Raw genomic sequence first — 56,681 nt, forward strand, 5'->3', positions numbered from 1 at the left:
GCTTGATGTCGCGCACTTTGGCTCGGCGTACATTCAACTCAGTAATTTCTTTGCCTTCGCCGTCACGAATAGGGAAAAGCAATTTAATTTTGCGATAGAGATTAATTTCTTTGGTTAGTTCAGACATAAAAAAACTCCTTAGTGGTTGTTAGATTTCACTAAGGAGTTTAATTAAATTGCGGTTAAATTGATTTTAAACCAGTTTAAAGATTTACTGACCAATATTGGTGCGGTATTTACGCAATACATCTTCGCCATTAACGCGCAGGATATTAGCAAACGCATCATAGAACAAGATTTCTTTACCATCCACCATTTGCTTAATAGAATGGATTTGGAAACTGTCTTGATGTTCGGTTGCCTCTTTATTTTTTAGGCTACCACCTGTGGTTTTATTAAAACTCACATTCATTACCGTAACCATTGGCACTTCAGCTTCCAATCCACGCGAACTGAAGACCTGCAAGTTGGACCGCGCCATTAATTGCACGTTTTTAAACGGATTATAAGCACGTGCGCGCACTTCAGGATAAAAGCTATCCCAAGTAACCTCACCTTCTAAGGCGTTCATGCCAGCTGGCAATTTAATTGTACCAATAAGCCCCAAACCTTTATGTTCAATTTGTTCGAATTCAATGTCTGGCAACTTGAACTCTTTGGCTTTACCCAGTAAGGAGTTGCCATCCATATAAACATTGGCGTTGACGATTTGATTAATTGTAGTACTCATTTATCACTCCTATTTTTGTGATACCAAATTGACCAGATATTTACGGGTCATCACCGATTTATTGGTAATGCGCTCCCCAGGGATTTTTGGGGTGTAGTCATAAACCAACGGGATTTGTCCCTCACTAAAGGCATTGACGAGATCATATTCATGGTCAAGTCCGACACTATAACCCACCAACGATTTTTGCGAACGCAGGAAGGTATCCAAGGTTTCGATAAAACTATCAATTAAGGCATCATCAATCGGTTTATCAATATATTGCAATTCGGCTTGACGAATACTTTCGTCGATAATATCACCTGTGCGTGATGCCACCTCAAAATTGCTAATATGAGTGACCGTTGGGTAATTAGATGAACGGTTACCCCATAAACGAAAACCTGTACCAAAACTATTGAAGATGGTCGTAATACCCACTGCGTTTAGGTTATTAGTTTCCGACTGGATATCATCCACGCGAGCAGTAAGCGGTAATTCCATACCAATAACACCACGTAATTCGTGGTTAGACGTACTAAACCAGTAGCCTTTTTCCACATCCACCCACATACGCAATCCTGCCGCATGTGTGGCTAAGCTTTCTAAGCTATTGGTCGAGCCAATGGCATAAGGGAAGAAATGACGCACATTTTCATTGCTTGCTGCAGCGTTAATTGTGCCTTGAGGTCCTCGTCCTTGAATTGCTTTAGAAAGGCTTGTGCCTTTCGGGAGTTGAATATAGGCTTTAGCATGCAATTGGTCAGCCAAGGTCGCCAAGGCGGCAGCGCAGCTTGCTGTTTTATCGAACTCAGGGCAAATAAGGATTTTGGCATCAGCACCGTAAAGGTTAAAACCATCACGCAATAATTCAAAACCTTTGCGTTTGCCAGTTAAGCTATCTACACCGCCTTTGATGTCATCTTCGGTAACACGCGATGGGTCGGCATAATCATAATTTGCAGTGAGATTAGTTTGTGCAGCACTTAGGGTGATTTCGCCTGTTTCAAGGTTGACGCGATAATCCGCCCCCTCATTTAAGCTGCCTGAATTGCTGCTTAGGGTTAAATTAATCAAGCCTTGTTTGCTAGTACGCGCAGTCAATGTGGCACTATCGACAGTTAATTCTTCGCTCGCAATCGTGCTTTTATGCTTTGTTGGATCAAGTACATTAACTACATATACACGCCCAGCCGCATAACGCGCTAAAATATCGAAGGCATCAGGCAAGGTAAACCCTTGTCCTAAAATCGTACCAAATTGTGCAAAGTCCTTGCGCGTCATACAAGGGGTTAACTCATTGACAACACCTTTCGGGGCAGTACCTACAATACCGATAATGGCACTGTCAACGACACGTACAGGGACAGATCCACCGTTGACGCGATGGGTTTCAGAACCATGATGAAATGGCATACATTTCTCCTCTTATTACTCTTTTTTTAACATTAAATCGGGACGTACAGGTTGATCTTTACGACGTAAGTGTACAGAGACAAACTTAGGTAGATCAGGCACAGTAATTTGTTGCACCTGCCAAGTTTCCGTTCGCACGATGAGTTGATATTGCCAAAGACCATCTGCTTCGCCTGCAAATTCCTCGCTGACGAGTTGGCATGCAGTACAATTTGTAGGGCAAAATCCCACTATTTTTAACCGCACTTTGTCGAGGATATCTAAAGCACCACTGTCATCATGTTGACTACGCGCAATCACTGTAAGGGCAATATGCACAAGACGGTGTTGTTGGACAATGTCCACGCTATCTAAGCTTTCAAACTTCGAGCCTGCGTATTGCACCAAAATCGCACCTAGTTCGTCTTTGAGGTAGTAACTCGCTACATCTTCAGGAAAAAGCTCTACCGCAAAACGCTCTACCTGCTCAAGCAAATGGTCACGAATACTGGTTAAAATAGGCAAGGTTGCTGACATTTAATACCCCGACAAATCAAGCTTTTCTGCGCCACGCACTTGGAACTTCGCCACTGCTGGCAAACTATCATCTGTGGCGCTTAATTCAATTAACCCTAGATGTAATTTGCCATTTTGGATACGTTCTAAATCTTTTAAGGCTTGGTTATAGGTTTCCTTCACATTGTCAGGAAATCCCTTGCCTTCTGGGCGACGCGAGTAAAGCCAATAACGAGCCAGTTGCAAACAGATATTACGCACAATAGTCGGTACTTGACTTAATGGGGTGATATAGCGTGAGCGTAAGTAGCCATCTACTATTTCAGTTGCATGTAAACAGGCTTTTTCTAACACTTGCTGATTAACATCCGTTGCACGAGAGCTATCATTTGATAATTCAATCAAACTGCGCTCACTTAGCACCTCATTTAAATCTTGTACCGATATGTACATTATTTATCGTCTCCGTTATGTTCAGCTTTTTTTGCTGCCTCTTTTGCAGCTTTAGCCTCTGCTTTCTTAGCAGCTGTTTCTGCAGCTAAACGTGCTTTTTCGGCATTATCTTCAGCAGTCTTACGTTCTGCCGCTTGTTTTTCGACTTCGCTTTTATCTAGCTCAATATAGAGAGATAAGTTTTCTGCTTCGTCATCAGTCAGTTCAATTTTATTGCCTTGTTCATAACGTTTCCCGTTATGCAAAATCGCCGTACTTGCCACGACTAAATAAGCCAGTTTTTGTTCCATTGTTTTTCTCCTAATGAAATTCTTTTACAAAATACACCGCATTTAATGGGTGTTTAAGCAAGGTTAAATGCGGTGTTAATGATGGAGTTATGCACTTATGCATTTTTTAATTAAGTAACCTGCAGAAGCACCCACAAGATGTGGCTTATGAATATCTGTAGTGCGGATCACCTCAATTTTGCCCCCATTTTCATGGTACTTATCGACAAACAACCCTTTATGACGACGTACAGTGTAGCCATAAGATGGTTCATAGACAGTGCCTTTGCTACCTTTAGCTCGCGTTGGTACATAAGCAAGCACGACAGCATCAGACCAAATATCTTTCAGTTGACTGCTTTGCTCATAAACCGCTTCACCAATTTTTACTTCTTCAATGCCAATTAATTTAGCAAAGACTTCAGGTGTGATAATCGCTACTTGAGAATATTTTAGTTTTTCAATGACTTTTGGGTGGTCTTTTAGAACTTCCCATACATCACCAGCAATCACACATACATTCGGTTTGCGACCAATAGAACGTTTGATTGCGCGGATACCTGTATCGAAGATACCGAAAATATCTGCTGTATCAGAGGTGAATTTGGATGTACCACTTAATACTACTTTGTTTGTCGTAGCATATTTGCTTTCATCGAGGGCAAGGGCTGCTATTTCTTTTTCACGCCCAAGGGCAATCACATCTTGAGTCGTGTTGAGAGCAAATTGGCGTAAAGAGAAAATTGCCTCATTTTCTTCGCGGTAGTCGATGGCATATTCCACATCATGCTCTTCTAACGCAACATCAATTGCTGTGATGTCTTCTGGGTCAAGACGGTTGGATGCACCACGTAATGTACGCACTGTACTTGGTAAGCGGAATGCAAGGCGACCAAATTGCGGAATTTTGCCCGCTTCTTTTTCAATTTCGACGGTCGGCATTAAAAATTCGCCGACGAGTTCATTGTTGTGGTATCCCTGTGCCAGATTGGTTAAAACAGGGTCTTGAACGCGTAATTTTTGCAAATTATGTGCTGTGCTCATTAAGTTACTCCTTATTGGTAAATTGCGTTGAAGGCAGTTGCATAATCGACGTTATGCGTTTTCATATATGCACGAACTTTCTGATCTGCTTCAATGGAGGCTGGATCAGTGCCTTCGGCATATTCCACGCTGTCATCTTGTGGCTCTACCGCATTTTCTTTGGTTGCCACTTCGTTAAATTCCACCGACTTTGGCAACTCAGTTAAAAAGGTTTTTAACTGTGTTTTAAAATCCGCTTCACCAAATTCAGGGGCATCAAAATCAGTATTCAGTAATGCAATAGCTGCATCTTTCTGTTTTGGTGTAAGTTTTCCTGTGGCGACTAAGTTTTCAGCAAATTCAGCATTTGCTGTTGCTTCGGCTGCTTTTTTAGCTTCGGCTTGCTCGGCTTTTAGGCGTGCATTTTCGGCTTCTAGCTCAGCCATTTTTTGTTGATCTTCAGGCGACATAGTTTCTCCTTGTGGCTTGTCATCTTCAGGGGTTAAAAATGGTTCATTAAAGTGCGGTACAATTTCGGCACTATTGGTCTGTTTTAAATCTTCACGTATGGCTTCATTATGCAAATCCTGTACTTGCCAGCTCGGCAGTACGCGGTCAGTTTCTTCCAAGCCAAATTTCTCAATAAAAAAATCCCGCATACGTGACCAAAGGTTTGCATTTGCCCATAAACTTAATTCGCCAAATTCAACAACATCCTCTTGGCTATCATTAAATACAGGATCTTTTAAACCTTTAACTGCGGGTGGCATGGCACCTAAAAAGCCGACATGACGTAAGTAATAACCTTCAGGTTTTGGATTGCTATCTGATTTAGGCAAATAAAACGCGGCTGAAATTTTTTTAAACTTGCCTGAGCGCACAAGCTCAGCAAATTCCGCATCCACTCCTTTTGGTTTGGCTTTTAAGGTATCGCCATCCAGTTCAAGATATTCAATCCAACCGTAAGCTGGGGCATCTAATTTGGGGTGACCAACAACCATTGGCGCTTCGTGAAATTCAGGTGTGTAGTTATCAACGACCAACTGCAGATCATCTCTGGAGATGTTGAATGTTTTGCCATTGGCAGACTTGTGTTCGCCTGCTCGGAAAATTTCGATCAGTTCCACGCTTACTCCTATAAGCAATTCGCTTTAATAAGGTTTAGCGTAGCGAAAAAATGATGAGAATAATTTTAAAGCACTTTAAAGATTAGTCTGTTTCTTTACTGCTTTTTAAAATTCCAGTTAAAGTGGAAAGTGGGATAGCGTTAAAATGGCGTTAAAATGGATTAAATGGCGTTTAAATTTTTTTAGATGATAAATTGTATATCTAAAACAACATAACGCCACTGAGAGCGATTGTGGCGTTATTTTAATAATTATTCATTAGCGCACAAGTTGATTAATTTGTTGTTGCAAAAGTGCGGTGGCTTTTTGTAATAATTTCTCGCCATCTTGTTGATTAACGCCAAGCCAAGGACGTGCAGGAATAGTTACTTTATGTCCTCGTCCTGCTTTACCACCAAATTGGTGCAGTCGTGCGTATGGCATTTCCGAACCAAACTCTACACCGCGATCATCAAAATTATAAGCCAGCCGATCAGCAAGATTACCATCTTGGCGCAAAATTTTACGGCTTTTACCGCGTTTTGCTTTGGCAACCAATGTTTTTGGCGCAAGTGGCTGCCATTTTTTGCCATCAGGATCAACTTCTAACTTAAAGCGTTCAGTGTGGATTTTCTTTAAGGTTTCACCGAGTACACCGTAGAGCTTGCGAGGGTGTTTGAGTTGGTTGGCGATTTGTTGCAAGGATTGTGCTGCTTGCGTATCATTGAGGGTAATTTTTATCATTGGAGATTGCCTTATGGTTTATGAGTTAAAAACAGAGCTGGGTTATCAAATTCGGTATTTTCAAGCTGATGATGAGCCTGCAATAGACATTGCTATACAACCTAAGTTTAATGGCTATCACTTAGAAGGGGACGAATGTACCGTATTTGATTTCTTAGCCCTATCTGAAGAAATGAACAATAATACGAGCTATTATCCCATCACTTGTGAATGTGGAATGCCTGATGATGCCGCTATTTATTCTCCGCTTACTCAGACTGTTACAGAGTTTGAGATTTATTGGGATATTCCTATCGCGGATTATCGTTGGACAGTCAGCCCCGAATACAGCGAGCTTGATGGCGTATTGCGTCTGATTTTTGATAAACAGCAATTTCAACAAACCGTGTTACAAATGAATACGGAGGCGCGATCCCTTGTTGAAAATGGCGTTGAAATAGCCACAATCAAACCTGAACAATTTATCAAACTTTACGGTAGCGGTGATTATTTCTTGGACATTCTGCAAACAGCCGTTGTGGGTAATCCACTGATAACCCACGCGAAAGTTGGAGAACTTCATCCTTTCGGTGGTATAAGTGCCACTAAAGTATTTGATTAAAAAATCGTTTGGGCGTATAGTCTAGCTACAAAGCCTGCAATAATAGTTTCCTAATGGTAAAGGTCGTGGCTTAGTCCACTTTATGCTGTTCGAATTCGACGTTTATTGCAGGCAATAGTCCTTAATAAAGTTTGTAACGATAGTTTCCTAGTTGGTAAAGGTTGTAGGCTAATAACCTACATTATAAGGTTCGAGTCCTTCGTCGTTACAAACTCCCCTCTAATAATTCATATAAACTGCTTTTCAGCCCAGTTGTATCCTTAAATAAACTTCCCGTGATTATACGATTTAACTTGATATTGTTTCGCTTGCCATTAATGCGATCAAATAGGGTTGCGTCATAGTTGATTTTTATTGCCAATTTTGTTTTTTCGATTTCATAAATAAAAAGCAAAGTTGGTGTTTCTTGCTGCTTTTCTAGCAGAATTGCTTTTGGATGTTTTAATTTATCAGCAATTTGTTCCCAAAAAGATAGTGGTACAGCAATATTGAAATTATCTTTTAATTCTCTTAATGCGTGCTTTAAGTCGCCCTTTTCCATTGCAATAATTGCTGATTGTGGTGCTATGTTTAACTTTTCCAATTTTTCGATGATTTTTACAGGCAATACACCGAGTAATTTTAAATTCTCAACATATCGCATTGCCTTATCATCTTGAGCACTATCAATTTGACTAATCCAAGATTTTACAGATTTACTTTGTATTTGCGCTATTTCCTTTCTCTCAAGTAAATCACCCACCATTGCTGCGGTAAATTTCGGATCAGAAGTAACGTGTTTTTGCATAAGCAGTTTATCCACGCTATCTAATCGATCTTGCTTTAAATTCTCAAAATTATGCGGCGCAAAGCCTACATCATAACCTTTCGGCAAATTCACTATACGTGGATTGCCAACACGTACGCCTACCCATTTTTCTTGATATTCAATTTCCACTGGAGGACTGACAGTTTTGCTCATGTTTTTTAAATCTGCTTCATCATGGGCAATGACGGTGCAATGGCAGCCATAAGCTTTGATTGGGTAGTAATATTTCCAAAATGGATCGCTCGCAGGACGAATGGTGCCATCTAAATCAACGTGTGCTTGGCGAGGATGGGCATTGTCATTGTGTTGATATTCCCAATAAGGTAGCACATCCGCTAGTTCTAAATGCTGTTTGAGGCGACCGCGATTGTATGCCCCATAAACATTGGTATCGTAAATGATACGTGTGCGCCAATTACGTCCGCCTTTGTATTGCCAACCTGTGTTGTCCACAATCTCGTCAAAGTCTTTGCGAAATTGTGCCAAAGTGGCGCCTTGTTCTATGGCGTTATCAACAGCCTGCCTAAAAGCGTCCACGATTTCATTACGATTTGCACCTGCGACCACGAAAAAATAATCATGCTCTTCGCCTTGAATATCGAGGTAGCTTTCTGTGGGCAAGTTTATTTTCTTGGCAAAATAACGCGCTTGCTCTTGGAATTGAAATGTCATTTTTGCTCCTCAATCACCGCATATCGACCTGCTAACTCTGCGACGGTTGATGCCCACGCTAACACTTCTGCGTATTCCGCGAAGCTGAGTTCAGGAATCAGGCTATCCAGTTGATTGCGGAAATCCTCCAAACTTTCTGCTTGCTGAAGTCTGTCTTGGATAGCTTGCATCCAATGTTCCACATAGGGTTCGCCTTCTAACTCAAGCTGTTCTACAATACCGTCTGCAATATTGGGTGGTAGTTGGGGTTCGTTAAATTGTGCGGACTTTTGCACCGCACTTTCAGAGGAAAGTACAATATCACCTTGTTCAAAACCGTAGGTCCGCGCGAGATATTGTTCGGTAAATTGCACGCCCATATTGGCGAGCAATTGGTCGCGTTCTGCTTGCAATTTATCAATGCTTTCTTGTTCATAGAGTTCAAATTTTGGCAAGGTTTCCACGTGGAAATTGAGTTCACAAATCCACTGCAACAGTTGATTAAATGTGCTTTCCACAAGGCTTGCATCATCATTTCGAATATCACGCGTTACTTCAAAACCCGCTATTGCGCTGGCACGATTTGCTTCTGCCTCTGTGGTTTGGTTTTGACCTAACAACGCAATGGCAATTTCTGACTTGCAGTATTTCAAAAAGTCATCAAAGACTTGTGAGCTACCGCTTTTTGAGCCGCTTTCTAAAATTTCAATGCTACTATCATTAGGGATAGCACCTACCGCTGTCCCCACCATATTTTCAAGACTATCTAAAAGATCTGAAATTTCGTGAACTTGTGCTTGGCGAGGGTGTTTGCCGAGTAAATAAGGGGTGGCATACTTTTCTACAAACTCCAACCAGAACTTAAACCCGCCCTTTTTAAAGGTGGCAGCCCAAAAGCACAGTGCAAGATCGGCTCTACCATAAGGGTTGATGTAATCTGCTTGTTGGGTCACAAGTAGGAATTTCTTTTCAGGTAATGGCTTACCGTCGCGATGTTCTTTATCTCGCAACATGAGTTCATTGTCATGATTAAACACAAACCATTCTTGCGGTTTGCCGACAATATCCACAGGTAAACACATACCATTGTCATATTCCCACATAATTTCCAACGCTTGATAACCAAAGAGGGCTGCATCAAGGATTTGATTGATGATATTGGCAAGTGGCAACTGATTAAAAAGCGCGGTTAAAACATCATCTGTTTTTTGATTGCCTGTTGGCGTAATGCGCCATTCTAAGCCTTTAATGGCTGCTTTACGACGACGTACACAACCGCCCACATGACTATCTGAGAGGATTTCACGATAAGCGGATATATCACGACCCATTTTCTTTAAAACTGGATCAGGGTTGGGCAAATAGTGCATAAATGACCAAAAGTCGATAGCACTGGCACGTGTTGCAATAACGCTGATTAAATCTTGTTGTTTTGGCATATTAATAACCTTCTGTTATTTTTGTAGTAGTTCTCGCTTTGCGGCTATGCGCTTTTATTGGGGTAACTACGGCATCTTGCGCCGCTGTGAGCGCTAAAAAACACGCCCATGTTCTATCGGCATGTCCTTGACTATCACTTTCTGCAATAAAGCGTGGCTGTCCTGTTGAACCCATCACTTTTTTGAGCTTGTGCAAATCTTCTCGTAGGGCATTGTCGCCTTGAGGGATACGGATTTTACGGTCTTCAAAGGCATTTTTGCCGATGGTTGCCATATTGAGTTTTGTTGCTACATTAAACAGCATGCCTTGTACGCGGTTTTTACCATGGGTATATTGCGCATCTTCCACCATTTTTTCACCCATACCTGTTTGGTCTAAGTAGGCGGAAATAACATGATATTCGGCAAATACGCGCTCAAGTTCACTGAGTTGCTCACGAAGTGCGGTGCGTTTTAGGGTAATAATTTCACGAGTCCAATAAACATCGCCTACTTGTTCGATTACCCAAATCACCGTTAAGTCATTGCGCGCGGCAATATCCATTCCCACAAAACAGGGGTTACCAGTGTAGTGTTCTGGAATACCTGCTTGAGGATGTTCAACACCGTCAATTAAATCGTAAGATAACCAGCTGCTTGCTTCATCTAACCATTTGAGTTCAAATTCTTGCGCCCATGCGTCTTCATCATTTAAGCCTTTGCGCAACTGCTCAATATTACGAGGCAAACCATCTGCTACAGCTTGATAAATATCCACTTTATGACGTGACCATTCGGTATTTTGTAAATCGGTCATCAATTCATAGAATTTATTACCTTTCCCGTTTGGGGTGGATACCACGCGTAATTTCCAACCAGCAGATATAACGGGGAAGAGCGCTTTCCAAATTTCGCGACTATCTTGATGAAAGGCAAATTCATCTAAAAAGACATTTGCTGAGAAACCACGAGCAGTATCAGGATTGGCGGGTAGTGCGGTGATTTTTGAGCCATTGGGGAAGGTAACTTCAAGGGCATTGATAGTTGTATCTTCTTTAAAAGGCACCTCTAATACTTCACAAACAATCCCCATAGCTTCAAGGTGGCGCTTTACCCCCTCATTCATGGCTTCTTTTGCTTGGCGTTCACCACGAGAAAGGATAACCCAACGGGTTTTCTCGCCTTTTGCTTCTGCTTCTAAACAGTCCAAGACAATCTCTAGTGTCGTGGTAAAGGTTTTACCTGATTGTCGTGAGAACATGGCAACCTTAAATCGACTTTCATCTTGGAGCCAACGACGTTGATATTCATAGAGGATTGTGTTATTCGATTCCATAAACTGCTTTTACCATTTTGGCTACATCATCCATATTCGCCCCAGTTCGTTTTCCTGCTTCTTCAACTGCTTCCGCCGCACGTTTAATGGTTTCCTGACGAATAGCTTGTTCGCGTTTAAAACTCAAACTTTCCGCTTGCTCTAGGCGCTGAATGGCAGATGACAGCAATGCCAACTGTTTAGGCTCAATACCACCGTCTTGCTCACCTAATTTCAGTGACGTTTCAAAGGCAATTTGTTTAACCATTTCCATTAAGGCTTTGCCAATATCGGTTTGGGGCATTTCACCAAATTGTTTTGTCCAAACTTCTGCCACTTCACGTGCTTGGCGGATTTTTGCCCCGAGTTGTTCCATTCGGTTTGCATAACGATTTAAGCCTGTTTTACTTAAGCAATAACTTTCATTCAAACCACAATCTCGGATCAAGTCGTTAATCTCTTCAAGTATTTGAGCCTGCGAGAATTGTTTATCACGCAACATCATCGCCAGTTGGGTTTTGATATTCGGTGGTAACAAATCCACTTTGCTAGCACGCCCTCGAGTTGTTTTATTTGTCATTTAAAACTCCTTAAAATCTAGTTTAAGTTCGAGGGCGAGGGCGTTTTACGCCATCAACCTGAGCTTCGCCATTGGCGACATCTAAACCTCTTTGCGTAATTCTTGCGACCATAAAATCATTCTGCAATCGCTCAATGGTAATTAGTCCTTGTTCTTCTAACCAATTTAAATGGTTACGAACTAAATCGCGGCTAATATGATGACCATATAAAGATAAACAATCATCTAAGATAGATTCGTTGGCATCATAGCCTGCTTCCACTAATGATCGTAATATAACTAGGCGCTGATCTTGCGCGAAAATATCTTTTCTCATTCTTTATTAACCTCTTTCTCTACAAGCAACTCTACCTGATGGATCAAACTTTGCACTGTGGCATTCAATGCTTTAGTTTCGCCTTTCATTTCTGATATAGATAACCGCAAATTAGCCACATCAGCAGTAGTGGGCAAGTGGCGTAATTCCCCTTTAATTTCGGATAAATTCCGTTCATTGTCTGCTATGGCTCTACGCAACTCGGATACATCCGATTTGCGTGCATACTTACTGTCCATGGTTAGCCAAAAATACGTCCATACTGCACCACAAATTGCCATGACAATCGCCCAATGCTTTTGGACAAAATCAAGTATTTCCGTCATTTCTTATCCTCAGCTTCACAGATGGCACGATAGGTGCGGTTATGCACTAAGATTTGACGCAATGTTTCGGTTGTATCTTGTCGGCTTGCTGTAATAAGACTAAAACCTGCACAACTGTTATTAATCACGTAAGTCGCCTTCGGTGTGCAAGCTGTCAAGCACAGAAGTGCGGTCAGAATGACGTGAGTTTTGTTCATATTGTTTCCTTACTTGATGATTTTTCACTTGGGTTACCGCAATCTCTTTTTCGGTTTGTAATTGTTGGTTTTCCTTGAACAAGTCATCTATTCGCTGGTTGGCTTGTTTCAATTTCCAAGAGCAAAATAAGAAAAATAAGATGCCAATAACTATTAAGACGATAATCAGGATGTTCATTGTTCTCTTCCTCGATTACTTAAGGCATTGGCAAAACCTTTTGTTGCCACGCCACCGCCACAAAAAATAGCGAATGTCATAAATAATTCAGATACATTTGACCGATCCAAATAAACCGAGTAGGCGAGAATAATCGCCATTAACAATGCACCAAAGAATTGGATGAATGCAGTAGTTGAAAGGCGACCATTGTCATTAGTGATTAATTCTTTCAGTTTCATTATTATCGTCCCCAAATACGATAGAAGTATGTTGCTGCAGTTAAACCTTTGTTTAATTGTTTATTACGCTTGGCGTTACGGCTCATTTTTTTCATGTTACCCCTCGAATAAATGCTCATAATTAATCACTTGTTCACTGTCTAACCATTGCCACACATCAAAGCAAGGGCAAGCCTTTAACCATTCATTTGGGCTAACAGTGCCATCGCCATTTAAATCAGGACTAAGATCACGATGCCCACAAATACGTGCATGAGGGTATTGGCTTTCGAGATGACGCAATAATTGATGCAGGGTGCGCCATTGTGCTGGCGTGTATTCACCATGTTTTTTACCTTCAGGAGTAATGCCGCCAACAAGGCAAATCCCGATAGAGTTCAGATTATGTCCTTGTACATGTGCGCCCGTTTCGCCAACTTGACGACCCGTTGTGAGAGTGCCATCTGTATCGATAACAAAGTGATATCCAATATGTTTTAAGTGCGCATTGAATTGTTTAATTCGGATAGGATGGCGTTTAAAGCCTCGTTTGGCATGCCATCGGTTAATAACTTGTGCGGCGGACTCTGTTGCACTGCCAAGCTGTTTACCATTTTGAGTGGCAGAACAATGGATGACGATTTTATTGATAGGTAATGCCATAAAAAACTCCCTTTAAATTTGATTTAAAGGGAGTTTAAAACAGAGAGTTAAATTGGAATATTAAAGCGATTTAAAGAATGGCTAATACTTTTTAATCGCTTGCTCTAGTTTTTGAGCTGTTTCTGGAGTTAATCCTGAATTTAACTGAATAACCACCTTACCATTAGGCGATTGATATAAATATGGACCTGCTAAATCTTTTAATGCATTAAAATAAGCATATACAGGATCACAATGCATTTTTTCTCCACAAATAAAAGCTTGCCCTCCTTTAGGGGCAACTTCTGGAATAGAAAATGCAAAACGCTCCTTGAACCCTTTTACCATAAATTCATCAGCTTTTAGATCTTTTACGTCATTTATTTCAATACCGCTACTTTTTAATGTTGAAACAAGATCCGAGGTGGTAATTTATTTTTCTCCACAAGCAGTAATAGCCAATGAACTTAATGCAACTATTAGTAATTTCTTCATATTAATTCTCCATAGTAAATGACATAATAATCTTACACCTATTGTTTACTTTTCCTATAAAAAAACGCCCTTTTAGGCGTATTTTCTTGACTAAAGTCAATTTTCATCAGGAAACATCGCTATTTGTCTTCTCGCGATTTCTTCTTTGCGCATTTTCTTCACGATTTGATAAATCCATGCCATAGACACATCATATTTGCGCGCTAACTCACGATGATTTGAACCATTAAATTCTCGCCAAATTTGTCGGTCTCGCTCGCTGAGGATAAGGACAAGGTTGCGTGGGATATAAATAACCTCACCGCCCCAAGCATGTGCTATTTTGTGGGCGATTTCTACACTAATTTGTTTTGCTTTTTCATGCCAGCAATCATCATTTGCTGCTACTTTTTCGATTAATTCTGTTTCAATGTGTTTGGCTAAATCCGCTAATATTTCAGGGGCTTTTTCCTCAAACACTTCAATTTGTTCATTCATTTTGCCTCCCTCATCTTATGGCTTTTATACTGGTTAAAATTATATCGTTTTTGTTCCGCTTGATGTGAAATATTTTAACAACCTAGAACATAGTTAAAAATAACATATTGAATTATAATAAAAAACCGCCATTTCTGACGGTTAAAAAAGTTATTATCAATTTGAATTATTCTCTGGTTTGCCATTTTTTCAAACGCTCTAACACTATTGTTGCTATATCATCTTCTAGCGCCCCGACATTTAATGCAATCGGTCTGTTTTGTTGCTGCAGTATTGGGTTGGCGACAGAACGCACCCAAGTATTGAGCGCTTGTTCTGAACCATCTCGCACTTTGCCTTGTTTCGCCATATCAATCCAAATTGCACGAATTTTACTGGCGATGTTGCTACGCGCTGTTGCTTGATGTGTGCGTGGTGAATGATGGCGTCTGCTGGTTGGTTTAAAACCTTTTTTCTTCATTTCCTCAAAAACTTTCATCAGCTCCGTTATTGTCATTTCCTTTGTGCTTTCTTTATTTGTTATGCGCAATAGCAGGGTACGATAAGTATATTCATCCATTGCTAAGCGTTGCTTAGCAATGTGAATGAGCTGGATTAATTTGGGTTTGGTGTAGTGCATGCTCATTTAGCCTTTATTGATTTTTTTAACTCTTTGACAAATTGTTTGGCTCTCTTAGCTCTTGCAATTGTTCCTTGTAATTCACTTATAATCCAATCTAAGTAAAAGTCTTCGGTCATATCATCTATTATCCCAGGATCTCCATCGAACATTTTTTCAAAACATTCTTCTAATGTAAGTTCTCTATAAAGTAGCAAACCGTTATAACAAAAGTTTGCACTATCGTCATTTTCATCTAAAGCCAATATAGCCAAACTACCAGCTAAAGAATTTTTTTCAAAAAATTCATCTTTTGTCATTTGTTTTCCCCTTGTTAATTTGTTCTTATTTAGATTATTGATAGGCTAAAGCCTATCCTACGTTTTTTAGTTTGCGCTAATTTGTATGCCGAGTTTTTTTATTTCCAACAACGCGGTGTTGAGTAATTGCTTGGCATCTTGTAATTTATCTTCGAGGGCGCAGTCTTTGGCACATTCCAAGATAGTTTGGATATCAATCACTTCTTGGGCAATATCATGTTTTGTCATAGCTCCTCCAACTCAATCACATCATCTACTTCACAAATATTGTGCGGTAGGCTGTTTAATTCAGTGTCGTTGAGATCGCATTGCCGCATGGCTTGTTCAATGCTCTCTGCCTCAACGGTGACTTCGACTACGCAATATAATCTGGCTACATACTTAGGCATAATTAGTCCTCATAAGGTCGGGTTATCATTCGGTGGCACCATTCATAACGCGCTTGGCACCAGTTTCGGTTTTCAGGATTTTGTGCAATACGCGCTGCAGATGACCATTGTTGCATGGCGTCCATATATCTGCCTTGGCGTTCATTTTCTGCTGCATTTCTGCTGTAATAATCAAATCGGCGTCGTTGCTCTGGGTTCATGTTGGCTCCTTTATTGGTTAAAACACTTTATAAAAGCCCCTTTTAAAAGGGCTTTGAAAAGGGTTTTAAACTTCCTGCTCAAACGGGGTAATGACAAAATCTTCCACGCCAGTTTTAATAGTGACGCCTGCCACTGTGCTGGCTAACTCTGGCTCATTAAGCATGGCTTCTTTGTTAACTTCTTCTTTGGTGCGGATAAAACGCACTAATCCGAGAGTTTTTAAACTTTCAATCACGCTGTCTGCACCGCGTACTGCCACACTTGGTGGACGTTGGCGCCATTGCACTTCGCCTGTGTTAAATACGCCTGTTTTGGTTTTGCCATTTTGCGTAAGTTCATCCCGTCGGCTTTCGCACCATGCTTGCACCGCCTGTTGCACTGGCTCAATTTGCTCTTTAAGTGCGGTCAATGCGGGGGCATATTTTTCGGTGATAGCTGCCAGTTCGTTGTTTTGTTCGATGGCGGTTTGTTCAAGTTGACGCTGTAAGTCGCCGATTTGTTTAATTGCCAACTCCACGTCGTCACGACTTTGTAGGCGCACTGCGTGGGTGTCGGTTTTAATTCGGGTTGCTTTTTTAGCCATGTTTTTTCTCCTGTTGGTTATTGTGGTATAGCTGTTGTTTGTGTGTTGCAGGTATGTGGGTAATAATCTGCGTTGATTTTCGGGGTGATGCCACCTTGTTTAAAGCCGTTATAAACCAAATAAACGACACCACCAATACAGACTTCCTTTATGTAACTTTTTACATCGCCGCAGCCTATCAACAAAAATGCGGTGAGAATGACGATTGTTTTTTTTATGTTTCCTCCTAATGTAAATAATCTCGCCAGATAACGCGGATGCCTTCGACAAGCATCTGAAATTCGTTAAAGCGTTCGCCATCGTTACCTTTAATAAAACAGATGGCTTGTTTGTTTTTTTGCAAGGTTTTCGTTTGCGTACAGGTTTTAACTCGCACTGTGGGTTTAATTCTTTCAAAGTGGATATTGGTGACCGTAAGCCCCATTTCATCCAGTTTTTCAACGCATTTTTGCACTTGATTTAGATATTCCACTGTGAGTTTGTTATTACCTCTTAACACTGAGTTTGGATGGTCAAGTAAGATCATTTTGCTTCTCCTTTTAAGTCCGCTAATGCATTTAAAATCAGCTCTAAATTAAGGTGGCTACCTTGTCCTTTTGCGCTAATAGCGGCAAGGCGCAAACATTGCGTGAGGCTACGCAAACCGCCACTTTTACCACCAATATCAAATAAGACGTCCATTAAACCTTTGTCGCTGTTATCTAATCCCCAAGCCTTAGCAATTGCCTTGATGTCATTTTTTAAGGTGCGTTTAAAAGGGAAGTGGCGACCAACACGCGACCAAAGGCGTGCGTATTCATGGGCTTGATTGATGCCACCTTGAATTCTTGTGTACACTTTGTCATTGCCTATTAACGCAATACCGACCTCACATTCTTCTTGAATGATGCGAATTTCTTCTAACGCGTCATAAGGGAGATGGTCACTTTCATCAATAATGACTAATCCCTGTGTGCCTTTTAATTTTTTACAAATCACGCGGCTTAATTTGTCTTTACGACGTGGTGCATCATTAACGCCTAGCTCTAAGGCTAACTCATATAAAATACTGCTTAGGGTGGCACGCGCAGGACTCGCAGTAATCATCCACACATTGCTATATGTTTTGGCATATTCTTGACTGGCTTTGGTTTTACCTACACCACTGGCTCCGTAAATGGTAACCATGGTGTTAAGTAATCTCGCCATATCTAACGCAGACCAGACTTTTTTCGCGGTTTCGGTTTCAATAAAGTGCGGTGCATCCACAAAGATTTTTTGTTTTTGCTCTCGGCTTTTTAACCAGTTTTCGATTGCTCGTTCTACGCCTTGTACGTCGCCTTTGTAGCGCCCGTTACAATAACTACTTAATACTGCTGAGGTGTAGCCAATCTCTTTTGCGATCTGTGCCTGACTAATGTCTGTTTGCACCATAATTTGTTTGATTTGCTCAACTAAACTCATCTATAACACTCCTTTAAAGCCCTTTTTCTTGTTTCAACATTGCCAATCCTTTGTAAAAAGCATCGTCATTGTCCGTTTCTTCCTCTTCAACGATTTCTACCTTGCGATATACATTGCCGACAGTTTGTATTTCATCCCAAATTTTTGGCTCAATTGGACTGTCATCAATTTCAACATCAGGTAGATAACGTGCCGCTTCTTGTATATCCATTTCCAATGCAGCTTTTGCTGCACGTTTGTTATGGCGTACAAATTCGCGTTCTTTACGACTATGGTCTTGCGCTGCTTGGGTATCACCAAATGCGGCATCTAATGAGCAAGTCGCTTCGGCGAGATATTCGCCCTCAAGGCTATATACCCATACTTTGTCGTGTAGGTTGTTCGGGTCATATCGCACAACCACTTTGCGATGATTTATGCCGATTAATTCATACGCTTCGTAGCGGTTGTATAGGTTGTTGACTTTGCCACCTGCTTTCAGTACAAATGTGCCGTTATCTTCTAAGCGGACTTCTTCATGTAATGTGAGCAAGAAGCGCAGTTGTTCTGGTGTGGCGTAGCGTTTTTGTGCTAAGGCAAAATCGCGTTCAAAGGCTTGTTTAAAACTCAATTCACCGCGACAAACTTCTGTTTCACGTTTAAGACGCTCGTTAAACATTTGGATGCCTTCTTCTAGTGCTAAAATAAAATCCTCATATTTCGCACCAGCTTTGTTGCCTTGATAGTTGTCAGGTTTATCCAGTGCATTTTCACCTGCGTGATAACCCGCTAAAGCGGGGTGTTTATCAATTAATTCGCCTAAACCTCCATGTGAAAACGCACGTTCTATTGGTTTTGCTTGACCGCGACCTCTGCCATAACGCACTGTTGTCCAGTGCAACTCAATGCCTAACGCAGGGATAATGCCTTGCACTTCATCTTCACGCACTTTAAAGCGATAACGATTTTTAACACCACCTGTCATTTTCTTGTTCGCGGCAGCTTTGGTGTTATCTATGGTTAAATGTTTTGGTATGCCATATTTGTTAATTACATCTAATAAGGCTAGACGGATCATATTGGTGTTTTCACTGGCATCGCAGCGATAGCCCAAGATCATGCGTGTACGTACATCCTGCCAGAGCCACGTTTTCGGGCGTAAAATATCGCCGTTATGCCATTCCACCCAGACGTTATGTTTATAACCATCGCCATTGATCCATTCCATTGCCTCAATACTTTCAACAGAGCGGATTAATGAGGGATACATTCGGCTCATGGCATATTCGCCTTTGCGTAAATACACCTGATGAATGCGAGGAATTTCACGTTCAATTTTGCGTTTAATGCTTGATAAACTAGGGATAGTCCAACCATTTGCTGCAGCTGCGCGTTTTAAACGTTCATAACAACTGCCAAATTGTGGGCGTTCAGGTCTGAAATAATCCGCTTTGAAAAATGCCCAAGCTTGTGGGGTGAATTCTGCTTCGCGATTTTCGCCATTTTGACCTTGCGTGGTAATAAGCAGTGGCAGCCATAGTTCTCTGTCGCTATCTTTTACTTGATACCACCAGCGTTTTAATGAGCCAGTTGAAATAGTTTTTTCATTTGTATCAGCACAAGATTGGTTATGTTTGTGACAAACAAGCGCTAATGCCTCCATGAGGTTGATACCAGCATCAACTAAAGCAGCTAACGCCAATATGGCACTGAGTTTGGATTTTGCTTTGTTCTGTGTTTTTGTTGTGGCTTGTTCATAGCTTTGCCAAAGTATTTGAGCATCTAAGGTCGGCTGTGGCTGTGCGATGACAGGAGCAAGTTTAACCTGTTGACTTTGTTTGATAGCTATTTCAGCTTGCACATTTTCAGGTAAAGAGATGAGAGCATATTCAAGTCCGCCACCTTTACCTTTGCGTTTGCGTGATTGCCAGTTTTCTCTTTTGGCTTTTTCTAAAATATTTTTAGGTGCTTTAGGTAAAGCTGTTAAATTAAAATCAGCTAATTCATATACAGAATAATGAGTTTTTAAAGCCATTTTTTCCATAAATGTTTCCTTTTTATAACTTTTATGGTTAAAATCAGAACTTATTGTGCAACATAGGTCGTTTGTTACGTTCAGCGAAACGCCCTGCCCAAATAATTTCTGGAGAAATTCCTATAGCATTAGCTATCAATCTTTCCATTTTAGGGTAGGGTTTATCCAAAACAGATTTCAGTGTGTTATAACTAACATTTCCTTCTTTGGCTAAAGCTCGTAACGACCAACCACATTTTTTTAATTCCGCTAGAATATCTGCTCTATGCCAGTCTTGTTCTACGGTTTTTTTTGATGTTCTTAATACACTCATTTAATACACCTTTGTTGTTGTATCTATTGAGGTATATATTAACCGTAATAGTTAGTAATAACAAGCAAATATTTGCCGTTATAGTTCTATTTGTTTAAATATCGTACTGCAAGTTAGGTTTATTACAGATAAACCAAGCAGTTAAATTATCTATTACGGAGTATTTTTTATTAATAGAAAACGTAATAGATATAAAACATTAACTATTACGGCATGTAGAGGTATTCAGATATGAATAATTACGAAGATGATTTTCCAGCAAGAATTGATTTAGTTATAGAGAAGTTAAATGGTCCAAGTGAATTTGCTCGTAAAACAGGAGTAACCTTATCAACTATTGCAAGATGGAGGAAAGGCGAAGCTGATCCATCCCGACTAAATTTAATCAAAATAGCTGAAGCTGGTAATGTAGAGCTTCAGTGGTTAGTAACAGGACAGAGCGCTCGGCAAATAGAAATAGCAAAAAAGCCTGATATAAATTTTATTCCAGAAAAAGAAGATAACTTTATTTGGATTGATGATTATAGAGAAGTAAAAGTTTCAGCAGGTTTTGGAGTATTTAATGATGAACAAGCATCTGAAAGAACCAAGGTGGAAGCCTCTTGGTTAGCTGCAAGACGCTTAAAAGCAGACGATTGCGCGATGTTTTTAGTTAGCGGTGAGAGTATGTATCCAACGCTAAAAGACGGTGAAGAGATTATTGTTGACCGTTCTAAAAAGGAATTAAGAGAAGGGCGAATTTATGTGATTAACCACCAAGGCAGTATGTGGGTTAAGAAAGTGCAGATTGATTTTAATGGCATTAAGCTATTGAGTGACAACAAATTCTATTCCCCCATTATACTAACCGCCGAAGAAGCCAACGAACTTATCGTAATAGGGCAAGTCGTTCGAGGCTATCGAGATTTTTAAACCTATTTTAATGGTTTTTAAAGCCATATTTAAATTTCTCACTTCAAGTGGTTATTTGCCACTTTCTTGAAAAAGTTTTAAAAAATTCTCATTTTAAAACCAACCAATAAAAAAGGGGGCTAGCATCGCACTAACCCCCATTCCATAAGCCTTCCGCCCACATAATCCCGTTTAATTCAACATAAGTCCTAATTTCTCAGTTTAAGTGGTTGGGTACACTAATTTTTATGTGCAAGAAGGTGATATTTTAGTGGGATTAACAGGATATGTTGGAGAAGTTGGACGCATTCCGCAGCATAAATCAGCAATGTTAAATCAACGCGTTGCTAAATTTATCCCTAATAGTATCCATGAAAAGTATACCTATTACAATTTTTTATATTGCACTGTTAGGCAAGAAAAATTTAAAGAATATGCAAAAACAAATGCCAAAGGTTCGGCACAAGCAAATATAAGTACGAATGAGCTGTTAAATTATTCTGTTATTAAAGCAACCGATAATTTACATATTGCATTTGAACAGTATGTTAGCCCCTTATTGGAAAAAATTTTAAAAAATAGTGGTGAAAATGAATTTTTAATTGAAGTTAGGGATTTGTTGTTACCGAAGTTGTTGAGTGGGGAGATTGAATTATGACCATTATTTATGATAATGACAAAATTTTAGAATGTTGGAAATACATTTTTTATAACTATGAGAGTTTTGATTTTGATCACTTTGATGACAAGCAAGAAGTTTCCAATTTGATTGATGAATTAGATAAGTTTTTTAATAAGCCAATATTGGCTTTAATAGAAAGTAATGAAGAAATCTATCTAAAGACTAAAGAAATATCTGAAATTTTTCAAAAAAATATCAATTTCATTAATTATTCAGACTCAAGGAGAATAATAGATAACCTTGAAAGACTAAATATCTATTTCAATGACATCCCAAATATTAATTTCTGGGTTGAATTATATAAGCAATCTGATAGTCAATTTCAAAAAGCAGAAAAAGAAAGAAATGATAAGTCCGCACAAAATAGACAAGTATTTTCAATTGGGAAATTAGATAAGGAATTTAGTGATGAATATGAAAGGTTTGCTAATTGGCTTTTCTTTAAGCAGTTTTTGTTTTATGTAGTTTTACTTTCATCAATCTTTATTATTTCTGATATTTTAAAATATATTTTTATATACCATCATAGTGATGTATATGGTCAGTTTTTTATCCGATTTGTGATTTATGCCCCATTTTTGATTGTAATTTTATTTCTAATATGGCAAATCAAACAGGATAGAAAATTTGCACAAATTTATCTGCACAAGAGAGTAATTGCAAGATCATATATTAACTATATGAATGCATTAAATGATCGGGACTTTGGCTCTAAAGATTTAGAAATCAAAAACAGAATGCAGGAAGAACTATTAAAAGCAATTATTGATGTAATGAAAGATAATCCTGTTGATTATTTAAGTAAAAATAAAAATAACGATAGTTATCAAATCATTATAGAAAAATTAATTGATAAAATTCCTATAATTAAAAACAAAGAGTAATTTTGCAAATTTCCCCAAAGATCTGACCCGTTGTAAGAAATTTGGGACGTATGCAATACGTCCCTACAGACGAGGAATTACCATAGAATGGTGGAGATTATAGATATGTAGGGGCGTATTGCATACGCCCAAAAACATAATTAAAACAGTTCATCATTATTCCAATTTATGACATTATTTTGGATATATTCATAAACATTATGAAATTCTTGTTCATTGCGAACAATACGATCATAAAATTTTGATTGCCATTCAAATGGAATATTGTTTTGTTTCGCATAACTGGATAATGCACCTTTAATTCCGCGAATAATTGCTGAGATATTTTGTGTGGAACTGTGGAAATGGTGTTGTGAAATATCAAAATCCGTGTTTAAGGTTATCAATATGTGAAAATGATTCGGCATAATTACATAAATCGGAATTTCAATATATTGTGATTTGCGTATGTTTATTGTGTTGGAAATAATTTCATCAAGTTTTATACCCAATGGAGATAAATGCATTTTTTCATTATAAATTGAACCAAAAAAATGTTGTTTATGTTTGGTACAAACGGTAATAAAAAATGTACCATTTTGATAGTTATGCCAATTGGCACGGGGATTTTTACGTTGATGTTGCATAGTAAATAATATTTAACAATTTTTTAAATCATAAGTGAAAAATACAATTTCGGTATATTTTGTATTTGTTTTTTTCGACAGAGATCACAAAACTTTTGAAAATCATGGTTTGTTTTGATGTGTATGAAATCGGTAATTATCACAGAATAGCGAACATCCTAGAAATGTAGGAGCATATTGCATACGCCCTAGCGATATTGGAATTCATCCCGAAGTTAGGTATTGGGGTTTTGGGACGTATGCAATACACCCTACAGATAAGCAATTATTATAGAAATCTAAGGATCACCAATGAAAATAAACGAAAACACCATAGAACAGCATTGTTTGGATACCTTGCAGACATTGGGTTGGGATTATGCTTTCGGGCGTGAGATTGGAACGGACGGTGCGTGGCGGTCGGCTGCCGATCAGGCGGTGTTTGAGCCTGTATTACGTGAAGCGGTGGGGCGGCTCAATCCCGAGTTGCCGTCTGATGCGGTGGATGAAGTGGTGCGGACGGTATGCCGGGCGGATATCAGCGAACTGTCGGCACGCAATCAGCAGGCGTATCTTTGGCTACGCCAAGGCGTGCGGGTGGCGTATCAGGACAACGACGAGCAAAAAACGGCATTTGCCCGCCTGATTGATTTTGCTCAAGTGCAAAACAATCGTTTTTTGGCGGTTAACCAATTAACGATTAAAGGTAAAAAGGGCAACCGCCGCCCCGATGTGATTTGTTATATCAACGGTTTGCCGGTGGCGGTGTTTGAGTTGAAAAATCCGCTGAAAGAAAATGCGACCTTGGCTGATGCTTTTCATCAGTTGCAAACCTATAAGCAGGAAATCGGCGATCTGTTTGTGTTTAATCAGCTGTTGGTGATTAGCGATGGGATTGATGCTAGGCTTGGGTCGCTAACGGCGAATTTCGAGCGGTTCAATCCTTGGCGTGTGGTGGACGAGAAAAACAAGAGCCGCCGCCTTGTGTTTGAAAACGAGTTGGAAGGCTTGGTGCAGGGGCTGTTTGTGCCGGAGCAGTTGCTCAATTATCTGCAAAATTTTATTTTGTTTGAGCGTGACGGCAGCCAATGGATTAAAAAAATCGCGGCATACCATCAGTTTTACGGTGTGAATGAAGCGGTGGACTGCACTTTATTGGCAACCAGCGAGCAGGGCGACGGGCGGATCGGCGTGATGTGGCATACGCAAGGGTCGGGCAAGTCGATTTCAATGCTGTTTTATGCGGCAAAATTATTGGCGTTACCGCAGCTACAAAACCCGACCATCGTGGTGGTTACCGACCGCAATGATTTGGACGGGCAATTGTTTGAAACCTTCAGCAAGGGCGAGTTATTGCTTCGTCAGCAACCTGTGCAGGCAGACGGGCGTGATGCTTTGCGGGAAGAGCTGGCGAAGCGGGAAACAGGCGGCATTATTTTTACCACCATTCAAAAATTCGCTTTGCTAGAAGGTGAATTTTCTCATCCTGTGTTAAACGGGCGGAAAAATATTATTGTGATCAGTGATGAAGCCCATCGCAGCCAATATGGCTTTGTCAAACAGCAGATGGCTTTAGACAAAACGCAGGGGGTGGCGAGCAATCAGCAGAAAATCGGCTATGCCAAACATTTGCGAGATGCCTTGCCGTCTGCAGCATTTATCGGTTTTACCGGCACGCCGATTGAATTGGAAGACCGCGACACGCGGGCGGTGTTTGGACGTTATGTGTCGATTTACGATCTCAAAGATGCAGTGGAAGACGGGGCGACGGTGCCGATTTATTACGAAGCACGCCAAATCCGCTTGGGTGAAAGTGCCGAGTTTGCCGAATTAATGGCAGAGGCGAACAAATTTGACGAAGAAAACGACAACCCCAAAGCATTCCGCTTGCAAGAAAAACTGCTGGGCAACGATAGCCGTTTGGATCAGCTGGTGGCAGATTTGGTTCAGCATTTTGAAAATCGAACCGCATTATTAGACGGCAAGGCGATGATTGTGGCGGCAAGCAGGGAAATTTGTGTGCGGCTGTATAACAAAATCGTCGCACTGCGTCCCGAATGGGGCAGCGACCCTAATGATGTCAATCAGGGGGCGATTAAGATTGTGATGACGGGCAGTGCGTCGGATCCTGCCGATATTCAGCAGCATATTTACTCAAAGCCGCAGAAAAAGGTGCTGGAAAAACGCTTTAAAGACCCAAGCGATCCGCTCAAATTGGTGATTGTGCGGGATATGTGGCTGACCGGTTTTGATGCGCCTTGCTGCCATACAATGTATATCGACAAACCGATGCAGGGGCATAATTTAATGCAGGCAATTGCACGGGTAAACCGTGTGTTCGCCCATAAAAACGGCGGCTTGGTCGTGGATTATGTCGGCTTGAGCGAGCAGCTCAAAGAGGCGACCAAACGCTACACCAATGCCGGCAGCAAGGGCGAGCCTGCCACACAGGTGGAAGATGTTTTCCAAAAAATGCTCGAATATGTGGATATTTTGCGGGGGCAGTTTGCCACACAGTCGGACGGCAAAACCTTTGATATTGCCACCGCACTTTTGGAGCAGGACGACAAGCGGCTGTTTGTATTATTGCAACAAGCCGCCAACCATATTTTAGCCCTAGACCAGCAGCAGCCCGATCAACGTAGATTGAAAACTTTTCTGCAGACGGCAAAAAAAGCCCGTCAAGGCTTGAATTTGTGCAACGCTTTGCCGAAAGTGGCGAGCTATCGCCAAGAAATCACCTTTTATGACGGCGTGCGTGCGATGCTTTCCAAAGAAAAAGTGGCAGGCGGCAATACTGACAGGGCTTTGCAGTTGGCAAAATTAGTCAACCAAGCAGTGACCAGCGAAGGCGTGGTGGATTTGGTGAGTTTGCTTGGAAAAGAACAGCCGAATATCAATCTGTTGTCGGACGATTTTTTGGAAATGGTGCGTGAAAGCGGCTTAAAAGCACTGTGGGCAAATGCTTTGGAACGTTATGTTCAAAGCGAAATCAACAGCAAAGCCGCCAATAATCTGGCGGTGAAAAAAGACTTCGAACAAAGGCTTAAAGAAGCCTTGAACAAATACCATAACCAAAGCCTGACGGTGATGGAAGTGATTGAAGAGCTGATTCGCTTGAGCCAATTTTTGAACGAACAGTTACAACGTGGCGAACAATTGGGGCTGACGCCGAGCGAATTGGCGTTTTACGACACCCTTGCTCAAAATGAAAGTGCCGTTCGCGAGCTGGGCGATGATACTTTGAAAAACTTAGCGAAGGAAATCACCGACAATATCCGCCGTTCGGTAACGATTGATTGGCAGTTCAAACAATCCGTTCAGGCGGCAATGCGTGTGCTTGTCCGCCGAGCCTTGCAACGCTACAAATACCCGCCCGATCAGCAAGCTGCCGCCATTGAAAACGTGCTGAAACAAGCAGAAATATTGGCGGATGAGTTGAGTCAAGAGTAAAAATCATTTTTAGGCAAAAAGAAGGGCGTATTTAATACGCCCTAAAACTTTCCCAAAATCCACCGCACTTTTTATAGAACATTGGTTTCTAAAGATAATCTGCCTGGTTCAACTTTAATACCTTTAGCAAATTTTTTGATAATCACATCGCGTGGTTTGGTGTCATCCAAGGTGTAAATTGGCATGCTTTCGAGTAATGCGGCGATACTTTGACTTAGGAATGGCATGATACTTTGTAATTCGGACATATAGCTATCGGGTTCGCCTGACCAACTGAGAATACGTAGATCTTTGAGGTAAATTGCGCCTTTTTGAGCATCATAATAAGGAATAGTGTCAAAGCTGAGGTTTAATTTTCCCACCAGTGCTTTTTTATGTAATACCAGACTACTATCAACTGAGCCACTCAATTCGACACGTCCCGAATTATTTTGTCCAATTTTAGCGTTCACATTTTTGAGTTTGTAATCCATGCTGAATAAACCCGGGAAACCGATTTTGTCTTGTACTTCGTGTTTTTTCGCTAGATAGTCGTTGACTTCTTGTTCTGTTAGCGAAAGTGGTGTGGCGAATGTTGGCATGGCAACGCATAAGCCAAGTAATAAAAAGAGGAAGAGTTTGATTTTGTTGAACATAAAAGATCCTTTAAAAATTTGATGAAAATTCACCGCACTTTTTTAGTAATATATTTTAGCAATGTATTTTAGCGATGTAATAAATAATTATTTGCTTAATGTTAGCATCTTTATTATATTGCACGAAATTATTTCATTGGTTTGGAGGATATTAAATGAAAAAAATGATGTTAGCTGTATTGATGGCAGCTCTTGTGGCTGGTTGTACTGTCGGTGGCGGTTTTGGAATTGGTACTGGTGGTGCGGGTGTAAATATCGGTACTGGCATTGGATTTTAAAAAATACTTGAATTATTAAAAAATTTCCGTATAATACAGCCAATATTTCGGACGCGGGGTGGAGCAGCTTGGTAGCTCGTCGGGCTCATAACCCGAAGGCCGTCGGTTCAAATCCGGCCCCCGCAACCACTTTCTAAGCAGAAAGGAAATAAAGGTTCAGTGAAGCCCAAATGCAGTATTTGGGTTTTTTTGTACATAAAATTTGGATGTTTTATACTGGGCTTTTAAGCCCTTTTTTTATATCTGAAATCAAGCTAATGCCCTGTTTTATTTGATATCAGCTTGAATTTATTGTGGAGAAAAAATGGCAACATTAGAACAAAAATTAACAGATTTGCTTCAAGGTTCTGTAGAAGATTTAGGCTGTGAACTTTGGGGAATTGAATGTAAACGAGCAGGGCGTTTTATGACCCTTTGTTTGTTCATTGATAAAGAGGGCGGTGTAACCGTTGAAGACTGTGCTGACGTGAGTCGTCAAGTGAGTGCGATTTTAGATGTAGAAGATCCTATTGCCGATAAATACAATTTGGAAGTGTCTTCGCCAGGTTTAGATCGTCCTTTATTTACTTTGTCGCAATATGCGCGTTATGTAGGACAAGATATCGTGATTCATTTGCGTATTCCAGTGTTAGATCGTCGTAAATGGCAGGGTAAATTAGAGAAAATTGAAAACGATATGCTGACCTTAATCGTTGATAATCAAGAACAAACCTTTGTTTTTGGTAATATTCAAAAAGCCAACGTTGTCGCAAAATTTTAATGATTAACATATTTTGATAAAGAATTGGAGAAAAAATGAGTAAAGAGATTTTATTAGCAGCAGAAGCTGTGTCCAATGAAAAAGCCTTACCAAGAGAAGTGATTTTTGAAGCATTGGAAAGCGCTATTGCCCTTTCAACTAAGAAAAAACACGCGCAAAAGCAAGAGCGTTTAGGTGTGGATAAACCTTCTGAAATTGATGTTCGAGTTGTTATCGATCCAAAAACAGGGGAGTTTGATACTTTCCGTCGTTGGTTAGTGGTTGAAGAAGTGGTTAATCCAACAAAAGAAATTACTTTAGAAGCGGCTCGTTTAGATAATGAGGAAATTCAATTAGGCGAATATATTGAAGATCAAATTGAATCTATTGCTTTTGACCGTATTGCAATGCAGACCGCTCGTCAAGTGATTAGCACCAAAATCCGCGATGCTGAACGTTCTAAAGTGGTTGAACAATTTATGGCGGAAGAAGGCAAAATTGTTATTGGTACAGTGAAAAAAGTGAATCGTGATTCAATTATACTTGAATTAATTGGTAACAAAGAAGATCCTGCCAAAGCAGAAGCTGTGATTACGCGTGAAGATATGATTCCTCGTGAAAACTTCCGTCCAGGTGACCGCGTGCGTGGTGTACTTTACAAAGTTAACCCTGAAAGTAAGAGTGCTCAATTGTTTGTGACTCGAGCTAAACCTGTGATGTTAGAAGAATTATTCCGTTTAGAAGTACCAGAAATTGGCGAAGAAATTATTGAAATCAAAGGTTCAGCTCGTGATCCTGGCTCTCGTGCGAAAATTGCAGTGAAAAGCAGTGATAAACGTATCGATCCTGTAGGTGCTTGTGTTGGTATGCGTGGTGCGCGTGTTCAAGCGATTACTAATGAATTAGGTGGTGAGCGTGTGGATATCGTACTTTGGGATGATAATCCGGCACAATTTGTGATTAATGCCATGGCGCCAGCGGATGTAAGTTCTATCGTTGTAGATGAAGACAATCATTCTATGGATATCGCGGTTGAAGCTAGTGCATTAGCGCAAGCAATTGGTCGTAATGGTCAAAACGTGCGTTTAGCGACACAATTAACCGGTTGGACATTAAATGTGATGACAACCGATGAGTTAGATCAAAAACACCAAGCAGAAGATAACAAAATTCTAAACCTTTTCATGAGTGCGCTTGAAATTGATGATGAGTTTGCTCAAATTTTAATTGATGAAGGCTTTACTACATTGGAAGAATTGGCTTATGTGCCAGTGAGCGAATTAGCGGCTATTGATGGTTTAGAAGACGAAGATTTAATTGAAGAATTACAAACTCGTGCGAAAAATGTGATTACAGCAACCGCACTTGCAGAAGAAAAAGCATTAGAAGCGGCACATATTGAAGATCGTTTATTAAATCTTGAAGGTATGGAACGCCATATTGCATTTAAACTTGCTGAGAAACAAATTACTACTCTAGAAGAATTAGCTGAACAGGGTGTAGATGACTTAGCAGATATTGAAGAGCTAAGCGCAGAAAAAGCAGCGGAATTAATTATGGCTGCACGTAATATCTGCTGGTTCAGCTAAGAATAAGGAGGATCAAATGAGTGATAATCAGAACGAAGCCCCAAAAAAATTGAGCTTAAAACGTCGTGAGAAAACCACTGTTAGCGCAACTACCAATGGCGGTAAAGCAAAAACAGTACAAGTAGAAGTCCGTAAATCACGTAAGATTGATACGGAAGCGGCAAAAAAAGCAGCAGAAGCGGCAAAATTAAAAGCGAAGCAAGAAGCGGAAGCAAAAGCAGCTGAAGAGAAAGCTCGTTTAGAAGCAGAAGCAAAAGCGAAACGTGAAGCTGAAGAGAAAGCAAAAAAACAAGCGGAACAAAAAGCTAAAGCGGACAAAGCGGAAGCTGAGAAAAAAGCGGCAAAAGCGGTTGATCCTGAAAAAGAAAAACGTCGTGCAGAAGAAGCGGAATTGCGTCGTAAAGCCGATGAGTTAGCGCGTCAAAAAGCAGAAGAACAAGCACGTAAAGCTGCTGAAGAAGCAAAACGTTATGCAGCAGAAGAACGCAATGAAAGTGCGGATCATTCTAGCGAAGATTTCTCAGATTATCGCTTTACTTCAAGCTATGCGCTTGAAGCGGAAGATGAAGAAGAACGCCGTAAAGAAAACCGCAATCGTGGTGGCAAAAATAAAGTTGCTAAAGCGAAAAAAGGTGGACGCGACGATGAAAATGGCAATAAAAATGAGCGCCAATCAGATCGTCGTAACCAAAAAGACATGAAAGGTAAAGGTAAGCAAAATAAGAAAGGCAGTGCCTTACAGCAAAGCTTTACCAAACCAGCGGCGCCAGTTTCTCGTGATGTTATTATCGGTGAAACCATTACTGTTGCAGAACTTGCGAATAAAATGGCAGTAAAAGCGACTGAAATCATCAAAACCATGATGAAAATGGGCGAAATGGTGACAATCAACCAAGTGATCGATCAAGAAACTGCACAGCTTGTTGCAGAAGAAATGGGACATAAAGTGATTCTTCGTAAAGAAAATGAATTGGAAGAATCTTTAATGGAAGATCGTGATGTGAATACGGAAAAAGTGACTCGTGCACCTGTAGTCACCATTATGGGTCACGTTGACCATGGTAAAACATCATTGCTTGACTATATTCGTAAAGCAAAAGTAGCTGCAGGCGAAGCGGGTGGTATTACGCAGCATATCGGCGCATATCATGTGGAAACGGATGACGGTAAGATGATTACCTTCTTAGATACTCCGGGACACGCTGCCTTTACTTCAATGCGTGCACGTGGTGCAAAAGCAACGGATATTGTGGTGCTTGTAGTGGCTGCGGATGATGGTGTGATGCCACAAACTATCGAGGCGATTCAGCACGCTCGAGCAGCTGGTGCACCTATTGTTGTTGCAGTGAACAAAATTGATAAACCAGAAGCTAACCCAGATCGTGTAGAGCAAGAATTACTACAACACGAAGTGATTTCAGAAAAATTTGGTGGTGATGTGCAATTCGTCCCTGTTTCTGCGAAGAAAGGGATGGGGATTGATGACTTATTAGAAGCCATTCTTTTACAATCAGAAGTGTTGGAATTAACCGCAGTTAAAGACGGCATGGCAAGTGGTGTGGTGATTGAATCTTACCTTGATAAAGGTCGTGGTCCAGTCGCAACAATCCTTGTTCAATCAGGTACATTAAACCGTGGCGATATCGTACTTTGTGGTTTTGAGTATGGTCGTGTGCGTGCAATGCGTGATGAAAATGGTAAAGATATCGCCGAAGCTGGTCCATCAATTCCTGTTGAGGTATTGGGTCTTTCTGGCGTTCCTTCAGCGGGTGATGAAGTAACAGTTGTGCGTGATGAGAAAAAAGCACGTGAAGTGGCTTTATACCGTCAAGGTAAATTCCGCGATGTGAAATTAGCGCGTCAGCAAAAAGCGAAATTAGAAAATATGTTTACTAATATGGCTGAAGGTGATGTGGCTGAATTGAATGTCATCGTGAAAGCGGACGTACAGGGTTCTGTGGAAGCAATCTGCCAATCATTAAACGAACTTTCTACTTCTGAAGTTAAAGTGAAAGTTGTAGGTTCTGGTGTAGGTGGAATTACCGAAACTGACGCGACATTAGCAGCAGCATCAAATGCAATCTTACTTGGCTTTAACGTTCGTGCAGATGCGACAGCGCGTCGAGTGATTGAAAACGAAAATATTGATTTACGTTATTACTCAATCATTTATGAATTGTTGAACGAAATTAAAGCGGCGATGAGCGGTATGCTACAACCTGAATTCAAACAAGAAATCATTGGTTTAGCTGAAGTGCGTGATGTCTTCCGTCATCCGAAATTCGGTGCAATTGCAGGTTGTATGGTAACTGAAGGTGTGGTTAAACGTAACAACCCAATCCGCGTATTACGTGATAACGTGGTGATCTTTGAGGGCGAATTAGAATCTCTCCGCCGTTTCAAAGATGACGTATCAGAAGTCCGTAATGGTATGGAATGTGGTATTGGCGTGAAGAACTACAATGATGTGAAAGTCGGCGACCAAATCGAAGTCTTTGAAGTGGTTGAAGTAAAACGTTCAATCTAATATAAAAGAGAAAAGGCGTATTGAATACGCCTTTTTTATGTTTAAAAACTGCGGTGAATTTTTATTAAGTTTTATATTCAAAACTTGGTGGAAATTGACCGCACTTTTTTAGCTTAACCAACCCATTTGATGTGCAATAAAGAGTAAAGTGAAAGCGGTTAAGTAAACTAAGCCAATAATGGATAGCCAGAATAGTCCACCAGTCACTTTGTGTTCCCCTTTTAATACTAAAGATAGATTTAGCCAAGCAAAGACAGGGGTTGAAACGAATGAACAAATCATAGCAAAGCGTAGCATAGTGGCAACATCGCTCATAAACATTGTAATAATGATGATACCAATTGCAGATGCAAGTGTAATCCAAATATTTAATGCGGCTTGCGAGCGTTCAGTTTTCTTCATTAATAAGCGGAAAGATTCCGCATTTGCACGAGAATATCCGTCGATAACGGTAATGGTTGTGCCAAGCATACACATGAAAGCGATAAAGGCAATTAACATACCAGACCAATCGCCAATGGCAAAGGCATACATTTTAATTAATTGAGCAATGTATTTCACGCCAGCTTGTTCCACTTGTTCACCAGTACCATATTGCACTAATGCACCTAATGCTAAGAAAACAAGGGCTAAAAGTGCGGTGCCAATATAACCCACATTGAAGTCGAATAAACCGTCTTGATAAGAAATTTTAGTAAAACGTTTTTTCGCAACCACCCACATGGAGTTAATGGCTGAAATTTCAATTGGGGCAGGCATCCAACCCATTAAGGCTACGATAAAGGCTAAGGAAGCTAAATTCCAAGGCGATGGTTCAATAAAATCAGGCGCCACAACTTTTGTTTTAAATGCTGCGATAATCACCGCTGCAACAGTGGAAAGGGTTAATGCAATCATAATTGCTTTTGAGGCTTTATCCAATAAACGATATTTACCAAGCAACAAGAATCCCCAAGTAGAAGCAATAACAATAACGCTTAATTGTGGAATAGTTAACCCTAAAGATTTTGGTAGCATAAAGCTTAAAATCGCCGCAGCAACAATTCCCACGCCCGCCGTATTTATCATGGTTGCAAAGACATTTAGGATAAAGAATACCCATAAATAGATTTGCCCTTTTTCTTGATATCCTTCTAATAATGTTTTGTTTGCTGATAACGTATATTGCGAGCCAAAACGGAAAAATGGATATTTAAATAAGTTGGCTAATACGATAATAATCACTAATTGCCAGCCATAAATTGCACCTGACTGTGTTGATGCAATGATATGCGATCCACCTACTGCAGCAGATGCCATAAGGATCCCCGGTCCCATGGCAGATAGTTTACTTCTCCAGCTGGATTTCATTTCTACTTGTTGCGTCATAATGGTTCCTATTTTCTTTGTTAGATTAATGATGTCTGATTTTAATCATAAAACAGGAATAAAAACAATAGGGTTAAATGAAATAATATCCTGTATGTGTTGTGTTATTTTATGTTTTTGGCTCTGTGGTTTTTATAAATGGTTGTGAAATGTTTGATTTGTAGTTTTTAAATCTTTTTTATTGATATTTTTCATGTTAAAAATAGGGCAGGATTGGAATAACGCAGAAAGAAGAAAATTTGTGGTGTAGAAAGTAAAAAAATGAGCACTTTAGCAAAAAAATGAAATGTTTGTTATAATTCGCCAACTTTAAATAAGGAATAAATTAGGAATTGAGAATGGCAAGAGAATTTAGTCGTGCAGATCGTGTTGCACAAGAATTACAAAAAGAAGTGGCTGTGATTTTACAGCGAGAAGTGAAAGATCCGCGTATTGGTATGGTTACTGTATCCGATGTGGAAGTGTCTAAAGATTTAGCCTATGCCAAAATTTTTGTCACTTTTTTATTTGATAATGATGAAGCGGCTATTGAGCAAGGAATGAAAGGCTTAGAAAAAGCCAGTCCTTATATTCGTACCCTAGTAGGCAAAGCCATGCGTTTACGTATTGTGCCAGAGCTACGTTTTATGTACGACAAATCCCTTGTGGAAGGTATGCGTATGTCCAACTTAGTGACACAAACTATCCGTAATGACGAAGCGCGCCATGTTGCTGATGAGAGCGAAAAGGAATAGTTGTGGGTAGAAGACCGCGTAAAAAAGGGCGTGATATTGACGGCATTTTTCTGTTAGATAAACCGCAAGGCATAAGTTCTAACGATATTATGCAGAAAGTGAAACGCTTATTTAATGCCAACAAAGCAGGTCATACCGGTGCCTTAGATCCGCTGGCTACGGGTATGTTGCCGATCTGTTTGGGAGAAGCGACAAAGTTCTCACAGTTTTTGTTAGATTCGGATAAACGTTATTTGGTCACCGCTAAATTAGGCGAGAGAACAGACACTTCCGATGCAGACGGACAAGTGGTTCAAGTACGTGAATTAAATGTAGAAACTTCTCAAATTTTGACCGCACTTGATGATTTTCGAGGCGACATTTTGCAAGTACCGACCATGTTTTCGGCATTAAAACATAATGGCAAACCGCTATATCAATATGCCCGCCAAGGTATCGTCGTTGAGCGAGAGGCGCGTCCAATTACCATTTTTGAGTTAAAGTTTATTGAGTATCAAGCACCTTATTTAACCTTAGAAGTGCATTGCTCCAAAGGCACTTATATTCGTACTTTAGTGGATGATTTAGGTGAAAAACTTGGTTGTGGTGCACATGTTACCATGCTGCGTCGTGTTGCTGTTGCACAGTATCCACGTGATAAAATGATGAGTTTTGAAGAACTACAACATTTAGCGGAAAATGCTTCTCTGGATGAACTTGATAAACAGTTATTGCCAATGGATACCGCAGTGGCAAATTTACCTGAATTGTGTTTAGACCAGCAACAAACCAAAGCCGTTGGTTTCGGGCAACGAGTTAAATTTGAAAACCCACAACAACTGTTTGGACCTGTTCGTTTATTCTCTCCAGAGAATGTGTTTTTAGGGGTAGCAGAAGTAGATCAACACAATATAATTCGACCTAGTAGAATGGTGAATTATTTATAAAATAAAACTAATATGAGCCAATATGTATAATTCAATAAAAAAGTGATTGAAAAATGGAAAGAATAAATATTTTTCTTGCGGCTGATTTTAATTATTCTAATCAAGTAGAAACATTGATTAAATCTATTTGTTGCAATGATAAGCATGTCGATTTTTATCTGCTTAATAAGGATTATCCCAAAGAATGGATAAAAATTTTAAGTAAAAAATTAGATTACTTTGATAGCCGTATTTTAGATGTGAAAGTTAAGCAATCTCTTTTTTCTGATCTTAAATTTAAGCACTTACCTCATATTTCAGAAGCTGGACTTTATCGTTATTTAATTCCTGAACTACCGATGGATAGATCTTTATATCTTGATTCTGATCTCGTTGTGACAGGTTCTTTGAAGGATATGTATTTCTCAGATTTTTCAGGATATTTGTTAATGGCAGCTTGTGATTCAGGATTAAATTCCCGTACTCATTGTGGTTATATTGGTCATCCTGATATTAAACCTTATTTTAATTCAGGGGTTATGTTAATTAATAATCAGCAATGGCGTGAAGAAAATATTGAACATGAGTTATTTACATTAACTGAATATTTAACAAACAATCATCCAGAAGTTATTTATTTAGATCAGGATGTATTGAATATTGTATTAAAAGGTAGATGGAAAATATTAGATGAGAGCTATAACTTCCAAGCTCTTCCTTCAACTCATTGTATTGAATATTTAAAACAAAATGATACGCCAAATATTATTCATTATGTTGGTCCACATAAACCTTGGAAATTGACTAATATTGATATTCCATTGCGAGAAAAGTATTGGCATTATTATGATTTAGAATGGGAAGAAATTAGAACATATTGGAAATAAAAAGTGCGGTATTTTTAACCGCACTTTTTCTATTTAATTACTATTCAACCAGATTACCGATTAGACTTCGGGTTTCTTCTTTTACCTCAATAAGTTGCACTTTTATAAGATCGCCAATTTTATATTTTGCTTCACCTTGAATATAGAGTGCAATTTGTTCTGCATTTACTTCCATTTCTTCCTTATTTGGATGAATAGTTGAAGCTGGCACAAAAATACTTGCTCCATTTTCCAATAATTGCACACGCAGACCGCCGCGAGTAACATCCTGCACTTCAGCAGCAAAAATTGGTTTGTTTTCAACTTTTTCAGCTAAATAACGGCAATATAGCCAATCGGCAATATCACGTTCAACTAAGCGATTTTGACGACGCGCCTCTTGTAAGCGAGCGAGAATCTCTTCACTTGGCTTTTCATACTGCTTATGCGTTAATGTTGCTTTAATTAAGCGATGATTGACCATGTCTGAATATTTGCGGATCGGTGAAGTCCAAGTAGCGTAGCCTGTTAGACCTAGTCCAAAGTGCGGTGCTAATTCCGATTTAAATTCAGCAAAAGTTAAGAAACGACGTAAGCGGAATTCATAATAATCGCTGGCAAATGGCTCAATGTCATGGCGCATTTGGCAATAGCCTTCTAAGGTCGCCAAGTTTTCTACGGAATAACGTTGTTCTAATTCTGCACGATTGTCATCATTGGCTAAATTATTCATTAAGAAATTATGCACTTGCGTTAAGCATTTGCTATCAAATCCTTTATGCGTATTGAAAATGCCTGTTTGTGTTTGCTCATGTAAATAATGGGCACAACAAATATTGGCAATAATCATGGATTCTTCCACGATTTGATTAGCAATTCGGCGATATTCGGCTTTGATTTCTTGCACATGACCGTTTTCTGCTAAAACAAAGGAATAATCTGGTTTTTCTTTAAATAACAGTGAATGGGTTTTACGCCATTGAATACGTGCTAATGCAAATTGGTGTAATTGTTCAACTTGCTCACGAATGCTTTCTGTTTCGGGGTGCCATGCATTTTCCACTTGTTCTAAATAGTCGGATACCTTGTTATAGGCAAGTTTTGCACGAGATTGTACATGCGCGGATACAAAATAAGGCGAATTAATAATATTCCCAGCCAAATCGGTTTCAATGTAGCAAACTAGTGCTGGACGAACTTCATTCGGCATTAATGAACAAAGATCATCAGACAATTCACGTGGCAACATAGGAATATTGAAGCCTGGTAAATAGTTAGTAAAACAACGCTGACGTGCGTCTTTTTCTATTTGTGAGTCAATAGGAATATAAGCGGTAGGATCGGCAATGGCGACCACTAAACGCCAACCCGTTTGCTGTCCAGCTTGTTCAATTTTTTCAATATAAAGGGCATCATCCATATCCTGCGTACTTTCGCTGTCTATGGTTACAAAATGAAGTGCGGTCAAATCTTCACGAGTTTGTGTATCCTGCATTTCATATTGATCTTGACCTTGTACTGGATAACGTGATTGTTCATGACGAGCGAGTGTGACCCACCAAGGCGCAAATTCATCGCTTTCTGTACAAATAAACTCATTGATTTGTGCAAAGAGAAAGCGATCGTCGCGTAAAGGGTGCGTTTTTAAACTGGCTACAACCCAATCACCCGCTTGTAATTGCTGTTTTACCGCTTTGTTCAGTGTTGCACCAATGGGTTGATTAATATTTGGGTGATCAACCAATACTTGCAATTTATTGTCTTTATTAAACCGCACTTTCGCAATAAAGCGAGTGAGCATTGGTTCAATTAATTCTTCTGGAACAGCCTGTTTTTTGCCGTCGTTTTCTTCAATAATTGCTTTTACTTTATCGCCATGAACGACTTTTTTCATTTCTGCTGGCGAAATGAAAAAGGTTTCTTTATCGGTTTCTAAGAAACCATAGGCTTTGTCAGTGCTTTTAACCACACCTTCAACCTGTTGTTTACTGTCTCGAATTTGTTGTTTAAGTTGAGAAAGTAGAGGATTATTTTGGAACATATAATTTGAAATTGTCTATGAAAAGTAAAGGACAGGCTTAGCCTGTCCCTATTTAATAAAAAGAAAAATTATTCTTCGCCGAGTTCGCCCATTGCTGTAATGCTAAAGCCTGCATCCACATGCAATACTTCGCCTGTTACGCCTGATGCAAGGTCTGAGCATAAGAATGCTGCTGAATTACCTACATCATCAATCGTAACGGTGCGACGTAATGCGGCAGTTTTCTCAAATGCAGAAAGCATTTTCTTAAAGTTTTTAATACCAGAAGCTGCCAGTGTGCGAATTGGACCTGCAGAAATGGCATTTACACGAATACCTTCTTTACCTAAATCCGCTGCCATAACACGAGTTGCTGCTTCTAAAGACGCTTTTGCTAAACACATAACGTTATAGTTAGGAATTGCACGCTCAGCACCTAAATAGCTTAATGTTAATAACGCGGCATTTGGATTTAAATATGGACGAGCAGCTTGTGCCATTGCTACGAAACTGTATGCACTAATATCATGTGCAATACGATATCCTTCACGCGTTGCTGCGTTCACATAATCACCATCTAATTGATCGCCCGGTGCAAAGGCAATTGCATGTACGAAACCATCAAATTTATCCCAATGTTTGCTTAATTCTGCGAAACAATTTTGGATACTTTCATCTGTTGCCACATCTAATGGAAGAACAATATTAGAACCAAATTCTTTGGCAAATTCTTCTACGCGTGGTTGTAATTTATCATTTAAATAAGTGAATGCTAATTCTGCACCTTCACGTTTCATTGCTGCAGCAATACCGTATGCAATTGAGCGGTTGCTAGCTAAGCCAGTAACTAAAATTCGTTTACCCGTTAAGAATCCCATAATAAAATCCTATTTGTTGATTAAATCATTGTTAAAAAATTGCGCTTAGTATAAAGGAATTTTGCACCAATTACAAAGCGGAGCAGTGAATTATGCCATTTTGTTGCTCGTCTAATTTGAGTTCCCAAATCATCGTATTTGTCATAGGCAAATGCAACTGAAATTGGCGAAATGCGCGCATATCTTCAGCAGTCTTCGTATTGAAACCTAATAATTTCCACACTAATAATGCAATCCAAATACCATGGGTAAAACAACAAGTTTGATCGGGAAAATTCTTGGTTTGTTGCAAAAATAAATCAACACGCTGACTAAATTCAGCAAAACTATCTGTTTTTTCACCGCACTTATAATAGGGATCGGATTTCTCCCAATATGCCAAACTGATTGGCTTGCGTTGTTCTGCATTTAAGCCATCAATCTCTTCAAAAGCTAAATAAGAAAATTCATTCAGAATAGGTAAAACTTGGCTTGTCAGTTGTTGCTGTTGTAAATAATATTGTGCGGTCTGCTGAGTGCGTAGAAATGCCGACGTAAACACCAAATTGGCAGGAGGTAAACGTTGTGCTAATTGCACTGCTTGTTGCTGACCTCGCTCACTTAATGGAATATCACAATCCTGCATACTTTTCCCGCCCGCATTGGCTAGACTTTCCGCATGGCGAATCAAATAAATTGTTTTCATTGTATTCCTCTAATGTAAATAAAAAGGATTATAACGAAATTTAATAGGAATAATCATTTTAAATACAATCTATTTCCATCATCTGTAAAACTGTCGGATTTTTCACCGCGCTTTTTCATTATAATTCGCTTAAATCGAAGGGCGATTTGGTATATGATAATCAGAATTTTAATTGCATTAAGGTATAAACATGGCAAAGCAACCATCTCATAAAGATAAACAGTTTGAACAACTCAATATGGCTCCTCATTCTTTAGAAGCGGAGCAAGCGTTATTGGGTGCTGTCATGTTAAATAATTCTTATTGGGAAGATGTGATTGAACGTGTTGTTGCCGCTGATTTTTATGCGATAGCGCATCGTTTGATCTTCCAAGAAATGGATTTGTTGATGCAACAAAATTCGCCAATTGATATTTTGACTTTAGAGCAAGCTTTAAAAAGCAAAGCAATTTTAGATGATGTTGGTGGTTTTGCTTATTTAGCTGAATTATCCAAAAATACGCCAAGTGCAGCGAACGTGAATGCTTATGCTGAGATTGTGCGTGAAAAAGCCATTTTGCGTGAATTGATCGAAGTGGGAAATCATATTGCGGAATTAGGCTATCAACCGAAAGGGCAAGATATTAAACAGCTTTTAGATCAAGCAGAACAGAAAGTGTTTAAAATCGCTGAAAGTCGTACCTCTAAAAATGACGGACCTGAAAAAATTACCTCAATTTTGAGTAGAACAATAGATAAAATCGAATTGTTAAGTCAAGCAGAGAATAAATCGGTAACAGGATTGAGTACAGGATTTACCGATTTGGATGCGAAAACATCAGGATTGCAACCTGCGGATTTAATTATTGTTGCTGCGCGCCCTTCTATGGGAAAAACCACCTTCGCCATGAATTTGTGTGAAAATGCCGCTATGTTAGCGGAGAAACCAGTGTTGATCTTCAGTTTAGAAATGCCAGCAGAGCAAATTATGATGCGTACATTGGCTTCTTTGACTCGTATTGAATTGAACAAAATTCGTGAAGCAAGGGGCTTGGGCGACAATGACTGGGCTAAAATTGGTAGTGTCATGGGCATGATGCGTGATAAGCCGAATATGTATATTGATGATTCGTCGGGATTAACACCAACAGAATTGCGTTCAAGAGCTCGCCGTATTCATCGTGAGCATAAAGGTCTAAGCTTAATTATGGTGGATTACTTGCAGTTAATGCGAGCGCCTGGATTTGAAAACCGTAACTTAGAAATTGCCGAAATATCTCGTTCATTGAAAGCTCTAGCGAAAGAATTGTCAGTGCCAGTGATTGCGCTTTCTCAGTTAAACCGATCCTTAGAGAATCGTCCGAATAAACGACCAGTGAACTCCGATTTGCGTGAGTCGGGATCCATTGAGCAAGATGCGGATCTGATTATGTTTATTTATCGAGATGAGGTGTATAACGAAACCACAGATGAGAATCGCAACCGAGCGGAAATCATTATTGGTAAACATCGTAATGGTCCGATTGGACGTGTGCCATTGATTTTCCAAGGGCAATTTGCTCGTTTTGATAACGCAGCGAAAGATTATCAACTATCTGACGAGTATTAATTTTCAGCATAATAAAAAGAGCAATTGATATGCGAAAGTATTTGTTCAAATTAGTGAATGTATTTGCTGAAAGTCATTTTACAGGCAATCCATTGGCTGTTTTTCCACAAGCTGATGGATTAACAGATCAGGAAATGCAGCAAATTGCAAAACAATTTAACCTCAGCGAAACTGTTTTTGCTTTTTCTGCGCAAAGTGCGGTGGCAAATTTAAGAATTTTTACTCCTGAATATGAATTGCCATTGGCAGGTCATCCAACATTAGGTTGTGCTTATGTATTGCAAAAACTGCATGATTTATCACCGCACTTTATCCTAAACACGCAAGTGAAACCTGTACAGATACAAATCGAAAATGACCGAGTTGAGATGATGCTCTCAGACTATGAAATTCGTCCTAGCCAAGCCAATCAACAACAATTAGCTAAAGCGGTAGGTTTAACTCAAGAAATGATTATGCCGACGGCTTATTGGGTCAATTCAGGATCACCACAATTGTTATTACAACTTAATCATCGCACATCGATAGATGACATTAACATTGATTCCGATAAATTAGCCGAGATTTGCCAGCAAGAGAATGAACATATTGGCATTTATCTTTGGTATGAAGATAAAAAGTGCGGTCAAATTTTTAGCCGTTTTTTCTATGCTGAAAAAGGCGTGATTTTGGAAGATAGTGGCACTGGATCAGCAGCGGCAAATTTGGGTGCCTATTTCCTTTCTCAACAACAATTCCCCGCAAATTACATCATTCATCAAGGCGATAAAATGGGGCGTCCTAATCGGATTTCATTGCGACTAGATGAACAGCAACACATTTATATTGGTGGAAGAATAATTGAAATCGGCGAAGGTTATTTGAACCTGCCGTAAATAACGATGAGTAAAATAAAATGAAACCAGCAACAGTAAAAATTAGTTCAGCAGCTTTAAAACATAATATTCAAAAAATTAAACAACGTGCGCCTAAAAGTAAAGTGATTGCAGTTGTCAAAGCCAACGCTTATGGACATGGTGTTGAATTTGTCGCGAATACCGTCGAGTCCATGGTGGATTGTTTTGGCGTGGCGCGTTTGGAAGAAGCATTGAGTTTGCGTTCACATGGCATTATTAAACCTATTTTGTTATTAGAAGGCTTTTTTTCTGTGACAGATTTGCCTGTGATTGCGGTCAATAATATTCAAACCGTTGTTCATAACCATGAGCAGTTGGAAGCGCTCAAACAAGCGGACTTGCCTTATCCGATACGTGTTTGGTTAAAAATTGATACAGGTATGCACCGCCTTGGCGTGAACTTGGACGAAGTGGATTATTTTTATCAAGAATTGATGAAATGTCCGAATGTTCAAAATGAAATTGGCTTTGTTAGCCATTTCAGTCGTGCGGATGAAATTTTATCCGATTACACTGTAATTCAATTAGAACGTTTCTTACAGGTTACTGAAGGAAAAGTCGGGGAGAGAACTATTGCAGCTTCCGGTGGGATTTTGTTCTGGCCTGATTCGCATTTAGATTGGGTTCGTTCTGGCATTATCATGTATGGCGTATCGCCAACAGACACACCAAGTGAAATTTACGGTTTTAAACCAGTGATGACATTAACTTCATCGCTTATTGCGGTACGAACACATAAAGCAGGGGAACCTGTGGGCTATGGCGGCACTTGGGTTAGCGATAAGGACACAAAAATTGGTGTGGTAGCAATCGGTTATGGTGATGGTTATCCAAGAGGGATTCCAACAGGCACGCCTGTTTTTGTGAATGGGCGTAGAGTACCAATTGTTGGACGGGTTTCAATGGATATGGTAACGGTTGACCTCGGCTTAGATTGTAAAGATAAAGTGGGTGATGAAGTGATCCTATGGGGTAAAGAATTGCCGTTAGAAGAAATAGCGCAAATTACGGGAATGTCGAGCTATGAGCTGATGACAAAACTCACGCCGCGTGTTTTGACAGAATATGTGGATTAATGAACTAGATCAAATTAGTGAGAGATTTTAAAAAATATTTCACTTTTTCACCGCACTTTTTGGTATGATTTGATTAATTTATAGGCTAGTTGTACTCATTTAAAGAAGGAAAACATTATGCAAAATATTAACCCATCTCAAACTTCCGCTTGGAAAGCATTGGAGCAACATTGTGAGCAGTTTGGTAAAACGACCATTCAAGCTTTATTTGAGCAAGAGCCAAATCGTTTTAGCCAATATTCATTAACCTTCAATAATGAAATTTTGGTGGATTATTCAAAAAATAATATTAACCAACAAACCTTAACTTTATTGCGTCAATTAGCTCAAGAATGTGCATTGGATCAAGCAATTGAAGCAATGTTTACCGGTGAAAAAATTAACCGTACAGAAAACCGCGCTGTATTACATACCGCATTACGTAACCGTAGCAACAAACCTGTTTTTGTTGATGGCAAAGACGTCATGCCTGATGTGAATGAAGTGTTAGCGAAAATGAAATCTTTTACCAACCGCGTGATTTCGGGAGAGTGGAGAGGTTATACAGGCAAAGCGATTACTGATGTGATTAATATTGGTATTGGTGGTTCTGATTTAGGACCTTACATGGTAACAGAAGCGCTACGCCCATATAAAAATCATTTAACCATGCATTTTGTGTCTAACGTAGATGGCACGCATATTGCTGAAGTGCTCAAAAAAGTGGATCCAGAAACAACACTTGTTTTAGTTGCTTCAAAAACCTTTACTACGCAAGAAACCATGACTAATGCACAATCAGCGCGTGATTGGTTCTTAGCAACTGCAAAAGATGAAAAACACGTTGCCAAACATTTTGCCGCGCTTTCAACCAATGCAGCAGAAGTATCTAAATTTGGTATTGATACAGACAATATGTTTGGTTTCTGGGATTGGGTTGGTGGTCGTTACTCTTTATGGTCTGCCATTGGTTTATCTATTGCACTTTCAATTGGTTTTGAAAACTTTGAATTATTGCTTGAAGGTGCGCATGAAATGGATAAGCATTTCCGCTCAACACCATTTGAAAAAAACATTCCGGTGACATTAGCATTACTTGGTATTTGGAACTGCAATTTCTTAGGTGCTGAAACAGAAGCATTGTTACCTTATGACCAATATTTACATCGTTTTGCGGCATATTTCCAACAAGGTAATATGGAATCAAATGGTAAATATGTGGATCGTAATGGTAATGTCATTGATAACTATCAAACCGGTCCAATTATTTGGGGTGAGCCGGGCACTAATGGTCAACACGCGTTCTATCAATTAATTCACCAAGGTACAACTTTAATTCCTTGTGATTTTATTGCGCCAGCGCAAACACATAATCCATTATCAAATCATCATGAAAAATTGTTATCTAACTTCTTTGCACAAACAGAAGCATTAGCTTTTGGTAAAACCAAAGAAGAAGTTGAAGCGGAATTTGTGAAAGCAGGCAAATCATTAGATGAAGTGAAAGATGTAGTGCCATTTAAGATCTTTACCGGAAATAAACCAACTAATTCCATTTTATTGCAAAAAATTACCCCATTTAGTTTAGGTGCATTGATTGCAATTTATGAACATAAGATCTTCGTTCAGGGTATTTTATTCAACATTTACAGCTTTGACCAATGGGGTGTTGAATTAGGTAAACAATTAGCAAACCGAATCCTTCCTGAATTATCTGGAGATGAAGAAGTTTCAAGCCATGACAGCTCAACTAACGGTTTAATTAACCAATTTAAAGCTTGGCGCTAAAAACTTATGAAAAATAAACCGCACTTTTGGGTGCGGTTTATTTTTTCTCATGTTGCTCCAATTATTTTTCAAGCTTTGTGAATGGTCGTTGTTCTTCCCCGATATAAATTTGACGAGGGCGAACAATTTTTAAGTTGCCAAATTTATACATTTCTTTCCAGTGGGCGATCCAGCCTACTGTTCTCGCTAAGGCAAAAATAACGGTAAACATTGAGACTGGAATACCAATGGCTTTCAGAATAATGCCAGAGTAGAAGTCCACGTTTGGATAAAGATTACGATCGATAAAATATTGATCGGTCAGTGCAATACGTTCAAGTTCCATTGCTACTTCAAGTAATGGAGTAGTAACACCTAACTCTTTTAACACTTCGTGACAGGTTTCACGCATGACTTTTGCACGAGGATCGTAGTTTTTATATACGCGGTGACCAAATCCCATTAATCTGAACGGATCGTTCTTATCTTTTGCTCGTGCAATAAATTCAGGAATACGATCGACAGTACCTATTTCTTCTAACATACGAATACAAGCTTCATTGGCACCACCATGAGCAGGTCCCCATAAGGAAGCAATACCTGCAGCAATACAAGCAAATGGATTTGCACCTGAAGAGGCTGCAGTACGCACCGTTGAGGTTGATGCATTTTGCTCATGATCTGCGTGTAAGATAAAAATGCGGTTAATGGCTTTTTCTAATACAGGATTGACTTCATAAGGTTCACAAGGGGTAGCGAACATCATATAAAGGAAGTTCCCCGCATAAGATAAACGATTTTGTGGGAACATAAATGGATGACCGATCGAATATTTGTAACACATTGCCGCTAAGGTTGGCATTTTCGCTAATAGACGAATAGCTGTTAAATCACGATGCTCTTCATGGTTAATATCTAACGCATCATGATAGAATGCCGCAAGCGCACCACTTACCCCACACATTACGGCCATTGGGTGTGAATCTCGACGGAAACCATGGAAGAAACGAGAAATTTGTTCATGCACCAAGGTGTGATTGCGTACTTTCGCATTAAATTCTTCGCGTTCTTCTGCGGTTGGACGATTACCGTACAGTAACAAATAAGCCACTTCTAAATAGTCGCCATTCATTGCAAGATCATGAATGGGATAACCACGGTGTAATAAAATACCTTTTTCACCGTCAATATAGGTAATTTCAGATTGGCACATGGCGGTAGAAACCAAACCAGGATCATAAGTGAATAGTTGATTTCTACTGAGAGCTTGAACATCAATGGCTTCATAGCCTAATGTGCCCTTATGTACTTCCAAATCAAATTCACGACCATCGCTCAGACTAAGTTTAGCTGTTAAATCAGACATAAGCTTTCCTTCTTTATTATGTTGTGTTTAAGTTTATTATTTTTATACGCCAAAATTGGACCTTTATAAATATAACGCTATTTTGTTGCTTTTGTCGCTATAATTTCTAAAAAAATAATGTAAAAAAATTGTTAAATCATGAAAATTGTGAGATAGATCAAGTTTTTTAATCGCGATTGAATATAAAAGTGCGGTGTAAATTAGAGAGAATTTTCAAAACAGAAATTCTATGTATAATAAGAAGTTCAAGGGTAATCAGGTAACAAACTATGCAAAATACGTCACTTCAACAATGGTTAGCGCAGAGTGCATTGGCGGGCGGAAATCAATCCTATATTGAAGCGCTTTATGAAGATTATTTACAAGATCCAACTTCTGTTGAAGAAAGTTGGTGTCGTATTTTTGATTCTTGGCAAAAAGAGACCGCACTTTTAGCGCAATCTACATCACAAGAGCAAGCTCATTCACCTGTTAGAGATTATTTTCGTCGTTTAGCACGTGAGAAATCACCCCATGGCGTGAAGGTTATCGATCCTAATGTCAGCAAACGTTTGGTCAAAGTGTTGCAATGGGTAAATGGGCACCGCAATCGAGGGCATTTACACGCGAATTTGGATCCCCTATGTTTGCGTCCTCAAACGGAAGCGCCTACCCTGGATTATCGTTTTTATGGTTTTACCGATGATGATTTAGACGAAGTTTTTGATATCGGTGGCTATGTTTTTGGTAAAGATAAAATTACCTTAAGAGAATTGGGGATTGCATTAAAGAAAACCTATTGCGATACCATCGGTTTAGAATTTATGCACGTCAATGATCTTGAAGCGCGTACTTGGCTGCAAAAACGTTTAGAAAATTGGCGAAATGGACCGCACTTTACCTCTCAAGAACAACACAAATTATTACAAGAACTGACTGCCGCTGATGGCTTAGAACGTTATCTTGGCGCCAAATTCCCCGGAGCAAAACGCTTTTCATTAGAAGGCAGTGATGCCTTTATTCCGTTGATGAAAGAAATGATTCGTCATGGACGTAAGCAAGGCATTACTGAAATAGTGATGGGTATGGCACACCGTGGTCGCCTTAATATGTTGGTTAATGTCTTGGGTAAACGTCCTGCGGAATTATTTGATGAATTTGCAGGAAAACATCATGGCAATGGTACGGGAGATGTGAAATATCATCAGGGATTTTCCTCTGATTTTATGACGGAAGATGGATTAATTCATTTGGCTTTGGCATTTAACCCTTCCCATTTAGAAATTGTAAGTCCCGTTGTGCAAGGATCGGTGCGTGCACGTCAAAAGCGTATTAAGGATGCTGATTACACAAAAGTATTACCTATTTCTATACATGGCGATAGTGCTGTTATTGGACAAGGGGTTGTGCAAGAAACCTTAAATATGTCGGCGGCACGAGGTTATGAAGTCGGTGGTACTATTCGAGTGGTCATCAATAACCAAATTGGTTTTACGACCTCAAATCCAAAAGATACGCGTTCGACAGAATATTGTACGGATATCGCTAAAATGATTGAGGCGCCAGTCATTCATGTAAATGGTGATGATCCTGAAGCAGTGGCTTATGCTGCTCGTATGGCGGTGGAATTTCGTACCTTATTTAAACGCGATATTTTTATTGATCTCGTGTCATATCGTCGTCATGGGCATAATGAGGCAGATGAACCTTCTGCAACCCAGCCCATTATGTACGAAAAAATTAAAAAGCACCCAACACCTCGACAAGTGTATGCGGATCGGCTGATTAAAGAAGGGGTGATTAGCGTTGAACAAGCTATTGAATTAGTTAATGATTATCGTGATGCTTTAGATCGTGGTGATTGTGTGGTGTCTGAATGGCGTGAGATGGATACCGAAACAATGGATTGGTCAAAATTCTTAACACAAGAATGGAGTAGCGAATTTGATAGCCATTTTGATGCAAAACGTTTTGAAGATTTAGCCTTAAGAATTGCCTCATATCCCGAAACACATCCTGTAAATGCTCGTGTTGAAAAAATCTATACTGATCGCGTTGCTATGGCAAAAGGCGAAAAATTATTAGATTGGGGCATGGCGGAAACCATGGCATATGCCACTTTATTAGATGAAGGGCATCACATTCGTTTATCAGGTGAAGATGCTGGACGTGGAACCTTCTTCCATCGTCATGCTGTCTTACATAGCTTAAAAGATGGCACGACATATATTCCGCTCAGACATTTACACAATGGACAAGGGCGTTTTGAAGTATGGGATTCGGTACTTTCTGAAGAAGCTGTATTGGCATTTGAATATGGTTATGCCACCGCTGCACCAAGAACATTAACCATTTGGGAAGCTCAATTTGGTGATTTTGCCAACGGTGCACAAGTGGTTATCGATCAGTTTATCAGTTCGGGAGAACAAAAATGGGGCAGAATGTGTGGCTTGGTGTTATTGTTACCTCATGGCTATGAAGGGCAAGGACCAGAACATTCTTCGGCACGTTTAGAGCGTTATTTACAACTTTGTGCACAGCAGAATATGCAAGTGTGTGTGCCTTCAACGCCCGCTCAAATTTATCATTTATTGCGCCGTCAAATGTTGCGTAAAGTGCGCCGACCGTTAATTGTGATTTCGCCAAAATCCTTATTGCGTCATCCATTAGCCGTATCGTCATTGCAAGAGCTAACACATGGACATTTCCAAAATGTGATTGATGAAATTGAGCCACTTGATCCAACCTTAGTAAAACGTGTTATTCTCTGTTCTGGAAAAGTTTATTATGATTTATTAGAACAGCGACGCAATAATGGGCAAACGGATGTGGCAATCATTCGCTTGGAGCAACTTTATCCTTATCCACTAGACGAAGTGCGGTCTATTTTAGCGAAGTTTTCTCATGTGAAAGACTATGTTTGGTGCCAAGAAGAGCCGCTCAACCAAGGCGCTTGGTATTGTCGTCAGCATCGTTTCTTACAAAGTATTCCAGAAGACGCTAAATTACGCTATGTTGGCAGACCGGCCTCGGCATCGCCTGCTGTTGGTTATATGTCGTTGCACCAAAAACAACAACAAACCTTAATTGATGAAGCACTAACGTTATAAAAATAAAAGGAACACAATATGAGCCAGTTAGATATTCTTACTCCTGTTTTACCTGAAAGTGTTGCCGATGCAACGGTTGTGAAATGGCATAAAAACGTTGGCGATAAGGTGAGTCGTGATGAAATTTTAGCGGAAATTGAAACAGATAAAATTGTTTTAGAGATTGTTGCTTCAGAAGATGGTGTATTAGAAAGTATTCAACAGGCGGAAGGTGCAACAGTTGTCAGCAATCAGGTGCTAGCGAAATTAAGCACAGTGGCTATGATTGGTTCACAAACGAAAGATGTGATAAAAGCACCTGAATTAACACCTGCTGAACGTTATAATGGTGCGTTAACGCATTCATCAGAGCAGGATCATCATAATGATCTCAGTCCTGGTGTGCGTCGTTTAATTGCAGAACATGAGTTGAATATTGATAATATTCAAGGCTCTGGCGTGGGTGGTCGTATTACGCGTGAAGATATTAACCAGGCCATTAGTCAAGCTCAGACGATGCAAAGTGCGGTGCAAATTGAGCAAGATTTTTCTGCCGCAGATTTGCGTACAGAAAAACGTGTTCCGATGACCAGATTACGTAAGCGTGTTGCGGAGCGATTATTGGAAGTAAAAAATAACACAGCAATGCTCACCACCTTCAATGAAGTCGATATGCAACCTATTATGCAGCTACGCAAACAATATGGTGAAAAATTTGAAAAACGCCATGGCGTTAGATTAGGTTTTATGTCATTTTATGTGAAAGCGGTTGTGGAAGCTTTGAAACGCTACCCTGAAATTAATGCTTGTATTGATGGTGATGATATTGTTTATCACAATTATTTTGATATTAGCATTGCGGTTTCTACGCCTCGTGGCTTGGTTACGCCAGTATTACGCAATTGCGATCAGCTCAGTATGGCAGAGATTGAAAAAGCCATTAAAACATTGGCGGAAAAAGGACAAAATGGTAAATTGAGTGTAGAAGAATTAACGGGCGGCAATTTTACCATCACCAATGGTGGTGTATTTGGCTCCTTGATGTCAACGCCAATTATTAATCCACCACAAAGTGCGATTTTGGGTATGCATACCATTAAAGAACGCCCAATTGCTTTGGATGGACAAGTGGTCATTCGTCCTATGATGTATTTGGCATTATCCTATGATCACCGTATTATTGATGGACGAGAAAGTGTCGGCGCGTTAGTTGCCATTAAAGAATTACTTGAGGATCCAACAAGATTGTTATTGGATATTTAATTAGCAAATCAATTTTTATTTTAACGGAAAGCAAGAATGAATTTACATGAATATCAAGCAAAACAATTATTTCGCCAATATGGCTTGCCGGTAAGTGAAGGTTATGCTTGTCAATCTGTTGAGCAAGCTTTAGAAGCCGTTGGCAAATTAGGTGGCTCGCAATGGGTTGCCAAATGTCAGGTACATGCTGGTGGTAGAGGCAAAGCGGGTGGTGTGAAAGTTGTCAAATCAGCTCAAGAAGTGCGGTCTTTTTTTGAACAGTTTTTAGGGGAACATCTTGTTACTTTTCAAACAGATGAAAAAGGTCAGCTTGTGAATAGCATTTATATTGAAGGCTGCGCAGATGTCAAAAAAGAGCTGTATTTAAGTGCGATTGTGGATCGTAGCTCGCAACGTGTTGTATTTATGGCATCAACAGAAGGCGGCATGGACATAGAAGAAGTCGCAGAAAAAACACCGCACTTACTGCATCAAGTTGCTATTGATCCTATTGTTGGCGCACAAGATTATCAGGGCAGAGAGCTTGCTTTTAAATTAGGGTTAGTTGGTAAACAAATTTCGCAATTTACACAGATTTTTACAAATCTTGCGCGTTTATTCATGCAAAAAGACCTCAATTTAGTCGAAATTAATCCGCTAGTTATTTTATCGAACGACGATTTACATTGTTTAGATGCAAAAATTGTAGTAGATAGCAATGCATTATTTCGCCATGCAGATCTCAAAGCTATGCAAGATTTTACACAAGAAGATGCGCGTGAAGCAGAAGCAGAAAACCTGAATTTGAGCTATGTATCCCTTGAAGGAAATATTGGTTGCATGGTGAATGGTGCAGGTCTTGCAATGGGAACGATGGATATTATCCAACATTATGGTGGAGCGCCAGCTAACTTCCTCGATGTTGGTGGAAGTGCTACAAAAGAGCGTGTTGCGGCGGCATTTAAAATTATTTCATCGGATAAAAATGTTAAAGCCATTTTGGTCAATATTTTTGGTGGCATTGTGCGTTGCGATTTAATTGCAGAGGGAATTATAGCCGCTGTTAATGAAGTAGGGCTTTCTCTCCCTGTTGTTGTTCGTTTAGAGGGCAATAATGCAGAGTTAGGGCGTAAAATTCTAGCAGAAACTAATTTGAATATTATTGCGGCTAAAGGATTAGCTAATGCAGCAGAACAAGCCGTAAATGCAGTGAAATAAGGAGCCGTATGTCAATTTTAATTAATAAACAAACCAAAGTGATTTGCCAAGGTTTTACTGGTGGACAAGGTACATTTCACAGCGAACAAGCATTAGCGTATGGCACGAATTTAGTTGGTGGCGTTTCTCCAGGTAAAGGTGGCAGAGTTCATCTTGGTTTGCCCGTATTTAACACTGTAAAAGAAGCGGTTGCAGAAACAGGTGCAACTGCAACTATGATTTATGTGCCGGCCCCTTTTTGTAAAGATGCGATTTTAGAAGCGATTGATGCGGGTATTCAGCTCATCGTTTGTATCACAGAAGGTATTCCAACTTTAGATATGTTACAGGTTAAACAAAAGTTAAACCAAACTGGCGTGTTTATGATTGGACCAAACTGCCCAGGCATTATTACGCCTGATGAATGTAAAATCGGTATTATGCCTGCGAATATTCACAAAAAAGGACGAGTAGGCATTGTTTCACGTTCAGGCACATTAACTTACGAAGCGGTATTACAAAGCACTGAAGAAGGATTTGGGCAATCCACTTGTGTTGGTATCGGTGGCGATCCAATTTCAGGCTCAAGTTTTATTGATATCCTACGCCTATTTGAACAAGATCCCGAAACGGAAGCAGTAGTGATGATTGGTGAAATCGGCGGATCCGCAGAAGAAGAGGCGGCTGAATTTATTAAAAATTATATTACCAAACCAGTAGTGAGTTATATTGCCGGTATTTCTGCTCCAGTAGGAAAACGCATGGGGCATGCTGGCGCAATTATAAATGGTGGCAAGGGGACGGCTAAAGATAAAATTAGAGCATTAAAAGATGCTGGAGTTATTGTCGTGGAAAGCTTGGCTGATATAGGAAAAGCATTAAGAACCGTATTAAAGTAAAAGCGCGGTGAATTTTCAGCACTTTTTGAATATCCCTCATTTGAGGGATATTTTTTGTGAGCAATAAAAAACCTAGCTGAATGCTAGGTTTATAGGGTTGGTGCTCTGAGCGAGACTTGAACTCGCACGTCCTATGGACACTACCCCCTCAAGATAGCGTGTCTACCAATTCCACCATCAGAGCGTTTAATTCTTTTTATTGTGGGATATCTGCGTTTTTATTTTCTAATACTGGTGCAACTTCTTTTTGTTGTTGCATTTTTTCTGCTGCTTGTGATAAATCGTCGAATTTACCTTGGGTTACATTGCCACGATGTGAATTTAAGTTACCAATAGCAATACTTGTAACAAAAAATACAATAGCAAGAATGCCAGTTAAACGAGATAAGAAATTACCTGAACCTGCAGAACCGAAAACTGTACCTGAAGCACCACCGCCAAAAGAAGCACCTGCATCAGCGCCTTTTCCTTGTTGGATTAAAATTAATCCAATCATGATGATAGATACAATTAAATAAACAAATAATAATGCGTTATACATTCTAAATTCTTCTCTGCTAGGATTTGTAATCAATAAAACGTGGCGATATTACCGAATATTCATTGGTGAATCAAGTGATTTTTGCGTACTTGCTGAAAATCTAAGCGGAATTCACCGCACTTTTGGATTTTTTACCTGTTGTTTTTATTGGTTTTTTATTTTTGTTAGTGTTGTTTTGGTTAGCGATTTGGCTTAGTTGTCGTAAAGCTGAAAAATTGACGAAGCGAACCAAATCAGGCAACATTTGGGTGAGTTGATACATAAACTGTTGATAACTCATTTCTTTTTTGCTTATTCCATTAAGTTGCGCTTCCCAATGAGCAGTCATATCAGGTAAGGTTGCAATGTCAGGCAAGGCTTGAATTAGAATTCTTCCTGCTTCTGTACTATGGATATTCCGTCCTTTTTTGTATAGAAATCCACGTTTAAACAGTAATTCAATAATGCCTGCACGCGTTGCTTCTGTGCCAAGTCCGTCGGTTTCTCGAAGGATTTTTTTTAATTCTTTATCTTGCACAAAACGAGCAATGCCTGTCATTGCGGACAATAAAGTGGCGTCTGTAAAAGGTTTGGGCGGTTGCGTTTTTTTACTGACAATTTCGCCTTGCTGACAAAAGAGCATTTGTCCTTTTTTTACTACAGGTAAAGCTGGATCTAATTGTTGATCCTCATCTTCTTTCCCCCATAATGTTTTCCAACCTGCAATCTGTAAATTTCTAGCTTGAGCAATGAAAGTGCCGCCTGCAATTTTGAGTGTGATTTTGCTTTTACGATATTCAGCATCAGGGCAGAATTGCAATAAATATTGTCGAGCAATTAATTCGTAAATATTGCGTTCCGCTAAGCTTAATTGTGCAGAGCGAGTAAGTGCGGTTGGGATAATTGCGTGGTGTGCTTCGACTTTTTTATCATTCCAACAACGGTTTTTTTGTTCTGGATTAACCACTTGCGGCATTGTTTGGTAGTTTGAACTGTGCACAGAAATTGCTTTCATAACCGCAAAGCGATCAGCATAATGTTCGGTCGGTAAATAACGGCAATCGGAACGTGGATAAGTAATTAATTTATGTTTTTCATACAAATTTTGGCAAGTATCTAGTACATCTTGCGCTGACATACCAAAGCGTTTGGCAGCGTCAATTTGTAATGCAGATAAAGAATAGGGTAAGGGGGCGGTTTCTTTTTCTCTCTTATCTTCGTAATCGGTGACTTCTGCAGGTTGTTGAGAAATGCGTTTGACCACGTTTTCAGCTAGGGCTTGAGAAAGTACACGTCCATCTTCATCTTGATAGTCTTCACAGGCTTTGCTTGGCTGCCAAAGTGCGGTGAAAATAACCGCACTTTTTTCATCGGCAGAGATATTGGCAACAACCTCAAAGAAATCTTTTGGTTGGAAATTCTCTATTTCAAGATCGCGCCGTACGATAAGTCCCAATACAGGAGTTTGTACTCTGCCAACAGACAATACGCCATTGTAGCCAGCTTGTCGTCCACGAATGGTATAAGCGCGAGTCATATTTATACCATACAACCAATCTGCTCTTGCGCGCGCTAATGCCGATGTGGCAAGCGGAATGAAGTTACGATTCGGTTGTAATTTTTTGATTGCTTTTTCTACCGCACTTGGATTGAGATCGCTAATTAGGCAGCGTTGGATTTGATCACGTTTATCTGCTGATAAATTGGCGTGACTGAAAACTTCATCAACAAGCAGTTGACCTTCTCTATCAGGGTCTCCTGCATTCACTAATACTTCGGCTTGATGAATCAGTTTTTCCACAATATTGAGTTGTTTTGTCACTTCTTTACGCGGAATTAATTGCCATTTCTCTGGAACAATAGGCAAATGTTCTAGTCGCCATTGCTTAAAATTAGGATTATAGGCATCAGGCTCTGCTTGCTCTAAGAGGTGACCAACACACCAGGTGACATAATCATTTTCGCCACAACGGATAAAACCGTCACCTCGTTGGTGAGGTTTGGGCAATACGTCGGCAATAGCGCGAGCGAGACTGGGTTTTTCGGCAATAAAAAGTCGCATAAAGTTAAAATAATGAAAACAAGATTTCTATGAGCTATAAAAATCTTGTTTTTACTGTGAGAACGGTAATTAAAATACTTTTTTGAATGGTTTGATAATCACTTCGCCATAAACGCCAGCATCAACATAAGGATCTTGTTTCGCCCATTGTTGAGCTTGTTGTAAGGATTCAAATTTTGCAATCACTGTTGAACCAGTTATGGAACTACCATCTTCACTCGGATTTGGTCCTGCGGTTAATAAACGATCTTCGGCTTTTAATTGTTCCAAACGTGAAAGATGTTGAGGACGTACAGCTAAGCGTTGTTCTAATGTGTTTGGATTATCTTGTGCAAAAATAACATAGTATTCCATTGCCTTTCTCCTTTTATAATGACATTTGGCTTAATGCTTGTTCTAACTCTGGGTTATCTTCTCTTGGTACTATTCTTGGTTTACCGTTGCTATCAATGGCAACATATGTGAATAGCGCTTCTGTTACACAAGTGCGTTCACGCGAGCCTTGGAACACTTTTTTAATCCAGACTTCTACTTTTACTTGCATTGAGCTTCGACCAATATTCACTAATTGTCCGTAGCAACATACTACATCTCCCACCGCAATAGGATGAAGGAAAGTCATTTTATCTACACAAACTGTTACAACTCGACCTTTGGCAATTTCCTTCGCTAAAATTGCACCGCCCATATCCATTTGTGACATTATCCAACCACCAAAAATATCGCCATTAGCATTGGTATCTGATGGCATTGCTAATGTTCTTAGCAATAATGAACCCTTAGGTTGACGGTGTTCATTTTCATTTGATAGCGTACAGCTCATAAATTACTCCTTATCTTGCGGAAGATAACGATAAATATAAAGTCCAGTGATAATCGTTGCAACTAAAGTCATCGCAATTAAGCCAAATGATTTAAACCCAACCCAGTATTCACTGTGGAAAACGCTGATATATATATTGGTCAGCATGCAAAGAATAAAGAAAAATGCCCAGCCTAAAT

The 56,681-nt window shown here is 39.7% G+C and carries 62 protein-coding genes and 2 tRNA genes (1 of these 64 running past the window's edge); 21 read left to right on the forward strand and 43 right to left on the reverse strand.

The window, feature by feature from the left end:
• Positions 1-211 precede the first annotated feature (211 nt).
• From ACT2CV_RS07950 to ACT2CV_RS07985, 8 genes are all read right to left on the reverse strand, one after another.
• Positions 212-730 carry a phage major tail tube protein gene (locus ACT2CV_RS07950; RefSeq protein ID WP_464972297.1) on the reverse strand — a complete coding sequence of 173 codons (519 nt, stop codon included), beginning with the start codon at positions 728-730 and terminating at the stop codon, positions 212-214.
• 9 nt (positions 731-739) lie between these two features.
• Positions 740-2,125, reverse strand: coding sequence for a phage tail sheath family protein (locus ACT2CV_RS07955; RefSeq protein WP_464972298.1), 1,386 nt, complete (start codon positions 2,123-2,125; stop codon positions 740-742).
• Positions 2,126-2,140: 15 nt separating this feature from the next.
• The gene (locus ACT2CV_RS07960; RefSeq protein ID WP_464972299.1) at positions 2,141-2,641 is read right to left on the reverse strand and encodes a Gp37 family protein; all 501 of its coding nucleotides are present in this window, start codon (positions 2,639-2,641) and stop codon (positions 2,141-2,143) included.
• The gene (locus ACT2CV_RS07965) at positions 2,642-3,073 is read right to left on the reverse strand and encodes a gp436 family protein (protein WP_464972300.1); all 432 of its coding nucleotides are present in this window, start codon (positions 3,071-3,073) and stop codon (positions 2,642-2,644) included.
• Positions 3,073-3,363: a DUF7210 family protein gene (locus ACT2CV_RS07970; RefSeq protein WP_464972301.1), complete on the reverse strand. Its 291-nt coding sequence runs from the start codon at positions 3,361-3,363 to the stop codon at positions 3,073-3,075. Before ACT2CV_RS07970 ends, ACT2CV_RS07965 begins: the two co-directional genes overlap by 1 nt.
• Positions 3,364-3,450: 87 nt before the next feature.
• Positions 3,451-4,386 carry a major capsid protein gene (locus ACT2CV_RS07975; protein WP_464972302.1) on the reverse strand — a complete coding sequence of 312 codons (936 nt, stop codon included), beginning with the start codon at positions 4,384-4,386 and terminating at the stop codon, positions 3,451-3,453.
• Between the two features lie 11 nt (positions 4,387-4,397).
• Complete coding sequence (locus ACT2CV_RS07980; protein WP_464972303.1) at positions 4,398-5,492, reverse strand: peptidase; 1,095 nt, start codon at positions 5,490-5,492, stop codon at positions 4,398-4,400.
• Between the two features lie 258 nt (positions 5,493-5,750).
• Positions 5,751-6,215 carry a phage virion morphogenesis protein gene (locus ACT2CV_RS07985; RefSeq protein ID WP_464972304.1) on the reverse strand — a complete coding sequence of 155 codons (465 nt, stop codon included), beginning with the start codon at positions 6,213-6,215 and terminating at the stop codon, positions 5,751-5,753.
• 13 nt (positions 6,216-6,228) lie between these two features.
• Between ACT2CV_RS07985 and ACT2CV_RS07990 the strand changes: the two genes are divergently transcribed.
• Positions 6,229-6,816 carry a hypothetical protein gene (locus tag ACT2CV_RS07990; protein ID WP_464972305.1) on the forward strand — a complete coding sequence of 196 codons (588 nt, stop codon included), beginning with the start codon at positions 6,229-6,231 and terminating at the stop codon, positions 6,814-6,816.
• 205 nt (positions 6,817-7,021) lie between these two features.
• On the opposite strand, the gene ACT2CV_RS07995 is transcribed toward ACT2CV_RS07990, so the two are convergent.
• From ACT2CV_RS07995 to ACT2CV_RS08100, 22 genes are all read right to left on the reverse strand, one after another.
• Positions 7,022-8,296 (reverse strand): phage head morphogenesis protein, encoded by a 1,275-nt coding sequence (locus tag ACT2CV_RS07995; RefSeq protein ID WP_464972306.1) that lies wholly within the window; start codon positions 8,294-8,296, stop codon positions 7,022-7,024.
• Positions 8,293-9,714 carry a DUF935 domain-containing protein gene (locus tag ACT2CV_RS08000; protein ID WP_464972307.1) on the reverse strand — a complete coding sequence of 474 codons (1,422 nt, stop codon included), beginning with the start codon at positions 9,712-9,714 and terminating at the stop codon, positions 8,293-8,295. The genes ACT2CV_RS07995 and ACT2CV_RS08000 overlap by 4 nt, the downstream gene beginning before the upstream one ends.
• A 1-nt stretch (position 9,715) precedes the next feature.
• Positions 9,716-11,029: a terminase large subunit domain-containing protein gene (locus ACT2CV_RS08005; protein ID WP_464972308.1), complete on the reverse strand. Its 1,314-nt coding sequence runs from the start codon at positions 11,027-11,029 to the stop codon at positions 9,716-9,718.
• Positions 11,016-11,588 carry a DUF3486 family protein gene (locus ACT2CV_RS08010; protein ID WP_464972309.1) on the reverse strand — a complete coding sequence of 191 codons (573 nt, stop codon included), beginning with the start codon at positions 11,586-11,588 and terminating at the stop codon, positions 11,016-11,018. Before ACT2CV_RS08010 ends, ACT2CV_RS08005 begins: the two co-directional genes overlap by 14 nt.
• 22 nt (positions 11,589-11,610) lie before the next feature.
• Positions 11,611-11,904, reverse strand: coding sequence for a VpaChn25_0724 family phage protein (locus ACT2CV_RS08015; protein WP_464972310.1), 294 nt, complete (start codon positions 11,902-11,904; stop codon positions 11,611-11,613).
• Positions 11,901-12,230: a DUF2730 family protein gene (locus ACT2CV_RS08020; RefSeq protein WP_464972311.1), complete on the reverse strand. Its 330-nt coding sequence runs from the start codon at positions 12,228-12,230 to the stop codon at positions 11,901-11,903. The genes ACT2CV_RS08015 and ACT2CV_RS08020 overlap by 4 nt, the downstream gene beginning before the upstream one ends.
• Positions 12,227-12,358 carry a hypothetical protein gene (locus ACT2CV_RS08025; RefSeq protein WP_464972312.1) on the reverse strand — a complete coding sequence of 44 codons (132 nt, stop codon included), beginning with the start codon at positions 12,356-12,358 and terminating at the stop codon, positions 12,227-12,229. The genes ACT2CV_RS08020 and ACT2CV_RS08025 overlap by 4 nt, the downstream gene beginning before the upstream one ends.
• A complete protein-coding gene (locus tag ACT2CV_RS08030; RefSeq protein WP_464972313.1) occupies positions 12,351-12,605 on the reverse strand; it encodes a DUF2681 domain-containing protein in 255 nt (84 codons plus the stop codon). The genes ACT2CV_RS08025 and ACT2CV_RS08030 overlap by 8 nt, the downstream gene beginning before the upstream one ends.
• Entirely contained in the window at positions 12,602-12,826 is a 225-nt protein-coding gene (locus ACT2CV_RS08035) for a DUF2644 domain-containing protein (protein WP_464972314.1), read from the reverse strand. Before ACT2CV_RS08035 ends, ACT2CV_RS08030 begins: the two co-directional genes overlap by 4 nt.
• Positions 12,827-12,922: 96 nt before the next feature.
• A complete protein-coding gene (locus ACT2CV_RS08040) occupies positions 12,923-13,468 on the reverse strand; it encodes an N-acetylmuramoyl-L-alanine amidase (protein ID WP_464972315.1) in 546 nt (181 codons plus the stop codon).
• A gap of 81 nt (positions 13,469-13,549) precedes the next feature.
• A complete protein-coding gene (locus ACT2CV_RS08045; RefSeq protein WP_464972316.1) occupies positions 13,550-13,795 on the reverse strand; it encodes a hypothetical protein in 246 nt (81 codons plus the stop codon).
• A gap of 243 nt (positions 13,796-14,038) precedes the next feature.
• Positions 14,039-14,419: a Mor transcription activator family protein gene (locus ACT2CV_RS08050; protein WP_464972317.1), complete on the reverse strand. Its 381-nt coding sequence runs from the start codon at positions 14,417-14,419 to the stop codon at positions 14,039-14,041.
• Positions 14,420-14,585: 166 nt separating this feature from the next.
• A complete protein-coding gene (locus ACT2CV_RS08055; RefSeq protein ID WP_464972318.1) occupies positions 14,586-15,044 on the reverse strand; it encodes a gp16 family protein in 459 nt (152 codons plus the stop codon).
• Positions 15,041-15,337 (reverse strand): hypothetical protein, encoded by a 297-nt coding sequence (locus tag ACT2CV_RS08060; protein ID WP_464972319.1) that lies wholly within the window; start codon positions 15,335-15,337, stop codon positions 15,041-15,043. Before ACT2CV_RS08060 ends, ACT2CV_RS08055 begins: the two co-directional genes overlap by 4 nt.
• Positions 15,338-15,403: 66 nt before the next feature.
• A complete protein-coding gene (locus ACT2CV_RS08065; protein ID WP_464972320.1) occupies positions 15,404-15,565 on the reverse strand; it encodes a hypothetical protein in 162 nt (53 codons plus the stop codon).
• Complete coding sequence (locus tag ACT2CV_RS08070; protein ID WP_464972321.1) at positions 15,562-15,726, reverse strand: hypothetical protein; 165 nt, start codon at positions 15,724-15,726, stop codon at positions 15,562-15,564. Before ACT2CV_RS08070 ends, ACT2CV_RS08065 begins: the two co-directional genes overlap by 4 nt.
• Positions 15,727-15,728: 2 nt before the next feature.
• Positions 15,729-15,926 (reverse strand): ANR family transcriptional regulator, encoded by a 198-nt coding sequence (locus ACT2CV_RS08075; RefSeq protein WP_464972322.1) that lies wholly within the window; start codon positions 15,924-15,926, stop codon positions 15,729-15,731.
• Positions 15,927-15,991: 65 nt separating this feature from the next.
• A complete protein-coding gene (locus ACT2CV_RS08080) occupies positions 15,992-16,510 on the reverse strand; it encodes a host-nuclease inhibitor Gam family protein (RefSeq protein ID WP_464972323.1) in 519 nt (172 codons plus the stop codon).
• Between the two features lie 226 nt (positions 16,511-16,736).
• Complete coding sequence (locus ACT2CV_RS08085) at positions 16,737-17,036, reverse strand: hypothetical protein (RefSeq protein WP_464972324.1); 300 nt, start codon at positions 17,034-17,036, stop codon at positions 16,737-16,739.
• Complete coding sequence (locus ACT2CV_RS08090; RefSeq protein ID WP_464972325.1) at positions 17,033-17,953, reverse strand: AAA family ATPase; 921 nt, start codon at positions 17,951-17,953, stop codon at positions 17,033-17,035. The genes ACT2CV_RS08085 and ACT2CV_RS08090 overlap by 4 nt, the downstream gene beginning before the upstream one ends.
• 13 nt (positions 17,954-17,966) lie before the next feature.
• Positions 17,967-19,976, reverse strand: a complete 2,010-nt coding sequence (locus ACT2CV_RS08095; RefSeq protein WP_464972326.1) for a transposase domain-containing protein — start codon at positions 19,974-19,976, stop codon at positions 17,967-17,969.
• Positions 19,977-20,010: 34 nt separating this feature from the next.
• On the reverse strand, positions 20,011-20,280 hold the full coding sequence (locus ACT2CV_RS08100; RefSeq protein ID WP_464972327.1) for a helix-turn-helix domain-containing protein: 270 nt from the start codon (positions 20,278-20,280) through the stop codon (positions 20,011-20,013).
• A 231-nt stretch (positions 20,281-20,511) separates the two neighbouring features.
• Here ACT2CV_RS08100 and ACT2CV_RS08105 point away from each other — a divergent pair, with 231 nt between their 5' ends.
• The 3 genes from ACT2CV_RS08105 (at position 20,512) to ACT2CV_RS08115 (ending at position 22,737) form a co-directional block, all read left to right on the forward strand.
• Positions 20,512-21,192, forward strand: coding sequence for an XRE family transcriptional regulator (locus ACT2CV_RS08105; protein ID WP_464972328.1), 681 nt, complete (start codon positions 20,512-20,514; stop codon positions 21,190-21,192).
• Between the two features lie 205 nt (positions 21,193-21,397).
• Positions 21,398-21,829 (forward strand): restriction endonuclease subunit S, encoded by a 432-nt coding sequence (locus ACT2CV_RS08110; protein WP_464974059.1) that lies wholly within the window; start codon positions 21,398-21,400, stop codon positions 21,827-21,829.
• A complete protein-coding gene (locus ACT2CV_RS08115) occupies positions 21,826-22,737 on the forward strand; it encodes a hypothetical protein (protein ID WP_464972330.1) in 912 nt (303 codons plus the stop codon). Before ACT2CV_RS08110 ends, ACT2CV_RS08115 begins: the two co-directional genes overlap by 4 nt.
• 140 nt (positions 22,738-22,877) lie before the next feature.
• Here the strand turns inward: ACT2CV_RS08115 and ACT2CV_RS08120 are convergent, their stop codons facing one another.
• Positions 22,878-23,363: a transposase gene (locus ACT2CV_RS08120; RefSeq protein ID WP_464972331.1), complete on the reverse strand. Its 486-nt coding sequence runs from the start codon at positions 23,361-23,363 to the stop codon at positions 22,878-22,880.
• A 291-nt stretch (positions 23,364-23,654) separates the two neighbouring features.
• On the opposite strand from ACT2CV_RS08120, the gene ACT2CV_RS08125 reads away from it, so the two are divergent.
• Positions 23,655-26,795 (forward strand): type I restriction endonuclease subunit R, encoded by a 3,141-nt coding sequence (locus tag ACT2CV_RS08125; RefSeq protein ID WP_464972332.1) that lies wholly within the window; start codon positions 23,655-23,657, stop codon positions 26,793-26,795.
• A gap of 71 nt (positions 26,796-26,866) precedes the next feature.
• On the opposite strand, the gene ACT2CV_RS08130 is transcribed toward ACT2CV_RS08125, so the two are convergent.
• Complete coding sequence (locus tag ACT2CV_RS08130) at positions 26,867-27,430, reverse strand: YceB family lipoprotein (RefSeq protein WP_464972333.1); 564 nt, start codon at positions 27,428-27,430, stop codon at positions 26,867-26,869.
• Between the two features lie 155 nt (positions 27,431-27,585).
• Between ACT2CV_RS08130 and ACT2CV_RS08135 the strand changes: the two genes are divergently transcribed.
• The 5 genes from ACT2CV_RS08135 (at position 27,586) to infB (ending at position 32,563) form a co-directional block, all read left to right on the forward strand.
• Positions 27,586-27,708: a hypothetical protein gene (locus ACT2CV_RS08135; protein WP_464972334.1), complete on the forward strand. Its 123-nt coding sequence runs from the start codon at positions 27,586-27,588 to the stop codon at positions 27,706-27,708.
• Positions 27,709-27,760: 52 nt separating this feature from the next.
• Positions 27,761-27,837, forward strand: a tRNA-Met gene (locus ACT2CV_RS08140).
• 175 nt (positions 27,838-28,012) lie between these two features.
• On the forward strand, positions 28,013-28,468 hold the full coding sequence (rimP, locus tag ACT2CV_RS08145) for a ribosome maturation factor RimP (protein WP_464972335.1): 456 nt from the start codon (positions 28,013-28,015) through the stop codon (positions 28,466-28,468).
• A gap of 35 nt (positions 28,469-28,503) precedes the next feature.
• Entirely contained in the window at positions 28,504-30,036 is a 1,533-nt protein-coding gene (gene nusA, locus ACT2CV_RS08150) for a transcription termination factor NusA (protein ID WP_464972336.1), read from the forward strand.
• 16 nt (positions 30,037-30,052) lie between these two features.
• Positions 30,053-32,563 (forward strand): translation initiation factor IF-2, encoded by a 2,511-nt coding sequence (gene infB, locus ACT2CV_RS08155; protein ID WP_464972337.1) that lies wholly within the window; start codon positions 30,053-30,055, stop codon positions 32,561-32,563.
• 108 nt (positions 32,564-32,671) lie between these two features.
• Here the strand turns inward: infB and ACT2CV_RS08160 are convergent, their stop codons facing one another.
• Positions 32,672-33,931 carry an NRAMP family divalent metal transporter gene (locus ACT2CV_RS08160; RefSeq protein ID WP_464972338.1) on the reverse strand — a complete coding sequence of 420 codons (1,260 nt, stop codon included), beginning with the start codon at positions 33,929-33,931 and terminating at the stop codon, positions 32,672-32,674.
• Between the two features lie 338 nt (positions 33,932-34,269).
• Between ACT2CV_RS08160 and rbfA the strand changes: the two genes are divergently transcribed.
• Genes rbfA through ACT2CV_RS08175 form a run of 3 tightly spaced genes read left to right on the forward strand, consistent with a single transcriptional unit; the run spans position 34,270 to position 36,457 of the window.
• Entirely contained in the window at positions 34,270-34,665 is a 396-nt protein-coding gene (rbfA, locus tag ACT2CV_RS08165) for a 30S ribosome-binding factor RbfA (RefSeq protein WP_464972339.1), read from the forward strand.
• Between the two features lie 2 nt (positions 34,666-34,667).
• The gene (gene truB, locus ACT2CV_RS08170; RefSeq protein ID WP_464972340.1) at positions 34,668-35,591 is read left to right on the forward strand and encodes a tRNA pseudouridine(55) synthase TruB; all 924 of its coding nucleotides are present in this window, start codon (positions 34,668-34,670) and stop codon (positions 35,589-35,591) included.
• Between the two features lie 53 nt (positions 35,592-35,644).
• Positions 35,645-36,457 carry a glycosyltransferase family 8 protein gene (locus tag ACT2CV_RS08175; protein WP_464972341.1) on the forward strand — a complete coding sequence of 271 codons (813 nt, stop codon included), beginning with the start codon at positions 35,645-35,647 and terminating at the stop codon, positions 36,455-36,457.
• 40 nt (positions 36,458-36,497) lie between these two features.
• Here the strand turns inward: ACT2CV_RS08175 and rnb are convergent, their stop codons facing one another.
• The 3 genes from rnb to ACT2CV_RS08190 all read right to left on the reverse strand — a co-directional run bounded on the left by rnb (position 36,498) and on the right by ACT2CV_RS08190 (position 40,019).
• Positions 36,498-38,477: an exoribonuclease II gene (rnb, locus tag ACT2CV_RS08180; RefSeq protein WP_464972342.1), complete on the reverse strand. Its 1,980-nt coding sequence runs from the start codon at positions 38,475-38,477 to the stop codon at positions 36,498-36,500.
• Positions 38,478-38,545: 68 nt separating this feature from the next.
• Complete coding sequence (locus tag ACT2CV_RS08185) at positions 38,546-39,334, reverse strand: SDR family oxidoreductase (protein WP_464972343.1); 789 nt, start codon at positions 39,332-39,334, stop codon at positions 38,546-38,548.
• 70 nt (positions 39,335-39,404) lie between these two features.
• Positions 39,405-40,019, reverse strand: coding sequence for a histidine phosphatase family protein (locus ACT2CV_RS08190; RefSeq protein WP_464972344.1), 615 nt, complete (start codon positions 40,017-40,019; stop codon positions 39,405-39,407).
• Between the two features lie 190 nt (positions 40,020-40,209).
• Here ACT2CV_RS08190 and ACT2CV_RS08195 point away from each other — a divergent pair, with 190 nt between their 5' ends.
• The 4 genes from ACT2CV_RS08195 to pgi all read left to right on the forward strand — a co-directional run bounded on the left by ACT2CV_RS08195 (position 40,210) and on the right by pgi (position 45,346).
• Positions 40,210-41,607 (forward strand): replicative DNA helicase, encoded by a 1,398-nt coding sequence (locus tag ACT2CV_RS08195; protein WP_464972345.1) that lies wholly within the window; start codon positions 40,210-40,212, stop codon positions 41,605-41,607.
• A 29-nt stretch (positions 41,608-41,636) separates the two neighbouring features.
• Positions 41,637-42,482, forward strand: a complete 846-nt coding sequence (locus ACT2CV_RS08200) for a PhzF family phenazine biosynthesis protein (RefSeq protein ID WP_464972346.1) — start codon at positions 41,637-41,639, stop codon at positions 42,480-42,482.
• Positions 42,483-42,502: 20 nt separating this feature from the next.
• Positions 42,503-43,579, forward strand: coding sequence for an alanine racemase (gene alr / locus ACT2CV_RS08205; RefSeq protein ID WP_464972347.1), 1,077 nt, complete (start codon positions 42,503-42,505; stop codon positions 43,577-43,579).
• A gap of 117 nt (positions 43,580-43,696) precedes the next feature.
• Entirely contained in the window at positions 43,697-45,346 is a 1,650-nt protein-coding gene (pgi, locus tag ACT2CV_RS08210; RefSeq protein WP_464972348.1) for a glucose-6-phosphate isomerase, read from the forward strand.
• A gap of 61 nt (positions 45,347-45,407) precedes the next feature.
• On the opposite strand, the gene ACT2CV_RS08215 is transcribed toward pgi, so the two are convergent.
• Positions 45,408-46,691, reverse strand: a complete 1,284-nt coding sequence (locus tag ACT2CV_RS08215) for a citrate synthase (RefSeq protein ID WP_464972349.1) — start codon at positions 46,689-46,691, stop codon at positions 45,408-45,410.
• Positions 46,692-46,960: 269 nt separating this feature from the next.
• Between ACT2CV_RS08215 and sucA the strand changes: the two genes are divergently transcribed.
• From sucA to sucD, 4 genes are read left to right on the forward strand one after another with little or no spacing between them, the layout of a single operon-like run.
• Complete coding sequence (gene sucA / locus ACT2CV_RS08220; RefSeq protein WP_464972350.1) at positions 46,961-49,780, forward strand: 2-oxoglutarate dehydrogenase E1 component; 2,820 nt, start codon at positions 46,961-46,963, stop codon at positions 49,778-49,780.
• A gap of 18 nt (positions 49,781-49,798) precedes the next feature.
• Positions 49,799-51,022, forward strand: coding sequence for a 2-oxoglutarate dehydrogenase complex dihydrolipoyllysine-residue succinyltransferase (gene odhB, locus ACT2CV_RS08225; RefSeq protein ID WP_464972351.1), 1,224 nt, complete (start codon positions 49,799-49,801; stop codon positions 51,020-51,022).
• Between the two features lie 36 nt (positions 51,023-51,058).
• Entirely contained in the window at positions 51,059-52,219 is a 1,161-nt protein-coding gene (sucC, locus tag ACT2CV_RS08230) for an ADP-forming succinate--CoA ligase subunit beta (RefSeq protein ID WP_464972352.1), read from the forward strand.
• An 8-nt stretch (positions 52,220-52,227) separates the two neighbouring features.
• Positions 52,228-53,097, forward strand: a complete 870-nt coding sequence (sucD, locus tag ACT2CV_RS08235) for a succinate--CoA ligase subunit alpha (RefSeq protein ID WP_464972353.1) — start codon at positions 52,228-52,230, stop codon at positions 53,095-53,097.
• Positions 53,098-53,195: 98 nt separating this feature from the next.
• Here the strand turns inward: sucD and ACT2CV_RS08240 are convergent.
• From ACT2CV_RS08240 to ACT2CV_RS08265, 6 genes are all read right to left on the reverse strand, one after another.
• Positions 53,196-53,281, reverse strand: a tRNA-Leu gene (locus ACT2CV_RS08240).
• 12 nt (positions 53,282-53,293) lie between these two features.
• Entirely contained in the window at positions 53,294-53,638 is a 345-nt protein-coding gene (secG, locus tag ACT2CV_RS08245; protein WP_464972354.1) for a preprotein translocase subunit SecG, read from the reverse strand.
• Between the two features lie 100 nt (positions 53,639-53,738).
• A complete protein-coding gene (locus tag ACT2CV_RS08250) occupies positions 53,739-55,679 on the reverse strand; it encodes a DNA topoisomerase III (protein WP_464972355.1) in 1,941 nt (646 codons plus the stop codon).
• 69 nt (positions 55,680-55,748) lie between these two features.
• Positions 55,749-56,033: a YciI family protein gene (locus tag ACT2CV_RS08255; protein WP_464972356.1), complete on the reverse strand. Its 285-nt coding sequence runs from the start codon at positions 56,031-56,033 to the stop codon at positions 55,749-55,751.
• A gap of 13 nt (positions 56,034-56,046) precedes the next feature.
• Complete coding sequence (gene yciA, locus ACT2CV_RS08260; RefSeq protein ID WP_464972357.1) at positions 56,047-56,502, reverse strand: acyl-CoA thioester hydrolase YciA; 456 nt, start codon at positions 56,500-56,502, stop codon at positions 56,047-56,049.
• A gap of 3 nt (positions 56,503-56,505) precedes the next feature.
• Positions 56,506-56,681 carry the 3' portion of a septation protein A gene (locus ACT2CV_RS08265; RefSeq protein WP_464972358.1) on the reverse strand. It continues 358 nt past the right edge of the window, so 176 of the gene's 534 nt are visible here — the last part of the coding sequence; its start codon lies off the right edge, out of view — the gene reads right to left on this strand; it ends in the stop codon at positions 56,506-56,508.

Source organism: Reella acinonychis, assembly GCF_052384575.1.
Classification (GTDB): Bacteria; Pseudomonadota; Gammaproteobacteria; order Enterobacterales; family Pasteurellaceae; genus JBQSUQ01.

Excerpts from the sequence above, each read along its gene's own strand:
- ACT2CV_RS07950 (WP_464972297.1), bottom strand. The coding sequence starts at position 730 with ATGAGTACTACAATTAATCAAATCGTCAACGCCAATGTTTATATGGAT.
- ACT2CV_RS07955 (WP_464972298.1), bottom strand. The coding sequence starts at position 2,125 with ATGCCATTTCATCATGGTTCTGAAACCCATCGCGTCAACGGTGGATCT.
- ACT2CV_RS07960 (WP_464972299.1), bottom strand. The coding sequence starts at position 2,641 with ATGTCAGCAACCTTGCCTATTTTAACCAGTATTCGTGACCATTTGCTT.
- ACT2CV_RS07965 (WP_464972300.1), bottom strand. The coding sequence starts at position 3,073 with ATGTACATATCGGTACAAGATTTAAATGAGGTGCTAAGTGAGCGCAGT.
- ACT2CV_RS07970 (WP_464972301.1), bottom strand. The coding sequence starts at position 3,363 with ATGGAACAAAAACTGGCTTATTTAGTCGTGGCAAGTACGGCGATTTTG.
- ACT2CV_RS07975 (WP_464972302.1), bottom strand. The coding sequence starts at position 4,386 with ATGAGCACAGCACATAATTTGCAAAAATTACGCGTTCAAGACCCTGTT.
- ACT2CV_RS07985 (WP_464972304.1), bottom strand. The coding sequence starts at position 6,215 with ATGATAAAAATTACCCTCAATGATACGCAAGCAGCACAATCCTTGCAA.
- ACT2CV_RS07990 (WP_464972305.1), top strand. The coding sequence starts at position 6,229 with ATGGTTTATGAGTTAAAAACAGAGCTGGGTTATCAAATTCGGTATTTT.
- ACT2CV_RS07995 (WP_464972306.1), bottom strand. The coding sequence starts at position 8,296 with ATGACATTTCAATTCCAAGAGCAAGCGCGTTATTTTGCCAAGAAAATA.
- ACT2CV_RS08000 (WP_464972307.1), bottom strand. The coding sequence starts at position 9,714 with ATGCCAAAACAACAAGATTTAATCAGCGTTATTGCAACACGTGCCAGT.
- ACT2CV_RS08005 (WP_464972308.1), bottom strand. The coding sequence starts at position 11,029 with ATGGAATCGAATAACACAATCCTCTATGAATATCAACGTCGTTGGCTC.
- ACT2CV_RS08010 (WP_464972309.1), bottom strand. The coding sequence starts at position 11,588 with ATGACAAATAAAACAACTCGAGGGCGTGCTAGCAAAGTGGATTTGTTA.
- ACT2CV_RS08015 (WP_464972310.1), bottom strand. The coding sequence starts at position 11,904 with ATGAGAAAAGATATTTTCGCGCAAGATCAGCGCCTAGTTATATTACGA.
- ACT2CV_RS08020 (WP_464972311.1), bottom strand. The coding sequence starts at position 12,230 with ATGACGGAAATACTTGATTTTGTCCAAAAGCATTGGGCGATTGTCATG.
- ACT2CV_RS08030 (WP_464972313.1), bottom strand. The coding sequence starts at position 12,605 with ATGAACATCCTGATTATCGTCTTAATAGTTATTGGCATCTTATTTTTC.
- ACT2CV_RS08035 (WP_464972314.1), bottom strand. The coding sequence starts at position 12,826 with ATGAAACTGAAAGAATTAATCACTAATGACAATGGTCGCCTTTCAACT.
- ACT2CV_RS08040 (WP_464972315.1), bottom strand. The coding sequence starts at position 13,468 with ATGGCATTACCTATCAATAAAATCGTCATCCATTGTTCTGCCACTCAA.
- ACT2CV_RS08045 (WP_464972316.1), bottom strand. The coding sequence starts at position 13,795 with ATGGTAAAAGGGTTCAAGGAGCGTTTTGCATTTTCTATTCCAGAAGTT.
- ACT2CV_RS08050 (WP_464972317.1), bottom strand. The coding sequence starts at position 14,419 with ATGAATGAACAAATTGAAGTGTTTGAGGAAAAAGCCCCTGAAATATTA.
- ACT2CV_RS08055 (WP_464972318.1), bottom strand. The coding sequence starts at position 15,044 with ATGAGCATGCACTACACCAAACCCAAATTAATCCAGCTCATTCACATT.
- ACT2CV_RS08060 (WP_464972319.1), bottom strand. The coding sequence starts at position 15,337 with ATGACAAAAGATGAATTTTTTGAAAAAAATTCTTTAGCTGGTAGTTTG.
- ACT2CV_RS08065 (WP_464972320.1), bottom strand. The coding sequence starts at position 15,565 with ATGACAAAACATGATATTGCCCAAGAAGTGATTGATATCCAAACTATC.
- ACT2CV_RS08070 (WP_464972321.1), bottom strand. The coding sequence starts at position 15,726 with ATGCCTAAGTATGTAGCCAGATTATATTGCGTAGTCGAAGTCACCGTT.
- ACT2CV_RS08075 (WP_464972322.1), bottom strand. The coding sequence starts at position 15,926 with ATGAACCCAGAGCAACGACGCCGATTTGATTATTACAGCAGAAATGCA.
- ACT2CV_RS08080 (WP_464972323.1), bottom strand. The coding sequence starts at position 16,510 with ATGGCTAAAAAAGCAACCCGAATTAAAACCGACACCCACGCAGTGCGC.
- ACT2CV_RS08085 (WP_464972324.1), bottom strand. The coding sequence starts at position 17,036 with ATGATCTTACTTGACCATCCAAACTCAGTGTTAAGAGGTAATAACAAA.
- ACT2CV_RS08090 (WP_464972325.1), bottom strand. The coding sequence starts at position 17,953 with ATGAGTTTAGTTGAGCAAATCAAACAAATTATGGTGCAAACAGACATT.
- ACT2CV_RS08095 (WP_464972326.1), bottom strand. The coding sequence starts at position 19,976 with ATGGAAAAAATGGCTTTAAAAACTCATTATTCTGTATATGAATTAGCT.
- ACT2CV_RS08100 (WP_464972327.1), bottom strand. The coding sequence starts at position 20,280 with ATGAGTGTATTAAGAACATCAAAAAAAACCGTAGAACAAGACTGGCAT.
- ACT2CV_RS08105 (WP_464972328.1), top strand. The coding sequence starts at position 20,512 with ATGAATAATTACGAAGATGATTTTCCAGCAAGAATTGATTTAGTTATA.
- ACT2CV_RS08115 (WP_464972330.1), top strand. The coding sequence starts at position 21,826 with ATGACCATTATTTATGATAATGACAAAATTTTAGAATGTTGGAAATAC.
- ACT2CV_RS08120 (WP_464972331.1), bottom strand. The coding sequence starts at position 23,363 with ATGCAACATCAACGTAAAAATCCCCGTGCCAATTGGCATAACTATCAA.
- ACT2CV_RS08125 (WP_464972332.1), top strand. The coding sequence starts at position 23,655 with ATGAAAATAAACGAAAACACCATAGAACAGCATTGTTTGGATACCTTG.
- ACT2CV_RS08130 (WP_464972333.1), bottom strand. The coding sequence starts at position 27,430 with ATGTTCAACAAAATCAAACTCTTCCTCTTTTTATTACTTGGCTTATGC.
- ACT2CV_RS08135 (WP_464972334.1), top strand. The coding sequence starts at position 27,586 with ATGAAAAAAATGATGTTAGCTGTATTGATGGCAGCTCTTGTGGCTGGT.
- rimP (WP_464972335.1), top strand. The coding sequence starts at position 28,013 with ATGGCAACATTAGAACAAAAATTAACAGATTTGCTTCAAGGTTCTGTA.
- nusA (WP_464972336.1), top strand. The coding sequence starts at position 28,504 with ATGAGTAAAGAGATTTTATTAGCAGCAGAAGCTGTGTCCAATGAAAAA.
- infB (WP_464972337.1), top strand. The coding sequence starts at position 30,053 with ATGAGTGATAATCAGAACGAAGCCCCAAAAAAATTGAGCTTAAAACGT.
- ACT2CV_RS08160 (WP_464972338.1), bottom strand. The coding sequence starts at position 33,931 with ATGACGCAACAAGTAGAAATGAAATCCAGCTGGAGAAGTAAACTATCT.
- rbfA (WP_464972339.1), top strand. The coding sequence starts at position 34,270 with ATGGCAAGAGAATTTAGTCGTGCAGATCGTGTTGCACAAGAATTACAA.
- ACT2CV_RS08175 (WP_464972341.1), top strand. The coding sequence starts at position 35,645 with ATGGAAAGAATAAATATTTTTCTTGCGGCTGATTTTAATTATTCTAAT.
- rnb (WP_464972342.1), bottom strand. The coding sequence starts at position 38,477 with ATGTTCCAAAATAATCCTCTACTTTCTCAACTTAAACAACAAATTCGA.
- ACT2CV_RS08185 (WP_464972343.1), bottom strand. The coding sequence starts at position 39,334 with ATGGGATTCTTAACGGGTAAACGAATTTTAGTTACTGGCTTAGCTAGC.
- ACT2CV_RS08190 (WP_464972344.1), bottom strand. The coding sequence starts at position 40,019 with ATGAAAACAATTTATTTGATTCGCCATGCGGAAAGTCTAGCCAATGCG.
- ACT2CV_RS08195 (WP_464972345.1), top strand. The coding sequence starts at position 40,210 with ATGGCAAAGCAACCATCTCATAAAGATAAACAGTTTGAACAACTCAAT.
- ACT2CV_RS08200 (WP_464972346.1), top strand. The coding sequence starts at position 41,637 with ATGCGAAAGTATTTGTTCAAATTAGTGAATGTATTTGCTGAAAGTCAT.
- alr (WP_464972347.1), top strand. The coding sequence starts at position 42,503 with ATGAAACCAGCAACAGTAAAAATTAGTTCAGCAGCTTTAAAACATAAT.
- pgi (WP_464972348.1), top strand. The coding sequence starts at position 43,697 with ATGCAAAATATTAACCCATCTCAAACTTCCGCTTGGAAAGCATTGGAG.
- ACT2CV_RS08215 (WP_464972349.1), bottom strand. The coding sequence starts at position 46,691 with ATGTCTGATTTAACAGCTAAACTTAGTCTGAGCGATGGTCGTGAATTT.
- sucA (WP_464972350.1), top strand. The coding sequence starts at position 46,961 with ATGCAAAATACGTCACTTCAACAATGGTTAGCGCAGAGTGCATTGGCG.
- odhB (WP_464972351.1), top strand. The coding sequence starts at position 49,799 with ATGAGCCAGTTAGATATTCTTACTCCTGTTTTACCTGAAAGTGTTGCC.
- sucC (WP_464972352.1), top strand. The coding sequence starts at position 51,059 with ATGAATTTACATGAATATCAAGCAAAACAATTATTTCGCCAATATGGC.
- sucD (WP_464972353.1), top strand. The coding sequence starts at position 52,228 with ATGTCAATTTTAATTAATAAACAAACCAAAGTGATTTGCCAAGGTTTT.
- secG (WP_464972354.1), bottom strand. The coding sequence starts at position 53,638 with ATGTATAACGCATTATTATTTGTTTATTTAATTGTATCTATCATCATG.
- ACT2CV_RS08250 (WP_464972355.1), bottom strand. The coding sequence starts at position 55,679 with ATGCGACTTTTTATTGCCGAAAAACCCAGTCTCGCTCGCGCTATTGCC.
- ACT2CV_RS08255 (WP_464972356.1), bottom strand. The coding sequence starts at position 56,033 with ATGGAATACTATGTTATTTTTGCACAAGATAATCCAAACACATTAGAA.
- yciA (WP_464972357.1), bottom strand. The coding sequence starts at position 56,502 with ATGAGCTGTACGCTATCAAATGAAAATGAACACCGTCAACCTAAGGGT.